This window comes from Zoogloea sp. GDB6 (assembly GCF_056724105.1).
This window is the reverse complement of the sequence record NZ_CM161497.1, coordinates 2,501-60,171: the sequence shown is the minus strand read 5'-3', so window position 1 is coordinate 60,171 and position 57,671 is coordinate 2,501. Positions and strand designations below refer to the sequence as shown.

46 protein-coding genes, 2 rRNA genes and 1 pseudogene (2 of these 49 running past the window's edge) are annotated in these 57,671 nt (G+C 65.7%); 28 read left to right on the top strand and 21 right to left on the bottom strand.

The features are described 5' to 3' along the window. From AC1PQG_RS00260 to AC1PQG_RS00250, 3 genes are all read right to left on the bottom strand, one after another. Positions 1-809 carry the 5' portion of a multifunctional CCA addition/repair protein gene (locus AC1PQG_RS00260; RefSeq protein WP_481120692.1) on the bottom strand. Its footprint begins 475 nt before the window's first position, so only the first 809 of its 1,284 coding nucleotides appear in the window; its start codon is at positions 807-809; its stop codon lies off the left edge, out of view. Continuing rightward, complete coding sequence (locus AC1PQG_RS00255) at positions 806-1,759, bottom strand: complex I NDUFA9 subunit family protein (protein WP_481120691.1); 954 nt, start codon at positions 1,757-1,759, stop codon at positions 806-808. The genes AC1PQG_RS00260 and AC1PQG_RS00255 overlap by 4 nt, the downstream gene beginning before the upstream one ends. Positions 1,760-1,829: 70 nt before the next feature. Then, positions 1,830-3,794 carry a lytic transglycosylase domain-containing protein gene (locus AC1PQG_RS00250; RefSeq protein ID WP_481120690.1) on the bottom strand — a complete coding sequence of 655 codons (1,965 nt, stop codon included), beginning with the start codon at positions 3,792-3,794 and terminating at the stop codon, positions 1,830-1,832. 41 nt (positions 3,795-3,835) lie between these two features. On the opposite strand from AC1PQG_RS00250, the gene AC1PQG_RS00245 reads away from it, so the two are divergent. Then, positions 3,836-4,453, top strand: a complete 618-nt coding sequence (locus tag AC1PQG_RS00245) for a 5-formyltetrahydrofolate cyclo-ligase (RefSeq protein WP_481120689.1) — start codon at positions 3,836-3,838, stop codon at positions 4,451-4,453. On the opposite strand, the gene AC1PQG_RS00240 is transcribed toward AC1PQG_RS00245, so the two are convergent. Further along, the gene (locus AC1PQG_RS00240; protein ID WP_481120688.1) at positions 4,443-5,360 is read right to left on the bottom strand and encodes a hydrogen peroxide-inducible genes activator; all 918 of its coding nucleotides are present in this window, start codon (positions 5,358-5,360) and stop codon (positions 4,443-4,445) included. The two genes, AC1PQG_RS00245 and AC1PQG_RS00240, sit on opposite strands and share 11 nt — an antisense overlap. Positions 5,361-5,563: 203 nt before the next feature. Between AC1PQG_RS00240 and AC1PQG_RS00235 the strand changes: the two genes are divergently transcribed. Both AC1PQG_RS00235 and AC1PQG_RS00230 read left to right on the top strand, forming a co-directional pair. Further along, complete coding sequence (locus AC1PQG_RS00235) at positions 5,564-7,072, top strand: DegQ family serine endoprotease (RefSeq protein WP_481120687.1); 1,509 nt, start codon at positions 5,564-5,566, stop codon at positions 7,070-7,072. A gap of 316 nt (positions 7,073-7,388) precedes the next feature. Beyond that, complete coding sequence (locus tag AC1PQG_RS00230) at positions 7,389-9,293, top strand: TonB-dependent receptor plug domain-containing protein (RefSeq protein WP_481120686.1); 1,905 nt, start codon at positions 7,389-7,391, stop codon at positions 9,291-9,293. 12 nt (positions 9,294-9,305) lie between these two features. Here the strand turns inward: AC1PQG_RS00230 and AC1PQG_RS00225 are convergent, their stop codons facing one another. The 5 genes from AC1PQG_RS00225 to AC1PQG_RS00205 all read right to left on the bottom strand — a co-directional run bounded on the left by AC1PQG_RS00225 (position 9,306) and on the right by AC1PQG_RS00205 (position 15,694). Further along, a complete protein-coding gene (locus AC1PQG_RS00225) occupies positions 9,306-9,644 on the bottom strand; it encodes a P-II family nitrogen regulator (RefSeq protein WP_481120685.1) in 339 nt (112 codons plus the stop codon). Between the two features lie 57 nt (positions 9,645-9,701). Next, positions 9,702-12,803, bottom strand: coding sequence for an efflux RND transporter permease subunit (locus tag AC1PQG_RS00220; protein WP_481120684.1), 3,102 nt, complete (start codon positions 12,801-12,803; stop codon positions 9,702-9,704). A gap of 9 nt (positions 12,804-12,812) precedes the next feature. Next, positions 12,813-14,015, bottom strand: a complete 1,203-nt coding sequence (locus AC1PQG_RS00215) for an efflux RND transporter periplasmic adaptor subunit (protein WP_481120683.1) — start codon at positions 14,013-14,015, stop codon at positions 12,813-12,815. Between the two features lie 14 nt (positions 14,016-14,029). Continuing rightward, on the bottom strand, positions 14,030-15,238 hold the full coding sequence (locus tag AC1PQG_RS00210; RefSeq protein WP_481120682.1) for a TolC family protein: 1,209 nt from the start codon (positions 15,236-15,238) through the stop codon (positions 14,030-14,032). Positions 15,239-15,376: 138 nt separating this feature from the next. Then, positions 15,377-15,694, bottom strand: a complete 318-nt coding sequence (locus AC1PQG_RS00205) for a hypothetical protein (RefSeq protein WP_481120681.1) — start codon at positions 15,692-15,694, stop codon at positions 15,377-15,379. A gap of 127 nt (positions 15,695-15,821) precedes the next feature. On the opposite strand from AC1PQG_RS00205, the gene AC1PQG_RS00200 reads away from it, so the two are divergent. From AC1PQG_RS00200 to AC1PQG_RS00180, 5 genes are all read left to right on the top strand, one after another. Further along, on the top strand, positions 15,822-16,946 hold the full coding sequence (locus AC1PQG_RS00200) for a D-alanyl-D-alanine carboxypeptidase family protein (protein WP_481120680.1): 1,125 nt from the start codon (positions 15,822-15,824) through the stop codon (positions 16,944-16,946). A 122-nt stretch (positions 16,947-17,068) separates the two neighbouring features. Beyond that, positions 17,069-17,338, top strand: coding sequence for a YbeD family protein (locus AC1PQG_RS00195; protein ID WP_481120679.1), 270 nt, complete (start codon positions 17,069-17,071; stop codon positions 17,336-17,338). Next, the gene (lipB, locus tag AC1PQG_RS00190) at positions 17,335-17,964 is read left to right on the top strand and encodes a lipoyl(octanoyl) transferase LipB (protein WP_481120678.1); all 630 of its coding nucleotides are present in this window, start codon (positions 17,335-17,337) and stop codon (positions 17,962-17,964) included. The genes AC1PQG_RS00195 and lipB overlap by 4 nt, the downstream gene beginning before the upstream one ends. 5 nt (positions 17,965-17,969) lie before the next feature. Next, positions 17,970-18,917, top strand: coding sequence for a lipoyl synthase (gene lipA, locus AC1PQG_RS00185; RefSeq protein ID WP_481120677.1), 948 nt, complete (start codon positions 17,970-17,972; stop codon positions 18,915-18,917). 1,278 nt (positions 18,918-20,195) lie between these two features. Beyond that, the gene (locus tag AC1PQG_RS00180) at positions 20,196-21,416 is read left to right on the top strand and encodes an EF-hand domain-containing protein (protein ID WP_481120676.1); all 1,221 of its coding nucleotides are present in this window, start codon (positions 20,196-20,198) and stop codon (positions 21,414-21,416) included. 249 nt (positions 21,417-21,665) lie between these two features. Here AC1PQG_RS00180 and AC1PQG_RS00175 read toward each other — a convergent pair whose 3' ends face one another. Then, a complete protein-coding gene (locus AC1PQG_RS00175; RefSeq protein ID WP_481120675.1) occupies positions 21,666-21,971 on the bottom strand; it encodes a hypothetical protein in 306 nt (101 codons plus the stop codon). A gap of 596 nt (positions 21,972-22,567) precedes the next feature. Here AC1PQG_RS00175 and AC1PQG_RS00170 point away from each other — a divergent pair. After that, a complete protein-coding gene (locus tag AC1PQG_RS00170; protein ID WP_481120674.1) occupies positions 22,568-23,566 on the top strand; it encodes a LysR substrate-binding domain-containing protein in 999 nt (332 codons plus the stop codon). An 86-nt stretch (positions 23,567-23,652) separates the two neighbouring features. On the opposite strand, the gene AC1PQG_RS00165 is transcribed toward AC1PQG_RS00170, so the two are convergent. Both AC1PQG_RS00165 and AC1PQG_RS00160 read right to left on the bottom strand, forming a co-directional pair. Then, positions 23,653-23,937 (bottom strand): hypothetical protein, encoded by a 285-nt coding sequence (locus AC1PQG_RS00165; RefSeq protein ID WP_481120673.1) that lies wholly within the window; start codon positions 23,935-23,937, stop codon positions 23,653-23,655. Between the two features lie 75 nt (positions 23,938-24,012). Next, positions 24,013-25,971: a sigma-54-dependent Fis family transcriptional regulator gene (locus AC1PQG_RS00160; RefSeq protein ID WP_481120672.1), complete on the bottom strand. Its 1,959-nt coding sequence runs from the start codon at positions 25,969-25,971 to the stop codon at positions 24,013-24,015. A gap of 430 nt (positions 25,972-26,401) precedes the next feature. On the opposite strand from AC1PQG_RS00160, the gene AC1PQG_RS00155 reads away from it, so the two are divergent. The 5 genes from AC1PQG_RS00155 to aldA all read left to right on the top strand — a co-directional run bounded on the left by AC1PQG_RS00155 (position 26,402) and on the right by aldA (position 31,777). Next, positions 26,402-27,019 (top strand): QcrA and Rieske domain-containing protein, encoded by a 618-nt coding sequence (locus AC1PQG_RS00155; protein ID WP_481120671.1) that lies wholly within the window; start codon positions 26,402-26,404, stop codon positions 27,017-27,019. A 56-nt stretch (positions 27,020-27,075) separates the two neighbouring features. Next, positions 27,076-28,794, top strand: a complete 1,719-nt coding sequence (locus AC1PQG_RS00150) for a methanol/ethanol family PQQ-dependent dehydrogenase (protein WP_481120670.1) — start codon at positions 27,076-27,078, stop codon at positions 28,792-28,794. A gap of 121 nt (positions 28,795-28,915) precedes the next feature. Next, entirely contained in the window at positions 28,916-29,782 is an 867-nt protein-coding gene (locus AC1PQG_RS00145) for a transporter (protein WP_481120669.1), read from the top strand. A gap of 31 nt (positions 29,783-29,813) precedes the next feature. Continuing rightward, positions 29,814-30,284, top strand: coding sequence for a DUF1097 domain-containing protein (locus tag AC1PQG_RS00140; RefSeq protein WP_079437098.1), 471 nt, complete (start codon positions 29,814-29,816; stop codon positions 30,282-30,284). A gap of 56 nt (positions 30,285-30,340) precedes the next feature. Further along, positions 30,341-31,777, top strand: coding sequence for an aldehyde dehydrogenase (gene aldA / locus AC1PQG_RS00135; protein ID WP_481120668.1), 1,437 nt, complete (start codon positions 30,341-30,343; stop codon positions 31,775-31,777). 193 nt (positions 31,778-31,970) lie between these two features. On the opposite strand, the gene AC1PQG_RS00130 is transcribed toward aldA, so the two are convergent. The 4 genes from AC1PQG_RS00130 to AC1PQG_RS00115 form a co-directional block, all read right to left on the bottom strand. Next, on the bottom strand, positions 31,971-32,228 hold the full coding sequence (locus tag AC1PQG_RS00130) for a MoaD/ThiS family protein (protein WP_481120667.1): 258 nt from the start codon (positions 32,226-32,228) through the stop codon (positions 31,971-31,973). Beyond that, the gene (locus AC1PQG_RS00125) at positions 32,225-33,403 is read right to left on the bottom strand and encodes a glycosyl hydrolase (RefSeq protein ID WP_481120666.1); all 1,179 of its coding nucleotides are present in this window, start codon (positions 33,401-33,403) and stop codon (positions 32,225-32,227) included. Before AC1PQG_RS00125 ends, AC1PQG_RS00130 begins: the two co-directional genes overlap by 4 nt. A gap of 132 nt (positions 33,404-33,535) precedes the next feature. Then, positions 33,536-34,744: a S53 family peptidase gene (locus AC1PQG_RS00120; protein WP_481120665.1), complete on the bottom strand. Its 1,209-nt coding sequence runs from the start codon at positions 34,742-34,744 to the stop codon at positions 33,536-33,538. A gap of 144 nt (positions 34,745-34,888) precedes the next feature. Then, a complete protein-coding gene (locus tag AC1PQG_RS00115) occupies positions 34,889-35,920 on the bottom strand; it encodes an adenosine deaminase (protein ID WP_481120664.1) in 1,032 nt (343 codons plus the stop codon). Between the two features lie 171 nt (positions 35,921-36,091). Here AC1PQG_RS00115 and AC1PQG_RS00110 point away from each other — a divergent pair, with 171 nt between their 5' ends. Beyond that, complete coding sequence (locus AC1PQG_RS00110; protein WP_481120663.1) at positions 36,092-36,706, top strand: PEP-CTERM sorting domain-containing protein; 615 nt, start codon at positions 36,092-36,094, stop codon at positions 36,704-36,706. Between the two features lie 60 nt (positions 36,707-36,766). Here AC1PQG_RS00110 and AC1PQG_RS00105 read toward each other — a convergent pair whose 3' ends face one another. Continuing rightward, complete coding sequence (locus AC1PQG_RS00105; RefSeq protein WP_481120662.1) at positions 36,767-37,846, bottom strand: BMP family ABC transporter substrate-binding protein; 1,080 nt, start codon at positions 37,844-37,846, stop codon at positions 36,767-36,769. A gap of 162 nt (positions 37,847-38,008) precedes the next feature. Here AC1PQG_RS00105 and AC1PQG_RS00100 point away from each other — a divergent pair, with 162 nt between their 5' ends. Further along, complete coding sequence (locus AC1PQG_RS00100; protein ID WP_481120661.1) at positions 38,009-38,497, top strand: nucleoside deaminase; 489 nt, start codon at positions 38,009-38,011, stop codon at positions 38,495-38,497. A 62-nt stretch (positions 38,498-38,559) separates the two neighbouring features. On the opposite strand, the gene ccoG is transcribed toward AC1PQG_RS00100, so the two are convergent. Then, entirely contained in the window at positions 38,560-39,972 is a 1,413-nt protein-coding gene (ccoG, locus tag AC1PQG_RS00095; RefSeq protein WP_481120660.1) for a cytochrome c oxidase accessory protein CcoG, read from the bottom strand. Between the two features lie 116 nt (positions 39,973-40,088). On the opposite strand from ccoG, the gene AC1PQG_RS00090 reads away from it, so the two are divergent. The 3 genes and pseudogenes from AC1PQG_RS00090 (at position 40,089) to AC1PQG_RS00080 (ending at position 41,755) form a co-directional block, all read left to right on the top strand. Continuing rightward, entirely contained in the window at positions 40,089-40,553 is a 465-nt protein-coding gene (locus tag AC1PQG_RS00090) for an RrF2 family transcriptional regulator (RefSeq protein ID WP_481120659.1), read from the top strand. A gap of 107 nt (positions 40,554-40,660) precedes the next feature. Then, positions 40,661-41,347: pseudogene (locus tag AC1PQG_RS00085) on the top strand (methyl-accepting chemotaxis protein); the annotation flags it as partial. Beyond that, positions 41,339-41,755: a CZB domain-containing protein gene (locus tag AC1PQG_RS00080; RefSeq protein ID WP_481122946.1), complete on the top strand. Its 417-nt coding sequence runs from the start codon at positions 41,339-41,341 to the stop codon at positions 41,753-41,755. The pseudogene AC1PQG_RS00085 and the gene AC1PQG_RS00080, both read left to right, overlap by 9 nt. Positions 41,756-41,766: 11 nt before the next feature. On the opposite strand, the gene AC1PQG_RS00075 is transcribed toward AC1PQG_RS00080, so the two are convergent. Further along, on the bottom strand, positions 41,767-42,585 hold the full coding sequence (locus AC1PQG_RS00075) for a class I SAM-dependent methyltransferase (RefSeq protein ID WP_481120658.1): 819 nt from the start codon (positions 42,583-42,585) through the stop codon (positions 41,767-41,769). Positions 42,586-42,762: 177 nt separating this feature from the next. Between AC1PQG_RS00075 and xdhA the strand changes: the two genes are divergently transcribed. From xdhA to guaD, 9 genes are read left to right on the top strand one after another with little or no spacing between them, the layout of a single operon-like run. Further along, positions 42,763-44,235: a xanthine dehydrogenase small subunit gene (gene xdhA, locus AC1PQG_RS00070; protein ID WP_481120657.1), complete on the top strand. Its 1,473-nt coding sequence runs from the start codon at positions 42,763-42,765 to the stop codon at positions 44,233-44,235. After that, positions 44,232-46,559, top strand: a complete 2,328-nt coding sequence (gene xdhB / locus AC1PQG_RS00065) for a xanthine dehydrogenase molybdopterin binding subunit (protein WP_481120656.1) — start codon at positions 44,232-44,234, stop codon at positions 46,557-46,559. Before xdhA ends, xdhB begins: the two co-directional genes overlap by 4 nt. Before the next feature lie 37 nt (positions 46,560-46,596). Next, on the top strand, positions 46,597-47,613 hold the full coding sequence (xdhC, locus tag AC1PQG_RS00060; RefSeq protein ID WP_481120655.1) for a xanthine dehydrogenase accessory protein XdhC: 1,017 nt from the start codon (positions 46,597-46,599) through the stop codon (positions 47,611-47,613). After that, positions 47,610-49,178, top strand: a complete 1,569-nt coding sequence (locus AC1PQG_RS00055) for an ABC transporter ATP-binding protein (RefSeq protein ID WP_481120654.1) — start codon at positions 47,610-47,612, stop codon at positions 49,176-49,178. The genes xdhC and AC1PQG_RS00055 overlap by 4 nt, the downstream gene beginning before the upstream one ends. Next, on the top strand, positions 49,165-50,235 hold the full coding sequence (locus AC1PQG_RS00050; protein WP_481120653.1) for an ABC transporter permease: 1,071 nt from the start codon (positions 49,165-49,167) through the stop codon (positions 50,233-50,235). Before AC1PQG_RS00055 ends, AC1PQG_RS00050 begins: the two co-directional genes overlap by 14 nt. A 10-nt stretch (positions 50,236-50,245) precedes the next feature. After that, entirely contained in the window at positions 50,246-51,166 is a 921-nt protein-coding gene (locus AC1PQG_RS00045) for an ABC transporter permease (RefSeq protein WP_481120652.1), read from the top strand. Continuing rightward, positions 51,154-51,783 (top strand): hypothetical protein, encoded by a 630-nt coding sequence (locus AC1PQG_RS00040; RefSeq protein WP_481120651.1) that lies wholly within the window; start codon positions 51,154-51,156, stop codon positions 51,781-51,783. Before AC1PQG_RS00045 ends, AC1PQG_RS00040 begins: the two co-directional genes overlap by 13 nt. A 29-nt stretch (positions 51,784-51,812) precedes the next feature. Beyond that, on the top strand, positions 51,813-53,174 hold the full coding sequence (locus AC1PQG_RS00035; RefSeq protein WP_481120650.1) for an 8-oxoguanine deaminase: 1,362 nt from the start codon (positions 51,813-51,815) through the stop codon (positions 53,172-53,174). Then, positions 53,171-54,514 carry a guanine deaminase gene (gene guaD, locus AC1PQG_RS00030; RefSeq protein ID WP_481120649.1) on the top strand — a complete coding sequence of 448 codons (1,344 nt, stop codon included), beginning with the start codon at positions 53,171-53,173 and terminating at the stop codon, positions 54,512-54,514. The genes AC1PQG_RS00035 and guaD overlap by 4 nt, the downstream gene beginning before the upstream one ends. Positions 54,515-54,616: 102 nt before the next feature. Here guaD and rrf read toward each other — a convergent pair. Both rrf and AC1PQG_RS00020 read right to left on the bottom strand, forming a co-directional pair. Next, positions 54,617-54,729, bottom strand: a 5S ribosomal RNA gene (gene rrf, locus AC1PQG_RS00025). Between the two features lie 117 nt (positions 54,730-54,846). Further along, positions 54,847-57,671, bottom strand: a 23S ribosomal RNA gene (locus AC1PQG_RS00020); it runs 60 nt beyond the window's last position.

The window sequence follows — 57,671 nt, the reverse complement described above, 5'->3', positions numbered from 1 at the left end:
CCGTAATGGTGAGGCAGCACATCCGCCGGCGTGTCACCCTTGCCCAGGTCGTGCAACAGGCAGGCCAGCCGTCCGGGCAGGGCCAGGCCGTCGGCGGCGGCCCGGTCGAGGACCATCAGCACATGAACGCCGGTGTCGCCTTCCGGGTGGTACTGCAGCGGCTGCGGCACACCGAACAGGCGATCCACCTCCGGCAGCAGCCGCGCCAGCGCACCGCAATCGCGCAGTACCTGAATCATCCGCGCCGGCCGCGCCTCCATCAGGCCGCGGGCGAGCTCCTGCCAGACCCGCTCCGGCACCAGCGCATCCACCTCGCCAGCGGCGACCATCGCACGCATGAGTTCGAGGGTTTCCGGCGCCACCGTGAAATCGGCGAAGCGGGCCGCGAAACGTGCCAGCCGCAGGATGCGCACCGGGTCCTCGGCAAAGGCCGGGCTGACATGGCGGAACACCCGGCTTTCCAGGTCACGGCGCCCGCCGTAGGGATCCACCAGCACACCGTCGTCGTCACGCGCGATCGCGTTGATGGTCAGATCGCGGCGGGCCAGATCTTCTTCCAGCGTGACGTCTGCTGCGGTGTGGAAGACGAAGCCGGCGTAGCCGGGCGCGGTCTTGCGCTCGGTGCGCGCCAGCGCGTACTCCTCGTGGCTGCGGGGATGGAGGAAGACCGGGAAGTCCTTGCCGACCGGCGTATAGCCCTGGGCCAGCAGGGTTTCGGGGGTGGCGCCGACGACCACCCAGTCCCGGTCCTTGACCGGCAGGCCGAGCAGTTCGTCGCGGATGGCGCCGCCGACACAATAGATTTTCATGGGCGATGGAGCTGGAAGGCGGTGTAGCGGCCGCGCTTGTTGAGGGATCCCAGGTAACACGGCGCCACTGCCTCAAGTGCCGTCGGATGGCGCCCCCACGGCTGCGGCGCACCGCTGGCGACGTTGGGCACGCGCATCGAGCGCACGTTGTCGCGGCTCATCAGCGGCCCGGGCAGGCATTCGAGCAGCGCCGCCTGCAGCATGGCCAGGCCTTCCGGCAGCGGAATCACCGGACGCGGGTGGCCGGTGATGCGGCCGACGTATTCGACGAGCGCCTGCAGGCTGTACGGCCGCGGCCCCGTCAGTTCGAAGGTCTGGCCGACTGCATCGGGCCGTTCGAGGGCCTCGGCCACCACCTCCGCCACATCACCCACATAAACCGGCTGAAAGCGCGCCTTCGCGCCGCCGAGAGGCAGTACCGGGAAACACTGGAGCAGGCCGGCAAAGAGGTTCAGGAAACTGTCGCCGGGCCCGAAGATCACCGACGGGCGCAGGATGGTCCAGCCGATGCCGGGCGCCGCGGCGCGGATCGCCGCCTCACCGTCGGCCTTCGAACGCAGGTATTCGGACGGCCCGTCCGCCGCCGCGCCAAGGGCGCTGATATGCACGATGCGCCGTACGCCGGCCTCGCGGGCGGCGGTGACGATGCCCTTGGGAAGGGCCACGTGGGCATGGGCGAAATCCGGCCCGTAGGGATGGCCGGAGCGGGAGTGCAACACGCCGACGAGATTCACCACCGCGTCGACGCCGGTCATCAGCACCGCCAACTCGGCCGGATCGCCCACATCCGCCTCGACCACGTCCGCGGTCGGCAGGGCCAGCAGGTGGCGCACCCGTTCGCGGTGGCGCGTGGGAATCAGCAGTGTCTTGCCGGCCGCGGCCAGGCGGGCGGCGACGGCAGTACCGACAAAACCGCTACCACCGATAAGAAGAACTGTACGGATGGACATGGCGACGCTTCCCGAGCGATGCAACTGCTCTACAGATCACTACGCTGCCAAAGAATTCCCGCCGCGGCGCTCATTCCAGCCCGGCACCCGGCGCGGGGCTGCCCAGGTCGCTGCCGCCAGTGCCGTCGCTGGCCGAGATGGTACCCAGGCGCCCCTTCAGGGACGGCGCCCGCCCGTCGAGCAGCGCGGAGTAGATGATGCTGTTGGCCATCACCTTCTTCACGTAGTCGCGGGTTTCGTTGAAGGGGATGGTCTCGGCATACACCGCGCCTTCGAGGGGCTTGCTGTCCTTCCACTTCTTCGCCCGCCCCGGGCCGGCGTTGTAGGCGGCGGACGCCAGCACCGGATGGTTGTCGAGGCCGGCCAGCACCATGCGCATGTAGGTGGTGCCGAGCATCACGTTGGTGTCCGGATCCTGCAGCCAGCCGACGTTGAAGCCCTTCATGCCGAGCTTGCCGGCGACCCACTGGCCGGTGGCCGGCATGATCTGCATCAGCCCCTGGGCACCGACACCGGAGCGGGCGGCGGTGACGAAGCGGCTTTCCTGGCGCATCAGGCCATAGACCCAGCCGGTGTCCAGGTCGCGGCTCTTCGCGTTGGGCTCGATGCGGTCGCGGAAAGGCGCCAGGTAGCGCAGGCTGTAGTCGTGCTCGTTGCGGGTGCGGTCGGCGGCGTTGATGGCCCGGTCGTAGATGCCGAGCTGCTGGGCCAATTGGGCCGCGGCGAGCAGGAAGCGGTCATCCTTGTTGCGCAGCGTCCAATTCCACTCACGGGTGCCTTCAGTGCGCAGATCCAGGCGGAACAGCGCGATGGCCCGCTGCAGGCCCGGCGTCTGGCGCGCCAGTTCGGCCTCGTCGGCGCTGGTGGCGCGCGCCTTGGCCGGCAGCGTGAAGGTCTGGCCGAGCTCTTCGCCGGCCAGGATGCTGTAGAAGGTCGGATGGCCGGCGATGCGCGCGAACTCCTTGCGGGCGGCCTCCCGATTGCCGAGAGCCTGCTGGGCGCGGCCGAGCCAGTAGCTCCAGTCCGGCTGCTCGCGCAGCCCCGGCGGCATGGCCTCGACGGCGCTGCGCACCGCGCGCCAGTCCGCCGCGCGCAGCGCCGCACGCACGCGCCAGGCAGCTTGCTCGTCGGACATCGGGGTATCGCCGGCGGCCTTGAACCAGGCGTTCGCATCCGGCAACAGGCGCGCCGCCGCCTGCCAGCCGATCTGCCCGAGCGCATAGGCGCGGTCGGTGCTCGACAGACGCTCGTCGATGCGCGCATAGCGCACATAGGCGGCCGGCGGATCGTCACGGGCAATGCGGGCCAGAGCAATCAGCGCCAGCTCGCGCCCCTGGCGGGACGCCGAGAAATTGATCGGCAGGCGGTCGAAGTAGGTCGCCGGATTGGTGCTGGCCTTGTCGAGGTCGGACGGGGCGGGCTGCTGGTCCGCCGGCAACCAGCTCGCCACCGCGCGGGCGCCGGCGAGGCGCTTGACCTCCATCAGGCGGCGGATGCGGAACCACATGTCGTCCGGGCTGACCAGGGCTTCGCGGACCAAGGCCTGCAGCACCGGCACGCAGCTGTCGGGCGTATCCACCAGCACGAACCACAGCGGGCGGGCGTCTTCCAGCGCCGTCCGGTCACCATTCTGCAGGCGAGCCTGGAACTGGTAGCACTTCAGGTCCTGCTCCGGCTGCTCCAGGTTCGGGAACTCGCCGGCCAGCTGGACCCAGTCGCCGCGCCTGCCGAGGTTGCGCAGCCATTCGCCGCGCAGCTTCTCGGCCAGCCAGCTGCCGGAATAGCGCTGCAGGAAATCCTGGATGCGCGCCGCATCCACGTCGGCGGGCCGGGCGACCTGGTTGGACAGAGCCCAGTATTCGGGATAGGGATCGAGGACGTGCCCCGTGGGAGGCGCAAGCTGGACGAGACGGTTACGGTCGCCGCTGCGCGCAGCATCCTTGGCGAGCAGTATCCTCTCGTCACCGGGATCGCCACCGGCCGGCAAGGCCATCCACAACACTGCCGCCAGCACGGCCCACACGCTATTCTTCATTGCTTTTACGTCCTGCATCGATGCCATCGGAGAATAGCACAGTGACCCCTCCCCTCCTCCGCCCAAGCGTGGATCCCGACGCCGCCGTTGCCGCGCTGCGACAAAATTTAAGAAAAACCCGCATTGCCGCACGGGAACGACTCCCTGCGGCCGAACGCGCGGCCTTCACACGCCGGATCGAGGATCATCTGGACCGCCTGCTGGACGAACTTGCGCCGAAGACGGTGGCTTTCTGCTGGCCGTGGCGCGGCGAGGTGGATCTGGTGCCCTGGGCGCAGCGCTGGCTGGCCGTCGACCCGGCACGGCAAATGGCGCTGCCGGTGGTCCGGACACCGGGCGCACCGATGGTCTTCCTGCACTGGCATCCGGACGTGCCGATGGAAACGGATCACCACGGCATCCCGATTCCCGCCGGCACGGAAATCCTGCAGCCGGAGCTGATCCTGGTACCCCTCAACGTCTTCGACGCCGCCGGTTACCGGCTCGGCTACGGCGGCGGCTATTTCGACCGCACACTGGCGGCCCTGCAACCGGCGCCGCCGTGCGTCGGCGTGGCCTTCGAATTGGCACGGGTAGACGACACCTTCCCCCAGCCCCACGACCAGCCGATGGACTGGATCGTCACCGAGGCCGGTGCCGCCCGGGCAATCAGCGGCTGACCGCCCGCACGCCCGCCAACGGGCTGGACAGGATCGCCGAGCGGATCACGTCGATGGCGCCGCTGCGCGGGTAGGTCACCCGCCAGGCCAGCGCGACGCGGCGGAAGGGCTCCGGCGCCACGAAGGGGCGCACGCTGAGCAGCGCGTTGCCGTTCGGCAACGGATCGGCCGCACTGCTCGGCAGCACGGTGATGCCGGCACCGGTGGCCACCATGTGGCGGATGGTTTCCAGCGAACTACCCTCCAGCGTACGCTGCAGGCCTTCACCGCTGCGGCACATCGGGCACACCTCCAGCACCTGGTCGCGGAAGCAGTTGCCGGCCCCGAGCAGCAGCAGTGGCGCCTCGGCCAGACTGGAGGCGGCGATCGCATCTTCCTTCTCCCACGCATGGCCAGCCGGCATCAGCACGCGGAAAGGTTCGTCATAGACGGCCTGAGTGACGATGCCGGGCTCTTCGAACGGCAGGGCTACGACGATCACGTCCAGGTCGCCGCGTTTGAGGGATTCGGCCAGCCGGGCGGTGTAGTTTTCCTGGATCAGCAGCGGCATCGACGGTGCCGCCTCATGCACACGCGGGATCAGGTGCGGCAACAGGTAAGGCCCGATGGTGTAGATCACACCGACCTTCAACGGACCGGACAGGGGATCGCGGCCGGCGGTGGCGAGTTCCTTGATCTGGCCCGCCTCGAGCAGCACCTTTTCGGCCTGGGCGACGATGCGGGCGCCGATGTCGGTGATCTTCACATCGGCGGCGCTGCGCTCGAAGAGCGTCACGGCCAGCTCTTCCTCGAGCTTCTTGATCGCTACCGACAGGGTCGGCTGGCTGACATTGCAGCGTTCGGCGGCATGCCCGAAATGACGCTCGCGGGCCAGCGCAACGAGATAGCGGAGATCGGTCAATGTCATGGGGCACACCCGCAATGGTGATAGAGATTAACTATACAACGCCCGTGCCAAAAAGCAGCCCCGACGTATGCCGGCCAGCAGCAGCGCGGCCCCTCTTGCAGACTGTCCGACCGACCCCACTTTTGTAAGCGATTGTTGTAGCAGGGAACGCGGCGCCGCGGCGCGGCGTCCATAAATCCGGATAAAAACTACAGGAGTTGCGCATGAAAACTGCCGTGCTTCGTTCCAGCCTCGCCTTTTCCGCCATTGTCCTGGCCCTGTCGGGCTGCCTGCAGGAGGGCGGCGCCATTTCCCCGTCCCACGCCGTCAGCACGCCGCCGGCGGTTGCTCCGGCCGCGCCTTCCGCCGCCGCGGCCAACCGCTACGGCCTGCCGGACTTTTCCGGGCTGGTCGAACAGGTGGGGCCGGCCGTCGTCAATATCAGCGTGACCCAGAAAGTGGCCCGCGGCGGGGAGACATCCGGCGACGATCCCTTCGCGGATGACCCCTTCTACGACCTTCTGCGCCGCTTCGGCATCCCCGTGCCCGGCGCGCCGGGCAACGGCGGCGGACGCGGAGGCCGGTCGGCACCCGAGCAAATCCAGCAGGGCGTCGGCTCGGGCTTCATCGTCAGCGCAGACGGCTACGTGCTGACCAACGCCCACGTGGTGGACGGCGCCACCGAAGTCACCGTCAGGCTGACCGACAAGCGCGAGTTCAAGGCCAAGGTGGTCGGCTCCGACAAGCGCACCGACGTAGCGCTGCTGAAGATCAATGCCAACGGCCTGCCCTACGTCAAGACCGGCGACGCCGAACGCAGCAAGGTCGGCGAGTGGGTCGTCGCGATGGGCTCCCCCTTCGGCTTCGAAAACACCGTGACCGCCGGCATCATCAGTGCCAAGGCCCGTCGCCTGCCGGACGAGACCTACGTGCCTTTCATCCAGACCGACGTGGCGATCAACCCGGGCAATTCCGGCGGACCGCTGTTCAACCTGGCCGGCGAAGTGATCGGCATCAACTCGCAGATCTACTCCCGCTCCGGCGGCTTCATGGGCATCTCCTTCGCAATCCCCATCGACGTCGCGCTGAAGGTCAAGGATCAGTTGCAGAAGTACGGCAAGGTGTCCCGCGGCCGCCTCGGCGTGGCCATCCAGGGCCTCGATGCCGACCTGGCCCAAAACTTCGGTCTCGACAAGCCGACCGGCGCACTGGTCGCCAACGTCGAAGCGGGCTCGCCGGCGGATAAGGCCGGACTGCAGGCGGGGGACGTGGTCCTCGGCGTCAACGGCCAGAAGGTGGACAACTCCGCCGACCTGCCGCGCATCATCGGCGAGCTGAAACCCGGCTCGGTGGTGCGCCTGTCGATCTGGCGCGACCGCAAGGCCCGCGAGCTCAACGTCACCCTGGGCGAGCAGGTCGCCGAACGCAACCTCGCCGCCACCCCGGAGCGGAAGTCCGAAGCGGCCAGCAGCAAGCTGGGCCTGACCGGCCGCGCGCTGACCACCCAGGAAGCGTCCCGCCTCGGCGTACCCGGCGGCCTGCTGATCGAAGACGCCGCTGGCCCGGCTGCCAAGGCCGGTCTACAGGCCGGCGACGTGATCCTCGGGATCAACAATCAGCCGATCACCACTGCGGAGCAGTTCCGCAAGCTCCTCGACGCGGCCGGCAACCGCTTCGCGCTGCTGGTCCAGCGCGGCGGCAGCCGGATCTTCGTGGCCGTGCGTCTGTCCTGAGCCCGACAAGCGGCCCCACACCAGCCGGTGTGGGGCCGCCCGCATGAGCCACCAAACGGGTGTGATTACTCATTTACATCGGATGACATGATTCACAACCCAACAAGGGCGGGGTCGATATAATTGGAAGATTATGGGGGCGACGTGGAACGTCAGGGAGACCCCCACTTCCACCACAATAAAAAATCGCTCAATGCCCTTGCTGACTATTCGGCAGGCTCTACCTGCTGCGCTGGCTGGTTTACTGTGTCTGCCCACGCTCCATGCCCATGCACAGAGCCGGGCTGACAGTGCGGAATCCCCTTTTTTCGAAGAGTTGCCAACCGTCCTGTCGGCATCCCGCCTGCCCCAGGTCCTCAACGAGGCACCGGGTGCGGTGACCATCCTCGACCGCGAGTTCATCCGTGCCACCGGCTACCGGGATGTCGCCCGCCTGCTGCGTCTCGTTCCCGGCATGCAGGTCGGTCAGGAGCGCGGCCATTCCCAATGGGTAACCTACCACGGCCTCGGCAGTGACTACCCGACCGAGATCCAGGTCCTCATCGACGGCCGCTCGGTGTATGCGCCGAGTTCTTTCGGCGGCGTCGACTGGTCCGCGCTGCCGCTCACCATCCAGGAAATCGAGCGCATCGAGGTCGTCCGCGGCACCAACTCCAATGCCTATGGCGCCAACGCCTTCCTGGGCGTCATCAACATCATCACCCGCCACAGCCACCAGGACCACGGCGCATCCGGCCAGGTCAATGTCGGTCAGCATGGCATCGCCGATCTGTACGCGAGCTGGACGGGCGGTAGCGACGGGCTGGGCGTCCGCATGTCCGCGGCACAGACACGGGACAATGGCTTCAGCGCCCTCAACGACTCCCGCCACACCCAGACCCTCAGCCTGCGCAGCGACTATCGACTGAATGCCCGCGACGAGCTGACGCTGCGGGCCGGCTACAGCCGCGCCCAGCGGGGACTCGGCTATCCCGATTCGCTGTTCGACAACAATGGAGAACGGAATAGCGACTCCGAGGCGTCGACAGTCCATATGACCTGGCGCCGGACGCTCGACGAGAACGAGGAATGGCTCGTCAGCCTGTACCGCAACCACGAAGCCGGCACGGAAAAATGGCTGGCCTCGGCGCCCCCCGCCTTTCCGGCTGTGCCGCTGAATCGCAGCCGCGACAGCGATCGCACCAACGCGGAGATCCAGCATCGCTTCGCGCTGACCTCCCAGGCCCGCATGGTGTGGGGTCTCGAGGCGCGCCGCGATTCGACGGACGCATCCTTCCTGTTCGCAGGCCGGAAACCCCCGGTCCTCGATCTGTACCGCGGGTTCGCCAATCTCGACTGGCACCTGACCCCCGAGTGGCAACTGAACCTCGGCGGCCTGCTGGAGAAGAACAGCGGGATGGCCAGCCAGTTCATCCCGCGTGCCTTCCTCAACTGGCAGGCCAGCCCCCGCGACACCTTCCGGGCCGGTTACGCACGGGCCTGGCAGCAGCGCAACCTGTTCGACCTGTATGGCGATGTACGGGCCTACGATCCCAAATCGGGCATCCTGGTGTCCTGGCCCTACGTGTCCAATCCCAATCTGCGCACACCGTACGTAGATACCGTCGAAGTGGGCTACCTCGGCCGCTTCCCGGCCCTGGACGCCACACTGGACGTGCGCATCTTCAACGAACGCATCACCGATTTCGTCGTCCGCCAGACGGTGCCCTCCCCGGTCGGCCCACTGCCGCTACCGCTGCCCAGCTCCCAGTTCGTCAATGTGGACATGCCGGTCGAACTGCGCGGCATCGAATACCAGCTCCGCACCAAGCCCTGGACCGGCGGTGAAGTGCTGTTCAGCCACACGCTGATCGATCGCCGGGTCAATGATCGCTCCATCGCCGAGCGCACCTCGCCCTATTCGGCCAGCCTGACCTGGCTGCAGGACTACGGCAGCGGCTGGAAGAGCACGGCCAGCCTGCTGCGCATGGGCCCGCTGGCCGGCGGCTACGGCTACGTACCGGGCTACGATTACGTGTCGCGGCCTTACACCACCCTTGACCTGCGCGTCGCGCGCAACTTCCGCATGGATGGCCGCCTGGTGGAAGTAGCCCTGAACGGCATCAACCTGGGCTCGTCGCACCAGGAGATCACCGACCGCTCGGAGCAGTTCCTGCATCCCGACCGGCCGGTGAATCCAGCCTCCAGCATGATCTGGCTGTCCGTCGCCATTGATCTCTGAACGCCCGGCGCTTCAGGCCTGCGGGGCGCCGTCGACGGTCTTGCGGATGAACACCGCACGCTGCACATCCACCACCCACACCAACCCGTCGCCGGTCTGACCGGTGCTGGCAACCTGCACGATCTGCTCGACCAACGCCTCCACCAGCTCATCGGGCGCGATGATCTCGACCCGCATCTTGTCGCTGAAATCCGTCAACTCGTCCTTGATGTTGGCAGGCGTGTGACGCACGGTGGCGCCGCAGCCCACCGCCTTGCTGATGGTCATCCCCGGGAAACCCGGCACGGCCCGCAGCACCTCGCGCAGGCGGGGCAGTTTCTGGGGCCGGATGACGGCACGTATCTCTTTCATGATGTCTCCTTCGTACTGCGGCGGGCCACCCTTCAGGGCGGCCCTTTCAAATCTTGATCAGGCCTCGTAGGGGGTGTCGTCGAACCACCTGTAAAGGGTCGGCAGCACCACCAGGGTCAGCAGCGTCGAGGTGATCAGCCCGCCGATCACCACGATGGCCAGCGGACGCTGCACTTCCGAGCCCGGCCCGGTGGCGAACAGGAAGGGCACCAGCGCCAGCAGGGCCACCGTCGCGGTCATCATCACCGGCCGGAAGCGCAAGGTCGCCCCCTTCACGACCGCCTCGGCCAGCGGCACGCCCTCGGTGCGCAGGCTGCGGATGTAGCTCACCAGCACCACCCCGTTGAGCACCGCGATGCCCCACAGCGCAATGAAACCCACTGAAGCCGGCACCGACAGGTATTCGCCGGTCACCAGGAGTCCGATCACCCCACCGACGCTGGCAAAGGGCAGCACCAGGATGATCAGGCTGGCCAGCTTGAGGGAGCCGAACAGCAGGAACAGCAGGAAGAAGATCGCCCCGACGGTCACCGGAATGATGATCGTCAGGTGGCCCATGGCGCGCTCCAGGTTCTGGAACTGGCCGCCCCACTCCAGGTAATAGCCTTCCTTCAGCTTGACCTTGGCATCCACCGCCTTCTGCAGCTCCGCGACGAAGCCGCCCAGATCCCGGTCCTTCACGTTCACGCCGACCACGATGCGGCGCTTGGCGAGCTCGCGGGAGATCTGCGCCGGACCGTCGGCGACGCGGATCGTCGCCAGGTTCTCCAGCGCCACCTGGGCGCCGCCCGGCGTGCTGATCAGGATGTCGCCGATCTTCTCCACGTTGTCGCGGAAGCTCTCGGGCAGGCGCACCACCGACGCGAAGCGCCGCTCGCCCTCGTACACCTCGGTCGCCTGCTTGCCGCCGACAGCCGCCTCGATGGTGTCGTTCACGTCCGACACGTTGAGACCGTGGCGGGCGATGGCCTGGCGGTCGATCTCGATGGACAGATACTGCTGACCGGTGACCCGCTCGACGCGGATGTCCTCGGAGCCGGCGATGCCGCCCGCCACGCGGGCGATCTCCTCGGCCTTCTTCTTCAGCTCGTCCAGGTCGTCGCCGAAGACCTTGATCGCCACGTCGGAGCGCACGCCGGTGACCATCTCGTCCACCCGGTCGGAGATCGGCTGGGCCATCACCACCTGCACGCCCGGCAGGGCCTTCAGCTTCTCGCGCATCGCCGCGGCGATGTCGTCCTGGGTCCATCCGGCCGGCCACTCGTCGCGGGGCTTGAGGCTGACGATGGGGGTCGACTCGTTCTGGCCCTGCGGGTCGGCCGGCGACTCGCCGCGGCCGACGCCGGAGATCGCCGACTTGACGCCCGGCACCTGCATCACCAGGCGCATCGCCTCCATTTCCATCTTGATGGACTCATCCAGCGAGATGTTCGGCACCCGATTGATGCCCGGCACCACCGACCCTTCCTTCATCTCGGGGATGAAGGCGGTGCCGAGGAAGGGGAACATGCCCAGCGTAACGACCAGCAGGATCACCCCGCCGGTGACCGTCTTGCGGCTGTTGGCCACCGCCCAGTACAGCAGCTTCAGGTAGGGCGCCTTGATCTTGGCGATCAACCAGGTGTCGTGCTCGGCGCCGCCCTTCAGCAGGTAGGACGACAGCACCGGCGTGAGGGTCAGGGACAGGAACAGGGACACCGCCAGCGCGATGGCGATGGTGTAGGCCAGCGGCGCAAACATCTTGCCTTCCATGCCCTGCAGGGTCATCAGCGGCAGGAACACCAGGATGATGATGCTGACCCCGAAGATCACCGGCGTGGATACCTCGCGCACCGCGTCGAAGATGATGCGCACCTTGCTCTCGCCCCTGTCGGTGGCGTGGCCGAGGCGTGCGAAGGCGTTTTCCACCACCACCACCGAACCGTCCACCATCAGGCCGATGGCGATCGCCAGACCACCGAGAGACATCAGGTTGGCCGAGATGCCGTAGTGGTTCATCGCCAGGAAGGTCAGCAGTGGCGTCAGCACCAGCGTCGCCACCACGATCAGGCTCGAGCGCACGTCACCGAGGAACAGGAACAGCACCACCACCACCAGCGCGATGCCCTCCAGCAGCACCTTGATGACGGTTTGCAGCGCCGCATCCACCAGCTCCGAGCGGTCGTAGTAGGGCACGATCTGCAGCCCGTCGGGCAGCATGCCCTTCTCGTTGATCTCCGCCACGCGGGCCTTGATGCGGCTGACCACCTCCTTGGCGTTGCCGCCGCGCAGCATCATCACGATGCCGCCCACCGACTCGGTGACGCCGTTCTTCACCACCGCGCCCTGGCGCACCTCGTGGCCGAAGGTCACCTCCGCCACGTCGCGCACATACACCGGCGTGCCGCCGACCTCCTTCAGCACGATGGCGCCGATATCGGACAGGCTCTTCACCAGGCCGACGCCGCGGATCAGGTACTGCTCCGCGTACTGGGGCAGGATGCCGCCGCCGGAATTGGCGTTGTTGCGGGCCACCGCCTCATACACGTCGCGCACGGTGATCTTGTAATGGCGCAGGCGGTCGGGGTTCACCAGCACCTGATACTGGCGTGCGAAACCACCCTGGGAATTGATCTCCGCCACGCCCGGAATCGAGCGCAGCAACGGGCGCACCACCCAGTCCTGGGCGATGCGCCTCTCGGTCAGCTCCTTCTCGGTCAGCTCCCGGTTGCCGTCATCCGGACGGTCGAGTGTGTACTGGTACACCTCGCCGAGGCCGGTGGACACCGGGCCGAGCACCGGCACCACGCCTTCCGGCATCCGGCTGCCCACTTCGAGCAGGCGTTCCATCACCAGTTGGCGGGCAAAGTACACATCGGTCGCGTCGGTGAATACCAAGGTGATCAGCGACAGGCCGGGCTTGTTGAGTGAACGCATTTCCTCCAGACCGGGCAGGCCGGTCATGGAGATTTCCAGCGGCACGGTGACGAAGCGCTCCACCTCCTCGGGGGAACGCCCCTTGGCTTCGGTGGCGATCTGCACCTGCACATTGGTCACGTCGGGGAAGGCATCCACCGACAGCTTGCGCGCCGCGTTGAGGCCGAAGGCGAGCAGCACCACGGCCACCACCACGACCACCAAGCGCTGGCGGAGCGCGGCACGGACTAGGGATTCGATCATGGTCCGTCCTTATTCCAGCTCTTTGCGCTTGCGCTCGTTGTTCAGGTGGAAAGCCCCCGACACGAGAATCCGCTGGTCGGCCTTGAGGCCCGACAGCACCGCGCGGCGGCCGTCCATGTCGGGGCCGAGGCGCACCGCGGTCAGGCGGAACTGCTGCGGCCCCGTCTCAACGAAGACGTTGTCCGCATCGCCATCGCGCACCACCGCCTGGGACGGCACCACCACCCGCTCCACCGGCGCGGCCTGGATCAGCATCGTCGCCAGCATCGCCGGCTTGAGCTGGCGCGCGGCGTTATCCACCACGCTGCGCACGGAGATCGTGCGGGTCTCCGGATTGACCGTGTCGGCCACGTAGATCAGCTTGCCGGTCAGGCGCGAGCCGAGGGCCGGCACCTCGATATCCACCGACTGGCCGGCCTTGACCAGTGCCGCCTGTTGCTCGGGCACCTCGGCGGTGACCCACACGCGGGACAGGTCGGCCACCACGAACAACGCATCGGCCGGCTGCACCACCTGGCCCTGAGCCACCGGCCGCTCGACCACGACACCAGCCATCGTCAACGCCACCGAGATCACCGAATTGATGCTGCCGGAACTGCCCAGCCGGTTGATGGCCCCCGACGACATGCCGAGCACGCGCAACTGGTCGGCCGCACCGCGCTGTTCGGCGGAGGCGATGGCCAGCTCGCTCTCGCGGCGCTGCAGCTCAGCCTTGCCGATCACGTCGGCGGCGAACAGCTGACGCGCCCGTTCCACGCTGCGGGCCTGCAGGTCGGCCTGGGCGCGGGCTTTCAGATAGGTGAGCTGGGCCGCGCTCAGCTCGGTACTGTTGATCGTCGCCAGCGTATCGCCGACCTTCACCGCCTGGCCCAGCTGGGCCTGGATGTCGATGACGCGGCCGGTCACCGTCGCGCCGATGCGCGTCACTCGCTGAGAATCGAAATCCACCTTGCCGGCCACCCGCAGGGTGTCGGCAACGGCGCTCTGCCCGGCCGGCGTCACCTTCAGTTCGGCGCCGAACCCGGGCGGCACGGTGACCAGTGCCGGATCGGCCGGCGCCGCCTTGGCATTGACCACACCGCCTTCGGCGATGGCGGCCGTGCCGTTGGCGTCGGCCGCGGGTTTGTCGGTGGTCTGTGCAGCATCCTTGCTGCACGCGGAAATCATGAGGGCGGCCAGCAGGGTGACCAAGGTAGTTTTGCGAAGCTTCATGGGAGCGATCCGGATCATTGAGCGGCGCGCAGGCGCTCGATTTCGATGACGGCCAGCTGCAGTTCGTAGCGGGCGGCGATGAGTTCATTGCGGGCGGCACGGAAGACCCGCTGGGCATCCAGGTAGTCGAGGATGCCGCGCTCGCCGAAGCGGTAGGCGGCTTCGGCCACCTTCAGCGCGGCCTCTGCCTCGCGGATGATCCCGTTCTCGAGGGCATTCACCTGGGTGCGGGCGATCTCGTACTGGCGATAGGCACCTTCCAGCGCCTGGGTCAGCGCCAGTTCCTGGCCGGCCTGCTCGCTGCGGCTCTTGCTCAGCAACGCACCGGCCTCGGCCACCGGCCCTTGGCGGCGGTCCCACAGCGGCACGCTGAGGATCACGCCGACGCGGCTGTCACGAAGCTCGCTGTCCCGCTCCTCGGTCACCTTGACGGCCAGCTCGGGATGGCGGCGCAGACGCTCCAGCTCCAGCTGGCGCTCGGCACGCTTCACCTCGGCCTGGCTGCGCGCCAGCTCCGGATTGCGGGCCAGCACCTCGGCACGCAGCTTGTCGAGGGAGGGCACCACCGGGCTGGTCGCCAGCGAACCGTCCACCGCGAACTCAGCCGGCAGCGCCGGGCTGACCAGCGCACGCAAGCCCGCCCGCGCCTGGGACACCCGCAGCGCGGCGCCTTCGGCCGACTTCTGCGCGTTGAGCAGTTCGGTGTCGGCCTTGATCAATTCATACCGCGGCGATTCGCCGGTCTGTACCCGCACCGCCACACGGGCGCGGATCTGCTCGGCGAGGCCCAGATCCTCCTTGGCCGCACGCAGTTCCGCTTCGCGGCGCAACAATTCGTAGAAGCGCTGGTCGAGGCGGGCCAGCAGATCGTTCTCGAAGCTGCGCTGCTCGGCCTCACGGGCATTCAGCGCGAAACCGGCGGCGTCGATGCGGGCGTCCCGCTGCCAGGGGTTGTCGACACGCTGGGTGATTTCGAGGCTCTGCACCGCGCCGGTGGTGGCGCCGGGCGTGCGGGCACGGGTGCGTCCAGCGAGAAACTCCACCTCGGGGTTGGGATAGGCGCCGGCACTGGTCACCTGCGCCCGCCCGGCCTCGACGGCCGCCCGCGCCGCGGCAAGGGAAGGATGAGCCGCCCGCGCGGCATCGCGCAGGGCCGGCAGGGAATAGGTGGCAGTACCGTCGGCGACGGCGTGGGCGGCAGCCAGCAAAAGGGCGGCCGCCATGAAGGACTTCCTGAACATGCGGATTCTTCAGCACCCAATGGGTGCTGCTCTCGTTTTGTTATTCGACAACCGACAGGCGACACAAGGCCCGTCCGGAACAAGACGTGAAGGCGCAACCGGCCCTGACGGGCCGGTCGTTCAGGCGTTTCTGGGAGGGGGCGCCGCGGGCTGCGGCAGGACGGAGTGCCACACCGGCGGAATGGCTTCCGGGCGGACTTCTACGAGATGGAGGACAGGGAGCGGGATGCCGCCAGAGAGGGCCGGGCAGTCCTGCGGATCGGCGCCGTGCAGATCGAGGACCAACGGATCCGCCTCTTCGTGGAATTGCTCCGCGCTCTGCATATAGTCGGCCAGGTCTTCCGCCGCGTCGATGCAATCGTCGGCAAAGGCCGCCCCTGCCCAGATGAGCACGAGACAGGCCAGCACGAGGGATAGACCACGGCGAATGAGTTGCATTGCATCGATCCAGACAGGGCGAGCCTAATGGAGTTCCCGCTGCAGTGCAAAAAAACCATTACAAACTCGGGCGTCGGGCACCGGACGGGGTGTCTATAATTGCGCTTTTGCTTCTCCCCACCCCACCATGTTGCGTCGTTTCATCCTGCTCCTGCTGCTGATTCCCACCCTCGTCTTCGCCCAGATGGTCCCACCGACCGTCGCTGCACGAGCCTGGCTGCTCCTCGACGTGGGCTCCGGCCAGGTGCTCACCTCCGAGAAACCCGACGAGCGTATCGAGCCGGCATCACTGACCAAGCTGATGACCGCCTACCTCACGTTCGCGGCGATCAAGAACAAGACCATCACCCTCGACCAGATCGTTCCCGTCTCGGAAAAGGCCTGGAAGATCAGCGGCTCCAAGATGTTCATCGAGCCCAACATGCCGGTCACCGTGAAGGAACTGATCCACGGCATGATCATCCAGTCCGGCAACGACGCCTGCATCGCGCTGTCCGAAGCCATCGCCGGCTCCGAAGAGAACTTCGTGCAGCTGATGAACAAGGAAGCCGCCCGTCTCGGCCTCAAGAACACCCACTTCGAGAACTCCACCGGCCTGCCCAGCCCGACCCACCTGGCCTCGGTGCACGACCTGGCGATGCTGTCCGCCGCGATCATCCGCGACTTCCCGGACTTCTACCCGATCTATTCCATCAAGGAATACACCTACAACAAGATCCGCCAGCCCAACCGCAACCGCCTGCTCGCCCTCGACCCCACCGTCGACGGCCTCAAGACCGGCCACACCGAGAGCGCCGGCTACTGCCTGATCTCCTCCGCCAAGCGCAATGACCGCCGCCTGATCTCGGTGGTCGTGGGCACCACCAGCGACAACGTGCGCGCCCAGGAATCCCAGAAGCTGCTCAACTGGGGCTACCTGGCCTACGACGACGCCAAGGTCTACACCGCCAACCAGGCGGTCAGCGATTTCCGCGTCTGGAAGGGCGCCGAGAGCAGCGTCAAGGTCGGCGTGCTGAGCGACCTGATCCTGTCCCTGCCGAAGGGCGACGCCCAGAAGGTGAAGACCACCATCGTGCCCCCGCCGGACCTGATCGCCCCGATCACCAAGGGCCAGAAGATCGCCAGCGTGCAGCTGTCTGTCGATGGCAAGACCATCGGCGAATACCCGCTGGTCGCCCTCTCCGACGTCCCCGAGGCCGGCTGGTTCGGCCGCCTGTGGGACGCCATCCGCCTGTGGTTCAAGAAGTTCTGACACCTGCGGCACCTGAGGATCGCGTCGGGACACTTGAAGTTGGGCACCTGCGCCCGCATCTTGTGAGGGTGGACGCACAGCGCGCGCCCGCCCCGACGCCTCACCCTCAACCAGGAACATCCATGACTGAACAACGCACCACCCTGCTCGAATTCCCCTGCGAATTCCCGATCAAGATTATGGGCGCGCGGGTCGACGGCTTCGCCCAGGCCGTGCTGGAAGTGGTGACGGTGCACGCGCCGGACTTCGATGGCACCGCGATGGAGATGCGCCCGTCGGCCAAGGGCAACTACCTGTCCATCACCTGTACCGTCAATGCCATTTCCCAGGCCCAGCTCGACGATCTCTACCGCGCACTGACCGCCCACCCGCTGGTCAAGGTCGTACTGTGATCGTCCGCCACCTGGGCCTGGTGCCCTACGAGCCCACCTGGCGGGCCATGCAGGAATTCACCGCCAGCCGCAACGACACCACCCCGGACGAGTTGTGGCTGGTCCAGCACCCGCCGGTCTACACCCTCGGCCAGGCCGGTAAGCCCGAACACCTGCTGCACGCCACCGAAATCCCGCTGGTCAAGATCGACCGCGGCGGCCAGATCACCTACCACGGCCCCGGCCAGGTGGTCGCCTACCTGCTGCTCGACCTGCATCGCCGCCACCTCAAGGTGCGCGAAATGGTGAACCTGCTCGAACAGGCCATCATCGACTGCGTCGCCGACTTCGGCCTCACCGCTGAACGCAAGGACGGCGCGCCTGGCGTGTATATCGCCGGCGAAAAGGTCGCCGCCCTCGGCCTGCGCGTACGCAACGGCTGCAGCTATCACGGCCTTTCCCTTAACGTCGACATGGATTTAACCCCGTTTACGTGGATCAACCCTTGCGGCTATAGTGGGCTCAAGACAATACAACTCAAGGACTTCGGCGTGACTGAAGGCCCCGACGAAGTCGCCGAACGGCTTCTCGGCCACCTCCAGCGGCATTTTCCCGAAGTACCGCCCACCGCCTTACCAAAGGATTAGATTCAATGGATTCCGAGAGCCGCAAGCAACGCGGCGCCGAAAAGACCGCCCGCATCCCCATCAAGATCGTTCCCGCCGAGCGCCTCAAGAAGCCCGACTGGATCCGCATCAAGCTCGGCGCCGGCGTCGAAGCCGAACGCTTCAACGAGATCAAGGACACCCTGCGCGAGCACAAGCTGCACACCGTCTGCGAAGAAGCCTCCTGCCCCAACATCCACGAATGCTTCGGCAAGGGCACGGCCACCTTCATGATCATGGGTGACATCTGCACCCGCCGCTGCCCCTTCTGCGACGTCGGCCACGGCCGCCCCGAGCCGCTGGACACCAACGAGCCGACCAACCTGGCCAAGACCATCGCCGCGATGCGCCTCAACTACGTGGTGATCACCAGCGTAGACCGGGACGACCTGCGCGACGGCGGCGCCCAGCACTTCGTCGAGTGCATCCGCTCCACGCGCGAAGCCAGCCCCAAGACCACCATCGAAGTCCTGGTGCCCGACTTCCGCGGCCGCATGGACGTGGCGCTGGACATCTTCGACCAGTCCACGCCGGACGTCATGAACCACAACCTGGAAACCGTGCCGCGCCTCTACAAGCAGGCCCGCCCAGGTGCCGACTACGCTTACTCGCTGGAACTGCTCAAGCAGTTCAAGGCCCGCCACCCGGAGGTCAACACCAAGTCCGGCCTGATGGTCGGCCTCGGTGAAACCGACGAGGAAATCCTCGAAGTGATGCGCGACATGCGCGCCCACAACGTGGACATGCTCACCATCGGTCAATACCTCCAGCCCTCCGGCGGCCACCTGCCGGTGCTGCGCTACGTCCATCCCGACACCTTCAAGATGTTCGAGACCGAAGCGCTCAAGATGGGCTTCAAGAACGCCGCCTGCGGCCCGATGGTCCGCTCCAGTTACTGGGCGGATCAGCAGGCGCATGGGGCTGGGGTGGTCTAACCAAGCTGCGTACGGGTTCGTAGCACTCATACGGCAAGGGCCGGCCTGCATAGCGCAGCCGGCCCTTGCTGCATTTCGGGCATCAGTTGACTGCCAGTGTGTTACCCACTGTCGGCCCTGAACACTCCAGCAGATTCTCCGGCACCGGATGCCATAGATGATCTCTTATCAGAGCTGTGGCGTCATCGCAGGCGAATACCCTACTAATACTTCTCTTTTTGAATATATAGTGATGCACATCACATGATGCATGTGAATTAAAATTCCCGAGTCTATATCTTTTGGCTGATGTCCTTTTCTCGTACCGAGAGCATACTTATCAGCACATTTTACATATAAGCCAGCCAGAGAGGTTTAGCCTCCAGCAAGCCACGTATCAGCATCTACATTGCTGAAGCGTGGCTTTTTTATTTTTCCAAGATTAGAAATAGACTGCAAGATACTTCAAATGCGGGTCTGTCGGTCTCCTGTGATGGCGCTTGGTATTGATGTGGTGAACTTCTGATTAATTCGATTTATTTTTATGCCTTAGGCTTAAAAATTAAGCTCATGTTTTTAAGGATTAATTTATGGTTGTACCGAAGGTGATTAAACGGCTTGTGGGTAAGCCCCTCATTCTTTCTCCTCTTTTTCTTTCCATCCTGTGTGGCTGTGTTTCGTCGGGCGAGTCTCTATCCGCTTCGACGTATCGAGAGTTGGGTTGGCTGAGTGGGGAGCAAACGACGCAAGTCGCATTTCTTGATGCGGCCGATCAAGCGCTCTCTTTGAAAATCAACGGCGAGGATTTTCATTCATATCAAATAAAGAAGAGATGGGCGGCCGGTCAGTCGTACTTTGAGCAGGCAACCAAGCCGATCAATGAGGGGGAAGGACGCAAGCTTTGCTCCCAGAGTGACGGCTTGAATGAATGGGTACGACTTGGCTGCAGAGCGGTTGATGCGGACTCTCCTCTGAGTGACAAGAGCTGTCAAATTAGTGCTCGATGCATGAGAGTGAGAGTTTCTCCGTTTATCCTCAATAACCACGAGTATATGGAAGTGGTTAGAGCAGCATTTAATGATCCATGTCGATTTGTCCCAGAGTACGACGAGCTAAAAAGGAAGCATGGAATTAATAAACCTAGAGGTGGAAGGACTCGTCTTGGTGCTGACGTATCTCGATACTGGCTCTTCTGTAGTTCTGGGAAGAAGGTTAGAGCGGTACTTGAAGAGACTGGCGACGACGGTGTGTTCCTCTTGAAATGGTCTCGATAAATTTATTAGCCGAAAGGGTGTTGCCATGAGCAATGATGCGTACGTTATTAACGTCAATCAGATTACTGCCGGACCTACTGGCCATGTGAATATTACATATTCTGGGCCTGGATACGACACAGTGACTTATGGTTCAAATGTGAACCCTACCTCTGGGGTTCAAATTGAAGATAATTCAGGGCGAATGATCTCTCAGAGTACTGCAATATATGTTTCGAAAGAAGACTTCGAGCGATCTCTTTACTTTTCACGTGCCGCTGATGCTTTGAATAATAGCTATTTCGGCTTGTGTAATAACTGTGTTGACTTTGCTGACGAGGCTCTCAAGTACGCAGGTTTTGGACAGTGGTCTGTGAAGAACTTTCTTTCGGATGGAACGCTTACAGATACATACGCAAAATTGGCGGAGTATATATGTGGAAATGAGTATGTCAGTGTTGCAACTTCCAACATCCTAAATATTCTTGCCAGCGCTTCGAATATATCTGACGCTCAAAATTTCGTAAATTCAATGTCTTGGTTGGCAGACCATCCGGTTGGCTCTGACTTCTATGCTCAATATGAATCTCCAGACTCTGAGGCGGATATCCACTTGGCTCGTCTGAAATATTTTGCCAAAAAATTGGGTATTCAGGTCAACTATGACCCCATTGAGCAAAAGGTACTCCTCGGGATCGCCTCTCCAATTGTTATAGATATTGATGGTGACGGCATTCAAACACTTTCTTACTCATCACACTCTGTCTATTTTGACATTGACGGGGATGGAGTTAATGATAGAACTGCATGGATTTCTAGCCACGACGCCTTTCTTGCGATCGACAAGAACAACAATGGAAAAGTTGATAACTCAGGAGAGTTATTCGGCGGTATGGAGCGGGGCGTTGGTTATGCGAAGCTGTCTGAACTTGATACGAATGGTGACGGGGTCGTATCAAGGGCTGACGCCGATTTTGGAAAATTGAGTCTTTGGCGCGATGCGAACAACAATGGAGTTACTGACGTCGGAGAGCTTATCTCTGCTTCCGCGGCAGGACTTGAATCAATTTCAACTTCGTATACAAGTCAGGATATATATCAAAACGATAATTTGATTGGAGAGACTTCTCAGGCGAGGATAAACGGAGCTGATGTTATTGCTGCAGATGTATATTTTAAATTTAAATCAGGAACTTACAATGAGACTTACTTTGAAGACCAATCTCTCGCGGCTTCAGAATTAATTTCCGGCATTTATATCCCCTAGAAAAATCCAAGATATCTCGAACAAGATGAGGCTCCACGCGATCTCGATAAGAGCATCGTGAATCATCAGGCTCCTCGACAAGAAGGCCGACTACTCGCTGATCGTCAAAGGCAATCCACAAAGCCTACAAGCTCCGCGGCGGTAGCGCTTTCCCCCTAAGGAGAGACACCCAAGAACTAGTCTCCCCACAAGGCGCGCCATATCGTTCAGGACGAAGGCCCACCCCAGAGCGATATGGCTTACCTGAGCTTACGTCGAAAGCCCCTGATGACATTCGTCTTCAGATTCCAGGCGGCCCCTTGCTTCAAGACAACTCAAAACACCAAACAGCTCCTGTGCTTCCATGGCCATCATGCCGCAGGCCCACATGAAGCTGTCCTGCCACTGGGCATTCATCAACCTGAATGCCTTGCCTTGCTCACCGCGCGTCATGGCGAGAAGGGCCGATAACTGGGCCAGTCGGGCACTCAGTTGGTCGGTGAGGGTCAGTGAATTGACATCCGAATGGAGGCTGTAGAGCCGATCGCTTGCAGTGAAGGTCAGGTCCGGGCTCATTGCCAAGCCTCCCTTCCCAGTTTGAATGTACGGACGAGATGAGACATGGTGGATCTCCTAGATATCGGTCTGCTTCTCTGCTCCCCGCCGCCAAGCTGGGGGGCAGAACCGTGCAGGTTGGCGGACCGGAATCTAGGAACCGGCAGGGTTTCCCCTCCCGCACGGCCCGCCCACTGGGGACGACACCATGCTCCGGACGTAAAAAAACCGCTCGGGGCGGTCGTCCGACTAGATTAATCCGGGCCGCCAAGCCCGGCCGCTGTTGTTTGCAGCAGCCCCCGCATGATGCGCCGCGGGGCTCCGTGACGCAAGATCGGTAGTCAGCACATTCACCTCCGCTACGACGCCATCTCGACCAGCGCACCGCCGAGATCGGCGCTAGCGAACGACTGCACGAACTTCATCCCGAAAACCCGCCTGCCGCCGCCCCCACACCTTTTCCTGCGCACCAGCGCAGTGCCCACACAGCGGCCCCGCACCACATCGGCCCCCATTCCGGGCGACGGCCCCCGCTATCCGCCCCGAATACGTGCCTTTCCCCCATGGCCCGTTTTTTGCACCGCAACATGCAATCAACCATTCATCGGAGAGCCGACATGGCCGCGAACTGCACCTGGGATTCCATGGATGTCCATCTGCTGCGCGTACTGCACGCCCTGCTCACCGAGTGCAGCGTGAGCAAGGCGGCGCGCCGCCTCAACCAGTCCCAGCCGGCGGTCAGCACCGCGCTGCGGCGCCTGCGCGACATCACTGGCGACCAGTTGCTGGTGCGCTGTCGCAACGGCATGACGCCCACCGAACGCGGCGCCGGGCTGCTTGAGCCGGTCAAGATCGCGTTGCAGCAGATCGAGGCGATCGCGGTGCGGCAGGTCAAGTTCGACGCGGCCAGCTCGCGGCGCATCTTCAACATCGCCACGCCGGACTACCTCAACGCAGTGCTCCTCGGCGAGATCGTCGCCCGTCTGCGCAAGCTGGCGCCGCACAGCCAGGTGGCCTTCCATTCCCTCGGGCCGGATTACGACTACGCCCGCGCGATGGAGAACGGCGAGCTCGACGTGGTGATCGGCAACTGGCCGCAGCCGCCGGAAAACCTGCGCATCGCGCCGCTGTTCGAGGACGAGGTGGTGTGCCTGATGCGCAAGGGCCACCCGCTGGCCGGCAAGCCGCTGGGCACCGCCGAATACCTGGCCGCCGAGCACCTGGTGCCGACGCCCTACGCGGTGGGCCAGCGCGGCGTCATCGACCTGCACCTGGCCCGCGAGCGCATGAAGCGCAACGTGGTGGCCTATGTGCCCTACTTCGGGCTGGTGCCCTACCTGCTGCTGGAGACCGACATGCTGTTCTCCAGCCCGCGGATCTTCGCCGAACACTGCGCCAAGATGATGCCGCTGGCCGTCGCCGAGCCGCCGATCGAGTTTCCGAAAATGAGCTTCTATCTGCTGTGGCACGACCGCAGCCACTATGAGGAGGAATGCCGCTGGTTCCGCGAGCAGATCATCTCGGTGGTGCGCAATTCGCCGGCCCTGCAGAAGCCGGCCGCCGGCGCCGCACCGAAGGGCCGCGCCGCGGACAGCAGCGCCTACGCCACGGTGTGAGCCTGAACGGGGCGGCTTTCCCCCCGTCGGGATGGCACGCCGGACGATTCCGTCATAGGAAAAATTGATTTTTTCGGCCGAAAAAATCATCCGGTGGCGTGAAAAATCCGTTTTTCCATATGACAAAAATCTTTTGTCATATGGAAAATTTTCCGAGACGCGTGACGGAACGGTTCTGTCACACGACAAAATCGTTTTGCCAGGCCGCCGGACGATTTCGTCGCCAGACGGAAAACTTGCGCCGCATGACAAAACGCTCGGGTGGCGTGACGCAGCTTTTTTTTCATCCGAAAAAGCGTTTTTTTCGGATGAAAAAATCTTCCATCGGACTGACAGAACCCTCCAGCCACCGGACGCAATGATTCGTCCACGCCACCGGCGCATCGCGTGAGCTGAGCCGGGCTTGCCGCGCCGCCCCGCCAGCACCCGCAGCGGCGCGCGAAAGCTCAGTGCGTCAGCCGCCCGTGGGCCTCCAGCGCGTCGGCGGCATTGGGGGCGACGATGCCCTGGCGCTGCATGCGCCGGTACAGCGTCGAGCGCGACACGCCGATGGCGGCAGCCGCGGCCGAGATGTTCCAGTGGCAGCGGCGCAGTTCGTCGAGCAGGATGTCCCGCTCGCTGCCGGCCGAGCGGCCCGCCTCCGGCATGGGGGCAGACATGGCGAACGATGACGCGGCAACGGCCAGCACCGGTGCCTGCAAGCCATCGGGAAAATGCGCCGCCGCCAGCACGCCGTCGTCACACACCGCCACCGCAAAGCGCAGCGCGTTGCGCAGTTCGCGGATGTTGCCCGGCCACGGGTAGGCGGCCAGCTGTTCGAGCACATCATCGGGCAGGCTCAGCGGGCGGCCGGCGGTGGCCAGTTCCTGGGCCAGCACCTGGCGGATCACCACCCGCCGGTCGGAGCGCTCGCGCAGCGCCGGCAGGCGGAACACCGCCGCATTGAGGCGGTAATACAGGTCTTCACGAAACTGGCCGGCGCGCACCATTGCCGCCAGGTCCCGGTGGGTCGCGCAGACCACGTTGAGATCCACCGCCTCCGGTTCCGACGCGCCCAGCGCCACCACCTCGCCCTCGGCCAGCACGCGCAGCAGGCGCGTCTGCAGCGCCAGCGGCATGTCGCCGATCTCGTCGAGGAACAGCGTGCCACCGCTGGACTGCTGGACCTTGCCCTTCGAGCCCTTGGCCTTGGCGCCAGTGAAGGCGCCCTCCTTGTAACCGAACAGCTCGCTCTCGATCAGGCTCTCCGGGATCGCCGCACAGTTGAGGGCCACGAAGGGCTTGTCGCGGCGCAGGCTGTGGCCGTGGATCGCGCGGGCGAAGGCTTCCTTGCCGGAGCCGGTCTCGCCGAGCAGCAGGATGGTCAGCTTGCGGTCCACCACCCGCTTGACCCGCTCGATGCTCTCCAGCACCCGCGGGTCCTCGGCGGCCAGCGCGTCGAAGCCGCGCTTCACCGACAGCGTCGCCGGCACCGCGGCCTCGCGCACCGGCGCGCGCAGCTGGGCCTCGAAGCGCACCCCGTTGGCCAGGCAGCGCAGCGGGATCGGCGCACCGGGGCGCTCGTGGGCACGCTTCACCAGCTCGTCGGCGGACAGGTCGAAGACGTCCTCGATGCGCCGCGACGGCAGTTCCGCGCCCGGGAACAACCCGGCCCGCAGGCGCCGGCTGGCGGCCAGGATGCGCCCGCCGTCGTCGAAGGCCAGGCAGTGCGCCTCGCCAAGGCTCCAGCAATCCCCTGGCCCACTGATCGACAGGATCCAGGCCGTCTTGTAGCTCTCTACAAATAGCGCGTTCTCGATGGCCAGCGCGTTCTGCTGGACCAGCCGGAACACCACCGACTGGCTGCTGCGGTTCTCCGGCGCCGCGAAGGCCGACGCGTTCAGCACACCCACCAGCTCGTCGCGGGGGCCGAACACCGGCGCCGCGCTGCAGGTGATGCCGTGGTTGTGGTTGCGGAAATGCTCCTCCCGATGCACCAGGATCGCCGCCCGGTCCACGATGGCGGTACCGACGCCGCAGGTGCCCTCGTCGGATTCCGACCAGCAGGCCCCGGCAATGAAGCCGCGGCGCCGGAACTCCGCGTCCAGGCTGGGCGTGCCGCGGAAATCCACGCTGGTGCCGTCGCCGGTGGTGAGCAGCACGCAATAGCCGGAATCGCGCACCTGCTCATGCAGGCGCGCCACGCCCAACTGGGCGATACGCAGGAAGGTGGCGGTACGGTCGCGCAGGTCGCGGAATTCAGCCGCCGACAGCACCCGCGGGCGGGAACGCGTCGAGGGATCGATGCGGTAGGTTTCCTCCGAGCGCCGCCACGATTCGCGCAAGCGCGCCTCGGTGGCCGCCAGGCTCAGCATTCCGCCGGGCAAGAGCCCCCCGGCCAAGGCATCGGTGTGCCTGCCCTGCATATCCATCTCCTCGTCCCCACCCACTTATAAAGCGTGCGCCGCGCTGGCGGAATCCACCGCTGCGGCTGCTATTTGTGGCTGGATGATAGCGCATGGAAATTGCCGCTGCGAATAAAAAGAAGCGAATAAGGAAATACCCGGACGAATACCGCAGCGCAGCAGAAAAGCGGCCTGTAGCGAATTACGGTTTTGCGACACGACACCTGATGCAGACCCCGCTACACCTGTAGTGCACGGGCAGGCGACGGGCGGCCGCCAATTCAATCCAATATGGATTAAAGACAAATCCAACGCCATCCATAAAAACAAAAAACATTTGATTTAAAACAATAAAACAAATCAACCCTGTCCTTCCTGCGCTTCATTTCAATTCTGTGGCACAGGCTTTGCCTAATAGACCCGGCCACAAACCAGAACGCAGGACAGGAATATGAACAGGACGCCCTCCACACCGATTGCCGAGACCACGCCGGAGAACGTGGCCAATCCCAATAGACGGGAAACGCTGAAAGCCACTTCGGCACTGCTCCTTTGCGCCGGGCTGGGAATTGGCCGCAATGTCCTTGCCGACGACGACGCCAATTCGAAACCGAAAGTCGGTGACCAATTGGCGCGCAGCGACAACGAGGGCAAGGCCCAGCCCCTGCGCTGCAGCGAAATCCAGCCGGATGCCAAGCCGGTGGCCGCCTTCCCCTTCGAGCCGGCCAGCGGCGAGGTGCGCGACGGCTCCCGCCTCAACAAGGTGATCCTGGTCCGCGTCGATCCGCAGGAGCTCACCGACGAGACCCGCGCCTATGCCGCCGGCGGCGTGCTGGCCTATTCGGCGGTGTGCACGCACCAGGGCTGCGAGGTTTCCGAATGGGTCGCCAAGGACAAGACCCTGATGTGCTACTGCCACTTCTCCAAGTTCTCCCCCAGCCAGGGCGGCCAGGTCGTCGCCGGCCCGGCCCCGCGCACCCTGCCGCTGCTGCCGCTGAAGGAGGAGAACGGCGTACTGGTGGTGGCCGGCCCCTTCACGTCCCACCCCGGCGTCGCCAAGTCCGCCTGATTTTTCCCCGCCTCACCCGCTCGCCCACACCAAAGCAATAAAGGAGACATCTGCAAATGAAAACCCGACTCAAGGCCCTGTGTGCCAGCCTGGCCCTCGTCCCCATGCTGGCCGGCGCCAGCCTGGCCCCCTACAGCCCCGTCACCGACGCCCGCCTGACCAAACCCGAGGCCGGCAACTGGCTGATGTACCGCGGCAACTACGAAGGCTGGGGCTACAGCCCGCTCAAGCAGATCACCAACCAGAACGTCGGCAAGCTGGTGCCGGCCTGGTCCTACACCACCGGCATGACCGAGGGCCACCAGGCGCCGCCCATCGTCAATAACGGCTACATGTACGTGTCCACGCCGAACAACCAGGTGATCGCGCTGGAAGCCGCCACCGGCAAGGAGCTGTGGCGCTACAAGAAGACCATCCCCGACGAGCTGATGCAGCTCCACCCCACCAACCGCGGCGTGGCGCTGTACGGCGACAAGCTCTACCTGGCCACCACCGACGCCTTCCTGGTGGCCCTCGACGCGGCCACCGGCAAGGAGCTGTGGAAGGTCGCCGTGGCCGACTGGAAGAAGGGCTACTACATGACCCTCGCCCCGCTGGCCGCCAAAGGCAAGATCATGGTCGGCTCGTCCGGCGGCGAGCTGGGCATCCGCGGCTTCATCGCCGCCTTCGACGCCGACTCCGGCAAGGAAGCCTGGCGTACCTACACCATCGCCGGCCCCGGCGAAGCAGGCAGCGAAACCTGGCCCGGCGAAACCTACAAGACCGGCGGCGGCTCGGTGTGGATCACCGGCACCTACGACTCCCAGACCAACATCGCCTACTGGGGCGTCGGCAACGCCGGCCCGTGGATGCCCGACACCCGCCCCGGCGACAACCTCTACGCCAACTCCACCATCGCCCTCGACGTGGACACCGGCAAGATCAAGGGCCACCACCAGTACCACTGGAACGACGCCTGGGACTGGGACGAGGTCTCCGCGCCGCTGCTGATCGACCTGGAGCACAAGGGCAAGAAGTTCAAGTCCCTGGTGCACGCCGGCCGCAACGGCTACCTGTGGCTGCTGGAGCGCACCCAGGACAAGGTCAATTATGTGGATGCCTGGCCCTACGTGACGCAGAACGTGTTCACCAGCCTCGACCCCAAGACCGGCCGGCCGACCTACGACCCGAAGCGCATTCCCGGCACCGGCAAGAAGACGGACTTCTGTCCGTCCCTGTGGGGTGGCAAGGACTGGCCGCCGGAAGCCTACAACCCGCAGACCGGCCTGCTCTACATCCCGGCCAACAACAACCTGTGTTCCGAGCTGACCGGCGAACCGGTCAAGTACAAGGCCGGCAGCCTGTACATCGGTGTGTCCCTCGACAACATCCTGACCAACGTGCGGATGACCGAGAAATCCCGCCAGCACATCGGTGAAGTGCAGGCCTGGGACCTGAAGACCGGCAAGAAGGTGTGGACCCACACCTACCCCGAGATGAACTGGGGCCCGCTGATGACCACCGCCGGCAACCTGGTGTTCGGCGGCGGCACCAACGACCGCATGTTCCGCGCCCTCGACGCCAAGAGCGGCAAGGTGCTGTGGGAGACCCCGACCCCGTCCGGCGTCACCGGCGTGCCCTCGTCCTTCGAGGTGGATGGCGAGCAGTACGTGGCCGTGCAGTCCGGCTGGGGCGTCGATGCCCAGCGCATGCAGGGCGCCTTCGACGCGGTGCTCGATCACAAGACCGTCGTACCCCAGGGCGGCACGATCTTGGTCTACAAGCTGCAGAAGTAAGCCCGCCCCCCCAATCCACCCCACTCCACCCCGGTTCAGCCCACCCGCGTAATCCGCCCCGCGCCGCCCTCCGGCGGCGCAGCGGGAGGACTCACGCCCAAAAACGACAAAGGAGACATTCATGCAGACCCTTCACACCCCCTTCCGCCGCCTGCTGGCCGCCACCGCACTGGCCGGCCTGGGCGCCGCCTGCGCCCCCGCCGCCTTCGCCCAGACCACCTTCGACGTCATCGGCCCCCACGAATACGAGTTGCCGGTGGACTTCAAGCCCTTCAACGTCTTCGTGCAGTACGGCTACGTGCAGAACAACAAGGACACCTTCAACGCCAACGGCGACAAGGTGAAGGGCGACGGCAGCCAGACCATCGTCGGCATGTCCAAGTACGTGCGCTTCTGGACGCCGGAAGGCAACCCGAAGATCGGCCTCGCCTACGAGGTGATCGTGCCGGAGATCGGCGTGCGCAACCAGCACGCGGCCAACGCCGCCGACCGCCACATCAGCGGCATCGGCGATCCGCTGACCGGCTTCGCGGTGTGGATGAAGCCGAGCCCCGACTCCACCTTCGGCTTCCAGTCCTTCCTGCAGGTTCCGGTCGGCGACGACCGGGTCAGCGACACCAACTGGAAGAACCTGTCGAGCTTCCTGTGGGACGTGCGCCTCACCGACAAGCTCGGATGGACCGCCGACGCCGGCATGGTCTTCCAGAGCGAGAAGAAGGACGGCAGCCGCCCCGGCAACACCTTCCACACCAACCAACGCCTCGGCTACCGCGTCACCGGCCTGCTCGAGCCCTTCATCGCCCTCGACTACGAGAGCACCAGCAGCCGCAACAACCAGCCCAGCGCCCGCGTGCTGGACGGCGGCGTCGGGGTGATGTTCCACACCTTCGACAACCAGTCCATCAGCCTGCGCTACTCGTCCAGCATCGACGGCAAGAACCACGCCGCCAACAACAGCGTGAACATCAAGTACGCCTACGTGTGGTGATTCCCCCGAACCAGCGCCAAGGAGTGTTCCCATGAAGATCCTGCATGCCCTCGCCTTCAGCATCGCCCTGCTCGTCGCCGCCTGGGTTTATCTCAGCGTCGGCAACCCGAACCTGGGCTTCAATCCGTGGATCGGCTTCGTCGCCTGGGCCGCCTTCTTCGCCGCCGGCGGCGGCAGCGGCGGGCTGAGCAAGGCCCTCGGCGCCGGCCTGGCCGGCATCCTGCTCACCGCCGTGACCCTCGCCGGGGTGCAGGCGCTGGGCGGCGGCCTCGGCCCCCTGATCGGGCTGGTCGCCGTGCTGGCCTTCGTGCTGGTGGCGATGGCCGACATCGGCGCCCTGTCCTACACGCCGGCGGCCTTCCTCGGCGCGGCGTCCTTCTTCGGCTCCGGCGGAAAGATCGACCTCAGCATCGCCCTCGTCGCCCTGACCTGGATTGCCGGCCTCGCCTTCGGCTACGTGTCGGAGAGCGTCGGCAAGAAGCTCGCCCGCCCGGCCGCCTGACCTTTCCCCGCCAACACCCCCACACCCCAACCCCGACACACCTCAGGAGACCTACCGTGACGACCCTCTACGAGAACTACATCGACGGCCGCTTCGTGCCCGCCGACGCCTCAACCGCCATCGACGTGCATAACCCGGCCAACCACGCGCTGCTGGCGCGCATCCCCACCGCCAGCAGCGACGAGGTGAATGCCGCGGTGGACGCCGCCCGCCGCGCCCAGCCGGGCTGGGAACGCCTGCCGGCGATCCAGCGCGCCGCCCACCTGAAGGCCATCGCCGCCAAGGTGCGGGAGAACAAGGAGCGCCTCGCCGAGATCATCACCCGCGAGCAGGGCAAGGTCCTCGGCCTGGCCCGCGTCGAGGTGGATTTCACCGCCGACTACATGGACTACATGGCCGAGTGGGCGCGCCGCATCGAGGGCGAGATTCTGCAGAGCGACCGGCCGGGCGAGACGATCTTCGTGCATCGCAAGCCGATCGGCGTGACTGTCGGCATCCTGCCGTGGAATTTCCCGTTCTTCCTGATCGCCCGCAAGATGGCGCCGGCGCTGGTCACCGGCAACACCATCGTCGTCAAGCCGAGCGAGGAGACGCCGATCAACGCCTTCGAGTTCGCCCGTCTGGTGGCCGAGGCCGGCCTGCCGGCGGGGGTCTTCAACCTGGTCGGCGGGCGCGGCGCCGACGTGGGGGCCAGCCTGTGCACCCACCCGGACGTGGGCCTGATCAGCTTCACCGGCAGCGTCGCCACCGGCTCGACGATCATGCAGGCCGCCGGCCGCAACCTGACCCGCGTGAACCTGGAGCTGGGCGGCAAGGCGCCGGCCATCGTGCTGACCAGCGCCGACCTGGACCTGGCCGCCAAGGCGGTAGTGGATTCCCGCGTGATCAACACCGGGCAGGTGTGCAACTGCGCCGAACGGGTCTACGTGGAAAAATCGGTGGCCGATGCATTCACCGCCAAGGTGCGCACGCTGATGGCCGCCACCCGCTATGGCGACCCGCTGGCCGAGCCGGATGTGCACATGGGCCCGCTGGTGAACCAGATCGGTCTCGACAAGGTGGCGGCGATGGTGAGCCGCGCCCGCGAACAGGGCGCCGAGGTGATCCTCGGCGGCCGCGTGGCGGACCGCCCGACGGGCTTCCACTACGAGCCGACGGTGGTCACCGGCTGCAGCGCCGACATGGAGATCATGCGCAAGGAGATCTTCGGCCCGGTGCTACCGATCCAGACGGTGGACAGCCTCGACGAGGCCATCGCGCTGGCCAACGATTCGGAGTACGGCCTGACTTCGTCGATCTTCACCAAGGACCTCAACGCGGCGATGCAGGCCTGCCGCGAGCTGCGCTTCGGCGAGACCTATGTGAACCGCGAGCACTTCGAAGCCATGCAGGGCTTCCACGCCGGCCGCCGCAAGTCCGGCATCGGCGGTGCCGACGGCAAGCACGGCCTCTACGAGTACACCGAGACCCACGTGGTGTACATGCAGAACTGAGCCGGTAACCCCACCCTTTCGGCGGCGCGGGCCTTGGCCGGTCCGTGCCGCTGATTGAAAGTTTTCTCCTCGTTGTTCTCCGCGTTGTTGTTACGGCAGCCGCCGACCCCTCGGCCGTGCCGCCGGGACGGCGGGCGAATCCTCCCTCTCGCCCGTCGTCCCTCCTTTTTTGCCCCGCCTCAGTTGCCTCGCCTTAGCCGCCGCTGAGGGCCTGCACGATGACCAGCTCCTGCACACCGTCCAGCCGCCGGGCCAGGTCGAAGACCTGCTCCCCATCGACGAAGAAGCGGATGTGCGGGCGGATGCGGTTCTGCTCGTCGATCATGCGGAAGCGGATGCCCGGATAGCGCAGGTCCAGTTCGGCCAGCACCGCCGCCAGCGTGTCCCCGCCCGCCTCGGCGTACGCCTGCTCGGTGTAGGAGCGCAGCGCGCTGGGGATCAGCACCTTCACGGCGCGCCCTCCACCCCCATAGCCACCTCCACCGCGTAGATCTCCGGCAGGTGCGCGGCGATGCGCGTCCATTGGCTGCCCTCGTCGCCGCTCATCCACAGCTCGCCGCTGGTGGTGCCGAAATACAGGCCGACCGGGTCGGCACTGTCGGCCGTCATGGCCTGCCGCTTGACGGTCCACCACGCCTGCTCGGCCGGCAGGCCGGCGTCGAGGCGCTGCCAACTTTCACCGCCGTCGCGGGTGCCATACACCGCCGGCTTGCCACCGGGGCTGGTACGCGGCCACACGCTGGTGCCGTCCATCGGAAAGACCCATACCGCATTCGCATCACGGGGATGGACGACCATCGGGAAGCCGATGTCGCCGACCTCCGCCGGCATCGCGCGGCCGATGCGCTGCCAGGTGTCGGACGGGCGGTCGAGGCGGTAGATGCCGCAGTGGTTCTGCTGGTACAGCCGGTCCGGATTGGTCGGGCACAGGCGCACGCAGTGGGGATCGTGGAAGGTCGGGTCGCTGCCGTCGAAGCCTTCGACGACCTCGATGCCGCTGAGCAGCGGCGCGAAGCTGCGGCCGCCGTCCCCCGATTCATGCACGCCGCCGCCGGACATGGCGAAGTACAGGTGCTCGGCGTCACGCGGGTCGACGATGATGGAGTGCAGCTTGGGGCCGTCCGGCGTGCCGTCCTGTACGGTACCCATCCACTTGCGGTACTGCGGGTCGTCGTTGATCGGCGAGAACGGTGCCCAGCTGACGCCGCCGTCCTCCGAACGGAACAGACCCTGCGGCGAAGTGCCGGCGTACCACACGCCAGGCTGGTCGGCATGGCCGGGGGTCAGCCAGAAGGTGTGGTCCACCGAACGTCCTACCTGACCCTCGGGGGCCGGGGCGAAGGCCGGCGGCCGGGCGGCTTCCTGCCAGCTGCGCCCCAGGTCGGTGGAACGGAACACCGTCGGCCCGAGGTGGCCGGTCTTGGCGGCCGCCAGCAGCGTGCGCCCGTCGCGCGGGTCGAGCACCAGGTGGTTGATGATGTGGCCCAGGAAGTGGGGGCCATCCACCCGCCAATGCTGGCGGGTCGCGTCGCTGTGGTACAGCCAGGCGCCCTTGCGCGTGGCCACCAGCAGTAAAACGGTGCCAGGGCCGCGCTGCGCGGCCCCCGTGTCGATCTCGCTTGCCATCGCTCACTCCTCCATATGCCCGCCTGCGGCGGGGGAGCGGCTGCGGCACGCGTCCGCTGCGCGTGTCAGGGCCGCCGACGAACCCGTGGGTTACGGGAATGCCTGCTTTCGATCACGCCGGCGGCGCCAGGTTCAGGGCAGCGCCACCAGCGCGGGCACCAGCAAGGCCGCCTTCGGGCTGCCGAGGCCGGTCACGTAGTCGTAGCCGCCACTGGCCGAACACAGGGTGCCGCAGCTACCGTTGCTGCCGGTGGTGATGTCGTTGAAATCACCATAGGCGCTTTTGGCGACGGCGTAGAGATTGTTGTAGGGCGCCGCCAGGCGGGCACGCCCGAGGGCTGCGCGCTGGGAATTGACGATGGCCAGCAGGGCCGCCCATTGCGGTGCACCGGCGCTGGTGCCGCCGACCTGGAACCAGCCGGACTGGTTGGCATAGGTGACACTGCTGTACACCGGGAAACCGGTGGCGGGATTGGCGTCGTAGGTTACGTCGGGACTACCACGCTTGCCGGCATAGGGCGTCGGCAGGTTGGTCTGGCCCGCCGGTTCCGGCTCGTAGGCACTCAAGCCACCACCGCTGCCCGACCAGGCGCTCTCGCCGACATAATTGCCGGCCGAATCGACGCTGAGGGTGCTGCCGCCAACGCTCAACACATACTGGGAGGCCGACGGGTATTCGACGCCGGCACCGCTGTCGCCGGATGAGGCGGTAAACGCCACTCCCGACACCTTGAAGTGGCTGTCGTAGTAGGTTTCGCTGCTGAATTCGCTACCGCCGAAGCTCATCGACACCGCGGTGGCGCCCTTCTTCACGGCGACGTCCACCGCGGTCAGCAGGTCGGAAAAGCTGCTCGAACGGGCCTCAACCAGCATGATCTTGGCGTTCGGTGCGATCGCGTGGGCCCACTCCACGTCCAGCGCCATTTCCAGCGACCAGCCGGCGTCGCTCTTGGGTTTGCTCCCGGCCGCATAGATCTTGGTGAAGCAGCCATTGGCGGTCGTACAGGCCGGCAGGCCGAAGGTGGCGCTGAAAACGCCCAAGTCGGATTCGATCGACGGGTCATCGTAGGCGTCGATGATCGCGATGGTTTGTCCCTCGCCACCATTGGCGATCTGGTCGAAGCCGTAGGCGTGGCGCACCAGAGCCGGCGTCAGCCCGCTTGGCGCGGTATTGGTGACCGACGGATGGATGTGGAACGGCGGGCGCGCATAGCCCTGCGGCGCACGGACGCCTTCGCGGGCATGGATCACGTCATCGGCCAGCGCGGGGCTTACCAGCCAGGCGGCCTGAACGCCGAGGCCCAGCACCCAGGCGACCCGCTTGAAATGCTTGTTCTTCATTTTCGGCTCCGTTCGTCGCAAAGACGGAAAAGGGCTGATCCCCCTCCCAAACGTCTATCGAACCGCAGAAAGCTGTCGACAGCTTGACGCTACGGCACGGCACGGCACGGCACGGCACGGTGCGACGACGGAGCCCCGCCAGCCTCAGTGCGACATACCGGCCGCGGCGAAATGGGCATCCAGCCTGGCAATCCAGCCGGCCTTCTCTTCTTCCGTCGCAAAACTCGCCTCGAAGCTGTTGCGCGCCAGCCGGTACCAGGTGGCGGCGTCGAAATGGAAGGCGTCGTGCACCGCGCGGATGTTGGCGTTGAGGTAGCCGCCGAAATAAGCCGGGTCGTCGCTGTTGAGCATCGCCTTGGCGCCGGCGGCGAGCAGGCGCGGCAGGCTGTGCTCGCGCATGTCCTTGAACACGCACAGGCGCGTGTTGGACAGCGGGCAGACGGTCAGCGGAATGCCTTCCCTGGCCAGGCGGGCCAGCACCGCGGGGTCGTCCACCGCCCGCACGCCGTGGTCGATGCGCCGGGCGCCGAGCAGGTCGAGGGCTTCGGTGATGTATTCCGGCGGGCCTTCCTCGCCGGCGTGGGCGACCACCGGCTTGCCCAGTTCGCGGCAGCGGGCGAACAGGCGCACGAACTTGGACGGCGGGTGGCCGCGCTCGGACGAATCCAGGCCGAAACCGTGGATGCGCGCCAGGTAGGGCTCGGCCTCGGCCAGCGTGGCCAGGCATTCGTCCTCGCTGAGGTGGCGCAGGAAACACAGGATCAGGCGCCCCGAGATGCCCCAGCGCCGCGCCCCTTCGGCCAGCCCGTCGTCGAGGCCGTCGAGCACGGTGGCGAAGGGAATGCCGCGGGCGGTGTGGGTCTGCGGGTCGAAGAAGATCTCGGCGTGGATCACGCCATCCGCCGCGGCCCGTTCCAGGTAGGCCAGCATCAGGTCGCGGAAATCCTCGCGGGTGCGCAGCACGTCGGCGCAGGCGTAGTACAGGTCGAGAAAGCTCTGCAGGCTGTCGAAGGCGTATGCCGCCTTCAGTGCGGCCTCATCGGCGTAGGGCAGCGCGATGCCGTTGCGGCGGGCCAGCGCAAAGGCCAGCTCGGGTTCGAGAGTGCCCTCGATGTGGACGTGCAGCTCGGCCTTGGGCATGCCAAGGGCCAGGGAGAGGGCGTCGCTGGCGGTCATGATCATTTCTCCACAACAGGAACGGTTCAATCGAGATGCGGCGGCCGAGTGACCGGGACGGGTAATCGGAAGCGCCCCCGTCAATTCATAAGGCATACACTGCACAACCCCAATTGCATAGACAAGTCGTGCACATGGGACTGCAATTACCTAACCATTCGGGGACTCACCATGCATAGATTCACGCTTCGCCGTGCCATCGCAGGCCTCGGTCTGCTGGTTCTCGCCACGTTCAGCCATGCCGCCACCTACAACTTCCATCAGGCAGGTTACTCCAGCGGGGGCGAAGTGAGTGGCTACTTCAACGGAACGGATTTGAACGGCGACGGCTATATCAATGGCGCCAACGGGGAAATCGACGACTTTCAGCTGTCCTTCTCCGGCAATGCCGCGGTCAGTGCCTTCAACATCGATTACAACGATTTCCTGCAGACTCTGGCCATCGGCTGGGGACTGGTCTATAGGCTTGGTTCGACGACGATCGGCACCGAGCTGAACGGCTTTGCCGACGGCATGCTGCTGGTGTTCAACTTCGACAGCTTCGGCAATCCACTGGATTCGATCTCGGCCGTGCCCATCTCGAACGGCTTGTCCGCCCCAGCGGCACCGGGCATGTTCGGCATCGCTGCGGTGGACATCTTCGGTACCGCCTCCGACAGCAACGGCAATCTGGACATGGCCTTCGCACCGATGACCCTGTCGTCACTGAACGTACCTGAGCCCGGCAGCCTGGCCCTGGCCGCATTGGGCGGCGCCGGCCTGCTGGCCCGGCGGCGACGGAACTGAACGATGCGGCGTGCTGCAAGGGACAGAGCGAGCCCCTTGCCGCACGCCGACGCGAAGGCCTTACTTCGGGATCGAGCCTTCCACGCCTTCCACGTAGAAATTCATCTTGCGCAGGTCCGGGTCGCCCATGGTCTTGGCGGCGGCCAGCACTTCCTTGCCGTCCTGGCCCTTTAGCGGGCCGGTGAAGGGATGCAGCTTGCCGGCCTTGATCGCGTCGCGGCGCTCCTCGGCGAGCTTCTTCACATCGGCCGGCACGGCCGGGCCGAAGGACTCGATGTTCACCGCGCCCTCCTTCACACCCCACCAGATATCGCCGGACTTCCAGGTACCGTCGAGCACGTCACTGACGGCCTTGGTGTAGATCACGTCCCAGTGCAGCACCGAGGCCGCCAGGTGGGCCTTGCCGCCGAACTTGGTCATGTCGGAATCCCAGCCGAAGGCCAGCACGCCCTTCTCCTGGGCGGCCTGCACGACGGCCGGCGAGTCGGTGTTCTGCATCAGCACGTCGGAGCCCTGGGCGATCAGGGTCAGCGCGGCCTCGCGTTCCTTGCCCGGGTCGAACCAGCTGTTCACCCAGATCGCGCGGGTGGTGGCCTTCGGATTGACGCTGCGGGCGCCGAGGGTGAAGGCGTTGATGTTGCGGATCACCTCGGGGATGGGGATGGATGCCACCACGCCGAGCTTGCCGGTCTTGCTCATCTTGCCGGCCACCACGCCGAGCATGTAGGCGCCTTCATAGGTACGCACGTCGTAGACGCCCAGGTTGGGGGCCGTCTTGTAGCCGGTGGCATGCATGAACTTGGTGTTCGGGAAGGCTTTGGCGACCTTCACCTCCTGGTTCATGTAGCCGAAGGAGGTGCCGAAGATGATCTTGTAGCCCTGCTGGGCCAGGTCGCGGAAGACCCGCTCGGCGTCGGCGGTTTCCGGCACGTTCTCGACGAAGGTGGTCTTCACCTTGTCGCCGAACTTGGCGTCCACGGCCTTGCGGCCCTGGTCATGGGAAAAGGTCCAGCCGTGGTCGCCGGTCGGGCCGATGTACACGAAGCCGATCTTGGCGGGGTCGGCGGCGAAGGCCTGGCTGGCCAGCCCCAGTGTCACGAAGACACAGGTGGCGGCGGTCTTGAAGCGGGACAGGGACATGGGGGCAATCTCCGTGGGCAGGGTTGTGCGTCGTGGGAGCCACTGTAACAACCGGACCACCGCGAACCCATCCCGGTTCCGTTATGACCGGTATATGGTTCGACGCAGAAAGCGGCCCGCGGCGGCGGCCATAATCCGGCCACCTTCCAACGGAGCACGAGCATGTCCTTTCCCACGTCCCAGGACGAACATTTCCTGCGTTACGCCATCGAGCTGTCCCGCCGGGTGCGCGACAGCGGCAAGCACCCCTTCGCCGCATTGGTCGTCGATGCTGCCGGGACTATCGTCGCAGAGGCCGGCAACGATTCCCTGCCCCCCGACGGCGATCCGACCCGCCACGCCGAGCTGGTCGCCGCGGCGCTGGCGGCGCGCCGCCTGACGCCGGAAGAGCTGGCCAAGGCCACGCTGTATTCCAGCGCCGAGCCCTGCGCGATGTGCGCCGGCGCGATCTACTGGTGCGGCATCGGCCGCGTGGTGTATGCGCTGTCGGAGCACGCGCTGCTCGGCCTCACCGGCGACCACCCGGAGAACCCGACCTTTTCGCTGCCGTGCCGCGAGGTGTTCGCCCGCGGCCAGCGCCGCATCGAGGTGCATGGGCCGTGGCTGGAGGCCGAGGCGGCCGCCCCCCACGCCGGCTTCTGGAAACGCTGAAGCCGGCCGCAGGGTATTTCAAGGAAACGGCGAACCGCCCCACGTTTCCTCCCGCCCGGCACTCAAGGCAGCCAGAACTTGGCCGGCTCGTCGATGCGCACGTCGGGCGCCGCGTTGTCGGTGAGGACGAAGTGCATCGGCTTCGAGCCGTGCTGGTTCTCCACCGCGTCCGGCGCGACCCGCACAGTGACCGTCACCGCCGTGCTGGCGGCACCCGGCACCTTGACCTGCACCGGCGCAGCCAGGCGGATGCCGTCGATGCCGGCCACCCCGACGGTGTAGCTGCGCTCGGTCTCGCTGGTGCTGATCAGCTGGAGCTGGAAGACGTTCTCGATACTGCCGTCGTCCGCCTCGCGGGCCATCACGCCGCGGTCGCGCACCACGTCCACCTTCAGCGGCGGGCGGGTCAGCAGCGACCAGCCGGTGGCTACGGTGAGGGTCAGGAACACCGCCGAGTAGATCAGCGTACGTGGCCGGAAGGCGCGCTTCACGATGTCCTTGCGCACCAAGCCTTCTTTCAGCGCGTTCTCCGTCGAATAGCGGATCAGCCCGCGCGGATAGCTCATCTTGTCCATCACCTGGTCGCAGGCGTCGATGCACGCCGCACAGCCGATGCACTCCACCTGCAAGCCGTTGCGGATGTCGATGCCGGTCGGGCAGACCTGGACGCAGATGCCGCAATCGACGCAGTCGCCGAGGCCCTGCTGGCGTGGATCGGCCTTCTTCGAGCGGCTGCCGCGGGGGTCGCCGCGCTGCTCGTCGTAGGTGATGATCAGCGTATCGGAGTCGAACATCACGAACTGGAAGCGGGCGTAGGGGCAGATGTACTTGCACATTTGCTCGCGCAGGAAGCCGGCGTTGCCGTAGGTGGCGGCGCCGTAGAACAGTATCCAGAAGATCTCCGCGCCGGTCATCGACACGCTGAGCGCCTCGTGGCCGAGGTCCTGGATGGGCGTGAAGTAGCCGACGAAGGTGAAGCCGGTCCATAGGGACAGCACCAGCCAGATCGTGTGCTTGGCCGTCTTGCGGCCAAACTTGGCGGCGCTCATCGGCGCGGCGTCGAGCTTCATGCGCTGCTGGCGATCACCTTCGATCTGCTTCTCGATCCACAGGAAGATCTCCGTATAGACCGTCTGCGGGCAGGTGTAGCCACACCACAATCGCCCGGCCACCGCGGTGAACAGGAACAGGGCCAGCGCCGACAGCACCAGCAGCAGCGCCAGGTAGATGGTGTCCTGCGGCCACAGGACCAGGTCGAACAGGTAGAAGCGGCGCGCGTCCAGGTCGAACAGCACGGCCTGCCGGCCGTGCCACGGCAGCCAGCACAGGCCGTAGAAGATCAGCTGGGTCAGGGCCACGAAACCCCAGCGCCAACGCTGGAAGAAACCCTGGATGGAACGGGGATAGACCTTCGGCTCCGCCTTGAACAGCGGCTGAATCGGGATGACGCGTTGGGGTTGGGGCTGATCGGACATGAATATAACCGGCGCCTTATAAAGATGTATGTTCAGTGCCTCTTTATGCTAACAACCGCTTGGGCGATAATCAACATCCTGCGTACATCTTTTGAATCACCCTTCGGAAAACACCGATGCGACTCAGCACCTTCACCGACTACTGCCTGCGCACGCTGATGTACGTGGGCGCGGAACGCGAGCGCCTGGTGACCATCGGGGAGATCGCCCAGGCCCACGGCATCTCCGAGAACCACCTGATGAAAGTGGCCCACCACCTGTCGCGCAGCGGCTTCATCGACACCCAGCGCGGCAAGGGCGGCGGCATGCGGCTGGCCCGCGATCCGGGCAAGATCGTCCTCGGCGACGTGATCCGCCAGACCGAGACCGACTTCGCGCTGGTCGAGTGCATGGGCGACGCGTCTTCCTGCCGCCTCGGCGGGGACTGCGAACTGCAGGGCATCCTGCAGGAAGCCCTCGCCGCGCTGCTCAAGGTGATGGACGGCTACACGCTGGCCGACCTCATCAAGCGCGGGCCCCGCGGCGAATGGCAGACGATCCGCCTGTTTCCGCCCGCCGCCCCCGCCACCGGCGACGCCTGAGGCCGCGCGCAGCATCCGCAATCTCCGCACTGCCTTGATGCGGATCAAGGCCTGCGACGCAATACCCGATCAAATTACTCAACATTACCCCTCAGGAAACACACTCCATGCTCGGTTCGAAAACCCGGCGCGAACTGGCCGTCGCCCTCGCCGATAACGCCGCCCTCAAGGCCCAGAACCAGGCCCTGCGCGACGAACTGGCCGACCTGCAGCGACGCCTGGCCAATGCCGAGGCGGATGGACAGCAACTCGCCGCACGCCAGACCCTGCTCGACGGCGTGGTCGGCAACATCCCGCGTTTCGGCGAGTCCCTGGCCGGCATCCGCCAGTCCTTCGCCGGCCTGTCGGAACAGCTCGGTGAAGACCGGGCCGCGGCGCAAACAGCCGCCAGCGAGTCCGACTCCAACCGGACTGCCTTCGAGAAGATCACCGGCAACCTGCGCACGATGTTCGAACGCATCCAGGCCGCCGGCCACAGCGTCGAGGGCTTGTCCCAGCGGGCCACGGAAATCGGCGGCATCGTCCGGTTGATCCGCGAGATCGCCGAGCAGACCAACCTGCTGGCACTCAACGCGGCCATCGAGGCGGCGCGGGCCGGTGAAGCCGGGCGCGGCTTCGCGGTGGTGGCCGACGAAGTGCGCAAGCTGGCCGAACGCACCGCCAAGGCCACCACCGAGATCGGCGGCCTGGTCACCGGCATCCAGGCCGAAACCAGCGAGGCGCGCAAGATCATGGAGATCGGTGCCGGCGACGCGGCCAGCCACGGCGCCGACAGCGAAACGGCGATGCACAGCATGCAGCGCCTGTTCGAGCTGTCCCGCCACATGCAGGACAGCATCGCCACCTCGTCGCAGCTGGCCAACGCCGAACTGGCCAACATCGAGGAGCTGACCCTCAAGCTGGAGGTGTACAAGGTGCTGCTGGGCCTCTCCGATCTGCAGCCACGCGACCTCCCCGACGAGACCCAGTGCCGCCTCGGCCGCTGGTACTACGAGGGCGAGGGACGCACGGAATTCTCGCGCCTGCCCGGCTACCGGGACATGGAAGCGCCCCACAAGGCGGTGCACGATCACGCCCGCCGCGCCGTCGAGCGCTACCGCAGCGGCGACTTCAGCGGCGCCCTCGACGCCCTCGGCCGCATGGAGGAAGCCAACCTGACAGTGATGGCCGGCATGGAGCGCATCCTGCGCGGGCGCGGCTGAACCCACGGGCCTCAGTGCTCGATGGTCACCACATGCGCCTGGATCTTGCCTTCCAGCGGCCCAGCGCCGAAACGGGCCCGCAGGGCCTCGGCGCTGACCCGCATGGCGGCCTCCAGCCTGCCCGGATCGCGCGCCTCGATCTCGTTGCGTAACGGCGTACCCTGACAGAAGGCCAGCGCGAGCGCTTCCGCCGACTCGGCGCGGCCGCGCTCGACCCGGGTCTCGAAGCGAATCGGCGCGGTGAAGCCAGCTTGACGAATATCGTCCTCGATGCGCTGGCGGTCGTGATAACCGTGGGGAGTCCGCGCCATGAAACGCGGCGGATCATCCGGAAACAGCGTGGCCAGCGCGTCTGTCACGCAATCGGTGAATTCGTTGTCGGCGAGCCGATCCCAGACGCTGAAGATCAACACGCCGCCGGCCTTGAGTACCCGCCGTATCTCACCTAGCGCCTGCGCCTTGTCGGGAAAGAACATCACTCCGAACTGGCAGACGACCGCATCGAAGGCGCCATCGCCGAAGGGTAGTTGGGCCGCGTCCGCCTGCTGCCAGGCCACCGGCCGCGGTGTGCCGATGCGGCCCGCCTCGTCGAGCATGGCCTGGTTCAGGTCGGTGGCGACGATGGCGACGTCGGCCGGCAGCGCCGCGGCCAGCGCCCGAGTCACCACCCCGGTTCCCGCGGCCACCTCCAGCACCCGGCCCAGGTCGCGCCCGCGCAGACGGCCGGCCAGGTCCTCCGCGTAAGGCGCGAAGATCACCGGCACCAGATGCGTCTGGTACAGGTGCGGAATCGAACCGGCAAACTGCTTGTCCAAAGCAGGATTGAGCATGATCCATCCTCCAGCCACACAACTGTTTTTGACTGGCCGGGGCACCGGGGGTTCGGAGCACCTGCGCGCTCATTCAGCTTTGCCCATATTCCGTATACGCCGGCACCGGCAGCAGGGCAGCGCGCCATGTGTTAACTTGAAATCATCCCGGTACGCCGGCATGCACGAGTCAGCACCATGAGCGAACGTTCCATCCAGTTCTACTTCCGCGGCGAAATCCGGCAGATCGCCGATGCGCCACCGACGCGTACGGCGCTGCAGTTCCTGCGCGAGGACGCCCACGCCACCGGCACCAAGGAAGGCTGCGCGGAAGGCGACTGTGGCGCCTGTACGGTGGTGCTTGGCGAGAGCATCGGCGGCGAGCTGCAGCTGCGCGCCGTCAATGCGTGCATCCAGTTCCTGCCCACCCTCGACGGCAAAGCCTTGTTCACCGTCGAGGATCTGGCCGGCATCAACGGTCTCGGCATCACCGGCTTGCTCCACCCTGTCCAGCAGGCGCTGGTGGATAGCCACGCGTCCCAGTGCGGGTTCTGCACGCCGGGTTTCGCGATGTCCCTGTTCGCCCTCTACGAAAACAACCCGGAATGCCCGGACAAGGCCGCCGTCTGTGACGCGCTGTCCGGCAACCTGTGCCGCTGCACCGGCTACCGGCCCATCGTGGACGCCGTACCGGCTGCCTACGAACAGGCCCGCGTCGGCCTCGACCGGCCGGCGATCCTCGCCGCCCTGGCGCCCCTGGCCGCGCTGCCACCCCTCGACTACCGGGCCGGCGGGCAGCGCTTCCTGGCCCCACGCAGCCTGGCCGAACTGGCCGACGCGCGCCTCTCCGCCCCCGACGCCCGCCTGCTGGCCGGCGGCACCGACGTCGGTCTGTGGGTCACCAAGCAGCTGCGCGAGCTCGGCGACCTGATCTACGTGGGTGCGGTGGCCGAGCTGAAGGTAATCCGCGTCGACGCCGACGGCCTCTTCATCGGCGCCGGCGCCAGCCTCACCGACGCCTTCGACGCCCTCACCGGCTTCGAACCGGCATGGACCGAACTGGCCCGCCGCTTCGCCTCCACGCCGGTGCGCAACGCCGGCACCCTCGGCGGCAACGTGGCCAACGGCTCGCCCATCGGCGACTCGATGCCCGGCCTGATCGCGATGGGCGCGCAGATCGTCCTGCAGCGGGGCGAGCGGGTGCGCCGGCTGGCCCTCGAGGACTTCTACCTCGCCTACCAGAAGACCGCGCTGGAAGCCGGCGAATTCGTGCTGGGGCTGCAGATCCCGCCCCAGCCGGCGGAGCGCCGCTTCCGCACCTGGAAGATCGCCAAGCGCATCGACCAGGACATCTCGGCGGTGTGCGGCGCCTTTGCGCTGAGCGTCGCGGACGGCGTCGTCAACGAGGCGCGCATCGCCTTCGGCGGCATGGCCGCCACGCCACTACGGGCCCGTGCGACCGAGAAGTTCCTGGTCGGCAAGTTGTGGAGCCAGACCACCGTGGCCGCCGCCGCCGACGTGCTCGCCCACGAATACACGCCCCTCGACGACATGCGCGCCTCTGCCGCCTACCGCCGCCAGACAGCCGCCGGCCTGCTGCAGCGCCTGTGGCTGGAGGATGGCGCCGGCGGCGCACCTACGCGCCTGTCCGAGCTGGAGGTGCTGCCGTGAACGCCCCCAACCGCAACCCGCCCCCGGCCGTCGGCGCTGGCCTGCCCCATGAGAGCGCCCATCTGCACGTCACCGGCCGCGCCACCTACGTGGACGACATCCCGGTGCCGGCCGGCACGCTGCACGCCGCCCTGGGCCTGTCGAACATCGCCCACGGGCGCATCAAGCGCCTCGACCTGTCCGCCGTGCGTACCGCCCCCGGCGTGCGGGCGGTGATCACCGCCGACGACATCCCTGGCGAAAACGACTGCGGCCCGGTCAAGCACGACGATCCGATCCTGTGCGACGGCGAGATCCAGTTCCACGGCCAGCCACTGTTCGCCGTCGCCGCCGACAGCCACGAACTGGCCCGCAAGGCGGCCCGGCTGGCGCGCGTCGAGGTGACGCCGCTGCCGGCCCTGCTGAGCGCCGAAGCCGCCGCCGAGGCCGAATCCTGGGTGCTGCCGCCGGTCGAGGTGAGCCGTGGCGACGCCGTCGCGGCCCTGGAGACCGCCCCCCATCGTCTGCGCGGCGAAGTCGAACTCGGCGGCCAGGAACACTTCTACCTGGAAGGCCAGGTAGCCTGCGCGATTCCGCTCGAGGACGAGACGATGCGCGTCCTCACCTCCACCCAGCACCCCACCGAGATGCAGCACATGGTGGCCAGCGCGCTGGGCTGGCGGGTGCATCAGGTCACCGCCGAGTGCCGGCGCATGGGTGGTGGCTTCGGCGGCAAGGAAAGCCAGTCGGCCCAGATCGCCTGTGTCGCCGCGGTGCTGGCCCAGCGCTGCGGACGGCCGGTCAAGCTGCGCCTCGACCGGGACGACGACATGTGCATCACCGGCAAGCGCCACGACTTCCACATCGAGTACGACGTGGGCTTCGACGACGCCGGCCGCATCGCCGGACTCAAGCTGCTGCTGGCCTCCCGCTGCGGATTCTCGGCCGACCTGTCGGGCCCGGTGAACGACCGCGCGATCTTCCACGCCGACAACGCCTACTACCTGGACGCGGTGTCCATCCTGAGCCTGCGCGGGCGCACCCATACGGTATCCAACACCGCCTTCCGCGGCTTCGGCGGCCCGCAGGGCATGTTCGCCATCGAGACGGTCATCGACGACATCGCCCGCCACCTGGGGCTCGACCCGCTGGCCGTGCGCCAGGCCAACTTCTACAGCGACAGCGCCGGCAGCGAGCGCAACGTCACCCACTACGGCATGAAGGTGGAGGACAACATCATCCACCCGCTGGTCGCCCAGCTGGCCGCCAATGCCCATTACGCCGAGCGCCGTGCCGCCATCGACGCCTTCAACGCCAGCAGCCCGCTGCTCAAGAAAGGCCTGGCGCTGACGCCGGTGAAGTTCGGCATCTCCTTCACCGCCACCTTCTACAACCAGGCCGGCGCGCTGGTGCATGTGTACAACGACGGCACCGTGCTGGTCAGCCACGGCGGCACCGAGATGGGCCAGGGCCTGTACACCAAGATCCGCCAGATCGTCGCCGAGGAATTCGGCCTGCCCATCGAAGATGTGCGCCTGTCCTCGACCGACACCAGCCGCGTACCCAACACCTCGGCCACCGCCGCCTCGTCCGGCACCGACCTCAATGGCAAGGCCGCCCAAGCCGCCTGCCAGGCGATCCGCCGGCGCATCGCCGGTTTTGTCGCCGAGCGGCTGGGGGTCAGCGACGAGGCGGTGATCTTCGCCGCCGGCATGGTCAGCGCGCCCGGCTTCGACGCCACTTTCGCCGACGTCGTCGCCGATGCCTACCGGGCCCGCGTGCAGCTGTGGGACGCCGGCTTCTACAAGACCCCGAAGATCCACTACGACCCGGTGACCATGCAGGGCCGGCCGTTCTACTACTTCTCCTACGGCGCCGCGCTGGCCGAGGTGGCCATCGACACCCTCACCGGCGAGAACCGTGTGCTGCGCGTAGACATCCTTCACGACGTGGGGCGCTCCATCAATCCGGCCATCGACATCGGCCAGATCGAAGGCGGCTTCATCCAGGGCATGGGCTGGCTGACCACCGAGGAGCTGGTCTACCAACCCGACGGTCCGCAAGCTGGCCGCCTCGCCACCCACGCCCCCTCCACCTACAAGATCCCGGCGGTGTCCGACCTGCCGCCGGTCTTCAACGTGCGCCTGTTCGACAACGCCAACGTGGAGGACAGCATCCACCGCTCCAAGGCGGTCGGCGAGCCGCCGCTGATGCTGGCCTTCTCGGTCTTCTTCGCGCTGCGCGACGCGGTGGCCGCGGCCCTCGGCCCCGGCGCCCGCCCGCAACTGGACGCGCCGGCCACGCCGGAGGCGATCCTGCGCGCGCTGCACGGAGGGCGCCTGTGATGCCTCCCTTCCCCGCCACGCTACCGGAGATGTCCCCATGAACGACTGGCTCCCCACCCTCGCCGACTGGCTGGCGGCCGGCCAGCCGACGGTCCTCGTCACCGTGGTGCGGGCCGACGGCTCGACACCGCGGGAAGCCGGCGCCACCATGCTGGTCGGACGCAATTCCACCGCCGACACCATCGGCGGCGGCCACCTGGAATGGCTGGCCACCGCCGCCGCCCGCGACCTGCTGGCCAAGGGCGGCCAGCCCCACGTGATGCGCTGCGCCCTCGGCGCCTCCCTCGGCCAGTGCTGCGGCGGGGTGGTGTGGCTGGCGCTGGAGCGCATCGAGGCGCGCGACGCCGCCAGCTGGCAGACCCGTGCTGCAGCCGTCACCGCCGGCCAGACCCTGCAGCGCCGCCTGCTGTCCGGCGACGAAGGCTCCCTGTGGTCCATGAGCACGGATGAACACGGCAAGCGCGACCCGGCTCAGTTCTGGTCCGACGGCGGCCACTGGCAGTTCGAACAGCAGATCCGCAAGACCCAGTTTCCGGTGGTGCTGTTCGGCGCCGGCCACGTCGGCGAGGCCATCGCCCGCGCCCTGGCGCCCCTGGGCGCCCGCATCAGCTGGGTGGACAACCGGGACTCCATCTTCCCCGCCGAGCTGCCGGCCAGTACCGACGCCATCGGCACCGACACACCGACCGCCGAAGTCCGCGCCGCCCCGCCGGGCGCCTACTTCCTGGTGCTGACCCACGACCACGGCCTCGACTTCGAGCTGTGCGAGGCGATCCTGGCCCGCAACGACTTCGCCTTCTTCGGCCTGATCGGCTCGGCCTCCAAGCGCGCCCGCTTCGAACACCGCCTGCTCTCCCGCGGCATCGACCCGTCCCGCCTGCTCGACATGACCTGCCCGATCGGCGTGCCCGGTATCCGCGGCAAGGAGCCCGCCGTCATCGCCGCCTCCGTGGCGGCCCAGTTGCTGCAGGTGCGCGAAGCCCGCCAGGCCGTTGCCGAGGCATCCCGCCCCTTGCGCATCACGCCCTTCCTGCTGTCTGGAGCCCGCCCGTGAGCACACCCCCGCCCCCCTTCAGCGGCCCGCCGGCAGGCACCCCGCGCCTGGAACTCTCGGGCATCACCAAGCGCTACCCGAGCGTGGTCGCCAACGACGGCATCAACCTCAAGGTCGGCCCCGGCGAGATCCACGCCGTGCTCGGCGAGAACGGCGCCGGCAAGAGCACGCTGATGAAGATCATCTACGGCGCCGTGCAGGCCGACGCCGGCCAGATCCAGTGGAACGGCCGCGAGGTGGTCGTCGCCAACCCCGCCGAGGCGCGCCGGCTGGGCATCGGCATGGTGTTCCAGCACTTCTCCCTGTTCGAGACGCTGAGCGTCGTCGAGAACATCGCACTGGCCCTCGACGAGCCCTTCGACCTCAAGGCGCTGGCCATCCGCGTGAAGGAGGTCTCGACCCGCTACGGCCTGCCGCTGGACCCGGACCGCCTGGTGCACAGCCTGTCGGTGGGCGAACGCCAGCGCGTCGAGATCGTGCGCTGCCTGCTGCAGCAGCCCCAACTGCTGATCCTCGACGAGCCCACCTCGGTGCTCACCCCGCAGGCCGTGCAGAAGCTCTTCGAGACCCTGCGCCGGCTGGCCGCCGAGGGCGTCAGCATCCTCTACATCAGCCACAAGCTGCACGAGATCCAGAGCCTGTGCCACAGCGCCACGGTGATGCGCGGCGGCAAGGTCACCGGCACCGCCACCCCGTCGCGGGAGACCCCCGCCAGCCTGGCGCGCATGATGATCGGCCGCGAGCTGCCGGTGTGCGAGGTACCCGCCTACACCGGCATCGCCACCCCGGCGCTGACCGTGAGCAAGCTGTCCCTGGTGCCCGACGATCCCTTCGGCACCCGCCTGCAGGACATCGACCTGGAGGTGCACCGCGGCGAGATCCTCGGCATCGCCGGCATTTCCGGCAACGGCCAGGCCGAGCTGCTGGCCGCCCTGTCCGGCGAAACCACCGGCACGCCGGACTCCGTCAAGCTGGTCGGCCTGCCGGTCGGCCATCTGGACGCCGGCCGCCGCCGCAAGCACGGGCTGGCCTTCGTGCCGGAAGAACGCCTCGGCCGCGGCGCGGTGCCGTCCATGTCGCTGGCCGACAACGCGACCCTCACCGCCCAGCGCCAGGGCCTGGTGAAGAAGGGCTTCCTGCGCCCAAAGGCCGCATGGGACTTCGCCAAGCGCTGCATCGAACGCTTCGACGTGCGCTGCGGCGGCCCCGGCGCGGCTGCGCGCAGCCTGTCCGGTGGCAACCTGCAGAAGTTCATCGTCGGCCGCGAGATCATGCAGCAGCCCATCGCGATGGTCGTCGCCCAACCCACCTGGGGCGTGGACGTCGGCGCCGCCGCCTTCCTGCGCCAGACCCTGATCGACCTGTCCCGCCAGGGCGTGGCGATCCTGGTGATCTCCGAAGAGCTGGAAGAGCTGTTCGAGATCTGCGACCGCATCGCCGTGCTGTCCGAGGGCCGCCTCGGCCCCGCCGTACCGAAAGCCGAGACCAACGCCGAGAAGATCGGCATGCAGATGTCCGGCCTGTTCGCCCCCGCCGACAAGGAACCCGCCCATGCCGCTGCTTGAACCCCGCCCCACGCCGTCGGCGCGGATGCGCCTGCTATCGCCACTGATCGCCATCACCCTGACCCTGGCGGTCGGCTCCCTGCTGTTCCTGGCCCTCGGCAAGAATCCCGTCGAGGCCTTCACGGTGTTCTTCGTCCAGCCCCTGTCGTCGGGCAACGGCTGGAGCGAGCTGATGGTCAAGGCCGGTCCGCTGATCCTCATCGCCCAGGGCCTGGCGATCGGCTTCCGGGCGCGCATCTACAACATCGGCGCAGAAGGCCAGCTGATCGTCGGCGCGCTGGCCGGCGGCGGCGTGGCGATCGCCCTCGACGGCGTGGATGCCTGGTGGGTGCTGCCGCTGATGGTGGTGGCCGGCGCCATCGGCGGCGCGCTGTGGGGCGCCGTCCCGGCGCTGCTGAAAACCCGCTTCAACGCCGAGGAAACCCTCACCACGCTGATGCTCACCTACATCGCCAGCTTCACGCTGTCGTACATGGTGAATGGCCCCTGGCGCGACCCGGAGGGGATGAACTTCCCGCAGTCCATCATGTTCGGCGACCCGGCCCTGTTCAGCCCGTGGTTCGAGGGCATGCGCGTCAATGCATCTATCCTGATCGCCGCCGTCGCATCCATCGCCTTCTGGATCTTCACGTCGCGCAGCTTCCTGGCCTACCAGCTCACCGTCGGCGGCCTGGCCCCGGCGGCGGCCCGCTACGCCGGCTTCTCGGCCCAGCGCACGGTGTGGGTCAGCCTGGTGCTGTCCGGCCTCACCGCCGGCATCGCCGGCGTCGGGGAAGTGGCCGGGCCGGTCGGCCAGCTCAACCTCAACATCTCGCCGGGCTACGGCTTCGCCGCCATCATCGTGGCCTATCTGGGGCGCCTCAACGCAGTGGGCATCGTGCTGGCCGGACTGCTGATGGCCCTGCTCTACCTCGGCGGCGAAGCTGCCCAGGTGGCGTTGCAGCTGCCGGCGGCGATCACCGGCCTGTTCCAGGGCATGTTGCTGTTCTTCCTGCTCGGCGCCGACGTGTTCGTCGATTACCGCCTCAAGCCCCGCCCCAAGCCCGCCTACGCGTAAGGACCCCGCGATGCTCGAACACCTGATCCCCGTCCTCGCCGGCACCCTCGGCGCCGCCACGCCGCTGATCTTCGCCGGCCTCGGCGAACTGGTGGCGGAGCGCACCGGCGTCATCAACCTGGGCGTCGAAGGCATGATGCTGATCGGCGCCATCGCCGGCTTCGCCGCAGCGGCGGACTCCGGCGGCGGTGCGCTGGCCGGGCTACCCGCCGGAGCCGTCGCCGGCATGCTGGCGGCGCTGGTGTTCGCCGTGCTGTCCCTGTCGATGGCCGCCAACCAGGCCGCCTGCGGCCTCGCGCTGACCATCTTCGGCGTCGGCCTGTCGGCCTTCATCGGCCAGCACTACGTGAGCTTCAGCCTGCCCGGCCTGCAGCCGCTGGACATCCCCGGCCTGGTGGATATCCCGGTGCTCGGCCGCATCCTGTTCCACCAGGATCCGGTCACCTACCTGGGCCTCATCACCTTCGCCATCGTCTGGTGGGTGCTCAGAAAAACCCGCCTCGGCCTGGTGCTGAAAGCCGTCGGCGAAGCCCCGGACGCCGCCCACGCGATCGGCTACCCGGTCATCGCCATCCGCTACGGCGCCACGCTGTTCGGCGGCGCGATGGCCGGCATCGCCGGTGCCTACCTGTCCACGGTCTACACGCCGCTGTGGGTGCAGAACATGGTTGCCGGCCGCGGCTGGATCGCCATCGCACTGGTGGTCTTCGCCACCTGGAACCCGACCCGCCTGCTCCTCGGCGCCTGGCTGTTCGGCGGCGTGACGATCCTCCAGTTCCACGCCCAGGGTCTCGGCATCGCGCTGCCGGTGCAGTTCCTGGCCGCCCTGCCCTACCTGGCGACGGTGGTGGTGCTGGTGCTGATCTCGCGGGACAAGCGCTTGTTGCAACTGAATTTGCCGGCTTCGTTGGGGAAGCCATGGATGCCGTAGATGTGGGGTGTGGCTTTTGCCCCGGTGGCGGCCTCCCCGGTAAGCCCGTGCCTTTTCTGAATGGCTTTCCGGTTTTATGGCAGACGGCCCCGTTTCAGGAAAGGTGCAACGGCAGAGGGAGTGAGTTCAGGTTGGACTTGAAACAGTTCGGGTCCCAACTGAACTGTTTCAGCGCCGGGATCCGTGATTTCACCACCAAGGGGAACCGGTTCATCTCGGACGGCAACCCGTTCAGTGCAAAGGTGAGCGAATTCACCTTGGACCTGAACCGGTTCAGCTCCCACCTGAACTTTTTCAGCGCCGAGGTCAGTGATTTCACCGCCGGGGTGAACCTGTTCAGCTCGAACCCGAACAAGTTGTCCTTCGGGGGTAACTGGCTCCCCTCAAAGCCAGGAACAGTTTTCCAACACGCCCCCACAACCACCCCAAGCCCCAGCAAAGGCTCGGTGCCCACAAGCAGCCCGTGCCTCACCGGTCGTCCGCACAGCGGACGACCGGTGAGGCACGGGTCGCCTTCTTTGCCTTCTTTCTTGGCGACGCAAGAAAGAAGGTCGCCCGCCGGGGCGAGTCCCGGCCAACGTAAAGCAAAAAAATGGAAAGCTGTTAATCAGCCCTAACAGAACACCCCGACAGCGCAAAAAAGACGATGAGCAAAACCCTCCTCCTCCACCACGCCGACACCCTCGTCACGATGGACGCGACCCGACGCGAGATCCCCGACGGCGCGGTGTTCATCCGTGACGGCGTCATCGAAGCCGTCGGCCCGAGCGCCGAACTGCCCGCTCACGCCGACGAAGTGCGCGACCTGTCCGGCCGCATCGTGCTGCCCGGCCTGGTGAACACCCACCACCACATGTACCAGAGCCTCACCCGCGCGGTGCCCGGCGCGCAGGATGTGGAGCTGTTCGGCTGGCTGCAGACGCTCTACCCGATGTGGGCCGGGCTGACGCCGGAGATGATCCGGGTGTCCACCCTCACCGCGATGGCCGAGCTGATCCTGTCCGGCTGCACCACCTCGTCGGACCACCTCTACCTCTATCCCAACGGCAGCCGGCTGGACGACAGCATCGAGGCGGCGACACTGATCGGCATGCGCTTCCATGCCTGCCGCGGCAGCATGAGCGTCGGCCGCTCCAAGGGCGGGCTGCCACCGGATGCGCTGGTGGAGGACGAGGCGGCGATCCTCTCCGACAGCCGCCGCCTCATCGAGACCTGGCACGACCCGGCCCGCCACGCGATGCTGCGGATCGCGGTGGCGCCGTGCTCGCCGTTCTCGGTAAGCACCGACCTCATGCGCGAATCCGCCGCGCTCGCGCGCAGCTACGGGGTGTCGATGCATACCCACCTGGCCGAGAACGACAACGACGTGGCCTACAGCCGCGAGCGCTTCGGCATGACGCCGGCCGAGTACGCCGAGAGCCTGGGCTGGGTCGGCCACGACGTGTGGCACGCCCACTGCGTAAAACTCGATGCGGCCGGTATTGCACTGTTCGCCCGCACCGGCACCGGCGTGGCCCACTGCCCGTGCTCCAACATGCGCCTGGCCTCCGGCATCGCACCGATCCTGGCCCTGCGCGCTGCCGGCGTGGCGGTAGGGCTGGGGGTGGACGGCTCGGCCTCCAACGACGGCGCCGACCTGCTCGGCGAGGCCCGCCAGGCCATGCTGCTGGCGCGCGTCGGCCACGGCCCGGCGGCCATGAACGCCCGCCAGGCGCTGGAACTGGCCACCCTCGGCGGCGCCAAGGTGCTCGGCCGCGACGACATCGGCGCGCTGGCACCGGGCATGAGCGCCGACCTGATCGCCTTCCGCAGCGACACCCTGCGCCTCGCCGGCGGCGCGGTGCATGACCCGGTAGCAGCGCTGGTATTCTGCGCACCGGACACGGTGGACCTGAGCCTCATCAATGGCCACTGGGTCGTCGAGAACGGCAAGCTGCAGACGGTAGACCTGCCCGGCATACTCGCTCACCATAACCGCCTAGCCCGACAACTCGCGGAGGCCTTGTGACCCAGCACCAGCCCACCCCCGCCCAGGCGCACGTGCTCGTACGCGGCCAGATCCTGCACTACCTGGCCGACCCCGGCCCCAGCGACGACCCGAGCGCCTGGGAGTTCTTCGACGACGGCGCCCTGTGGGTCGTGGACGGCCACATCCACGCCGCCGGGCCGTGGTCGGCGATCAACGCCAACATGCCGCCCGACGTGCGCCACGCCGCCGTCTTCCACGACCACCGGGACCGCCTGGTGCTGCCGGGCCTGGTGGACACCCACATCCACTACCCACAGGCCGGGGTGATCGGCTCCTTCGGCCGCCAGCTGCTGGACTGGCTCAACGACTACACCTTCCCCGCCGAGGCACGCTTCGCCGACTACGGTGTGGCCGAGCGTACCGCCGGTTTCGTCGTGGAGCGCCTGCTCGCCCACGGCACCACCACCGCGTCGGTGTTCGCCACCGTGCATGCCCATTCGGTGGATGCCTTCTTCGAAGCCGCCGCAGGGCGCAAGCTGCGCATGCTGTGCGGCAAGGTGTTGATGGACCGCAACTGCCCGGACGAGTTGCGCGACGACGCGGTTTCCGGGCGCGCCGACAGCCAGGCCCTGATCGAACGCTGGCACGGCCGCGAGCGCCTGCGCTACACGCTCACGCCGCGCTTCGCGCCGACCTCCACGCCGGAACAGCTGCAGGCCGTCGGTGAACTCTTCGCGGCCCACCCGGACCTGCATCTGCAGACCCACCTGGCCGAGAACCCGGCCGAGATCGCCTGGGTGCGTGAACTCTTCCCCGAGCGCAGCAGCTACCTGGATGTCTACGCCCATTACGGTCTGCTCGGCCCGCGCAGCATCTACGGCCACTGCATCCACCTGTCGCCGGCCGAACGCCGTGAGATGGCCGCCACCGGTGCCGCCGCAGCCTTCTGCCCGACCTCCAACTTCTTCCTCGGCAGCGGCGCCTTCGACTACGCCGCCAGCACCGCCGCAGGGATGCGCGTCGGCCTCGCCAGCGACGTGGGCGGCGGCACCGGCTTCAGCCTGATCCGCACGCTGGGTCAGGCTTACGAGGCCAGCCAGATCCACGCCACACCGCTGTCAGGCATGCGCGGCTGGTACCTCGCCACCCTCGGCGGCGCCCGCGCCCTCTACCTGGACGAACACATCGGCAGCTTCCAGCCCGGCCGCGAGGCGGATTTTGTGGTTCTCGACTGGGCCGCCACGCCGGAACTCGCTTGGCGTATGGACGACACCCGCACGCTGGCCGAACGCCTGTTCGCGCTGATGATCCTCGGCGACGAACGCTGTGTGGTGGCCACCCATGTGCTTGGGGCTGAAGTCACCAGCACGTCTGTCTGAAACGCCGTTGAATCGCGCCTTCTGTGAGAATTTGTTTTTTATTTTTGCCTTTAAACGCCAAAAGCCCCCGCACGATGGAGTGCGAGGGCTTTGATGGGGTAAGTCTGACGATGACCTACTTTCACGCACGGTTGTGCACTATCATCGGCGCGGTCTTGTTTCACGGTCCTGTTCGGGATGGGAAGGGGTGGTTCCAAGACGCTATGGTCGTCAGACTATAACTTGTACCGCTTTCCGCGTTTTCGCGGTTGAAGCGTCAAAGGGAAGAAGTGTTCTTTGGGATGTATGACTGCGCGTTGCGCTTTATTCGTCTTGCATTTTTGCAAGGTTATAGGATCAAGCCTCACGGGCAATTAGTACTGGTTAGCTTAACGCATTACTGCGCTTCCACACCCAGCCTATCAACGTCGTGGTCTTCAACGACCCTTCAGGGGAATCGAGTTCCCAGGGATATCTCATCTTGAGGCGAGTTTCCCGCTTAGATGCTTTCAGCGGTTATCTCTTCCGGATTTAGCTACCCGGCGATGCGACTGGCGTCACAACCGGTACACCAGAGATCCGTCCACTCCGGTCCTCTCGTACTAGGAGCAGGCCCCCTCAAATATCCAGCGCCCACGGCAGATAGGGACCAAACTGTCTCACGACGTTTTAAACCCAGCTCACGTACCACTTTAAATGGCGAACAGCCATACCCTTGGGACCGGCTACAGCCCCAGGATGTGATGAGCCGACATCGAGGTGCCAAACTCCGCCGTCGATGCTGAACTCTTGGGCGGAATCAGCCTGTTATCCCCAGAGTACCTTTTATCCGTTGAGCGATGGCCCTTCCATACAGAACCACCGGATCACTATGACCTGCTTTCGCACCTGCTCGACTTGTCGGTCTCGCAGTCAAGCCACCTTTTGCCATTGCACTATCAGTACGATGTCCGACCGTACCTAGGTGACCTTCGTACTCCTCCGTTACCTTTTGGGAGGAGACCGCCCCAGTCAAACTGCCTACCATGCACGGTCCCCGATCTGGATTCACAGACCTAGGTTAGAACCTCAACGACACCAGGGTGGTATTTCAAGGACGGCTCCTCTGGAACTAGCGTCCCAGTCTCATCGCCTCCCACCTATCCTACACAAGTCCCGTCAAAGTCCAATGCAAAGCTACAGTAAAGGTTCATGGGGTCTTTCCGTCTAGCCGCGGGGAGATTGCATCTTCACAAACACTTCAACTTCGCTGAGTCTCAGGAGGAGACAGTGTGGCCATCGTTACGCCATTCGTGCAGGTCGGAACTTACCCGACAAGGAATTTCGCTACCTTAGGACCGTTATAGTTACGGCCGCCGTTTACCGGGGCTTCGATCAAGAGCTTGCACCCCATCACTTAACCTTCCGGCACCGGGCAGGCGTCACACCCTATACGTCCACTTTCGTGTTTGCAGAGTGCTGTGTTTTTAATAAACAGTCGCAGCCACCGATTCTCTGCGGCCTCTTCGCCCTTCGGATGTACTCCTACAAGCTACCGAGGCATACCTTCTCCCGAAGTTACGGTATCAATTTGCCGAGTTCCTTCTCCTGAGTTCTCTCAAGCGCCTTAGTATCTTCTACCTGCCCACCTGTGTCGGTTTGCGGTACGGTCACTCTATGACTGAAGCTTAGAGGCTTTTCCTGGAAGCAGGGTATCAATCACTTCGGTCTCAAAGAGACCTCGTCGTCACGCCTCAGCTAAGCTCTCCGGATTTGCCTAAAGAGCACGCCTACACGCTTAAACCGGGACGTCCAACACCCGGCTGACCTAACCTTCTCCGTCCCCCCATCGCATCATAGAGCGGTACAGGAATATTGACCTGTTTCCCATCGACTACGCATTTCTGCCTCGCCTTAGGGGCCGACTCACCCTGCGTCGATGAACGTTGCGCAGGAAACCTTGGGCTTTCGGCGAGGGTGCTTTTCACACCCTTTATCGCTACTCATGTCAGCATTCGCACTTCTGATATCTCCAGCATCCTTTACAAGACACCTTCACAGACTTACAGAACGCTCCCCTACCATCTCTTACGAGATCCGCAGCTTCGGTTCATGGCTTGAGCCCCGTTACATCTTCCGCGCAGGACGACTCGACTAGTGAGCTATTACGCTTTCTTTAAAGGGTGGCTGCTTCTAAGCCAACCTCCTAGCTGTCTATGCCTTCCCACCTCGTTTTCCACTTAGCCATGTATTTGGGACCTTAGCTGGCGGTCTGGGTTGTTTCCCTCTTGACGATGGACGTTAGCACCCACCGTCTGTCTCCCGTGTATCACTTTCCGGTATTCGGAGTTTGCTATCGCGGGGTAGATCGCAATGACCCCCCCAACGATTACAGTGCTCTACCCCCGGAAGTGTCCGCACGAGGCACTACCTAAATAGTTTTCGGGGAGAACCAGCTATTTCCAAGTTTGTTTAGCCTTTCACCCCTATCCACAGCTCATCCCCTAATTTTTCAACATTAGTGGGTTCGGACCTCCAGTGCGTGTTACCGCACCTTCATCCTGGCCATGGATAGATCACTTGGTTTCGGGTCTACGCCCAGCAACTAAAATCGCCCTTATCAGACTCGCTTTCGCTACGCCTCCCCTATCCGGTTAAGCTTGCTACTGAACGTAAGTCGCTGACCCATTATACAAAAGGTACGCAGTCACCCCTTGCGAGGCTCCCACTGTTTGTATGCATGCGGTTTCAGGATCTATTTCACTCCCCTCCCGGGGTTCTTTTCGCCTTTCCCTCACGGTACTGGTTCACTATCGGTCGATCACGAGTATTTAGCCTTGGAGGATGGTCCCCCCATCTTCAGACAGGATTTCACGTGTCCCGCCCTACTTGTCGCACGCTCAGACCCGCCGGCTACTTTTCACATACGGGGCTATCACCCACTATGGCCAAGCTTTCCAGCTTGTTCTGTTAAGTAACCGGTTTAGTCGTGCAGGCTCATCCCCGTTCGCTCGCCACTACTTGGGGAATCTCGGTTGATTTCTTTTCCTCGGGGTACTTAGATGTTTCAGTTCTCCCGGTTCGCTTCCACTGACCTATGAATTCAGTCAGGGATACCTCAAAAGAGGTGGGTTTCCCCATTCGGATATCGGGGGATCAAAGCTCCATTGCCAGCTCCCCCCCGCTTTTCGCAGGCTTG

Bases quoted from the DNA above. Each gene is read 5' to 3' on its own strand.
- AC1PQG_RS00160 (WP_481120672.1), bottom strand. From the start codon at position 25,971: ATGCAGGGCAGGCACACCGATGCCTTGGCCGGGGGGCTCTTGCCCGGC.
- AC1PQG_RS00090 (WP_481120659.1), top strand. From the start codon at position 40,089: ATGCGACTCAGCACCTTCACCGACTACTGCCTGCGCACGCTGATGTAC.
- AC1PQG_RS00215 (WP_481120683.1), bottom strand. From the start codon at position 14,015: ATGAAGCTTCGCAAAACTACCTTGGTCACCCTGCTGGCCGCCCTCATG.
- AC1PQG_RS00175 (WP_481120675.1), bottom strand. From the start codon at position 21,971: ATGAGCCCGGACCTGACCTTCACTGCAAGCGATCGGCTCTACAGCCTC.
- AC1PQG_RS00200 (WP_481120680.1), top strand. From the start codon at position 15,822: ATGTTGCGTCGTTTCATCCTGCTCCTGCTGCTGATTCCCACCCTCGTC.
- AC1PQG_RS00225 (WP_481120685.1), bottom strand. From the start codon at position 9,644: ATGAAAGAGATACGTGCCGTCATCCGGCCCCAGAAACTGCCCCGCCTG.
- AC1PQG_RS00035 (WP_481120650.1), top strand. From the start codon at position 51,813: ATGAGCAAAACCCTCCTCCTCCACCACGCCGACACCCTCGTCACGATG.
- lipA (WP_481120677.1), top strand. From the start codon at position 17,970: ATGGATTCCGAGAGCCGCAAGCAACGCGGCGCCGAAAAGACCGCCCGC.
- AC1PQG_RS00110 (WP_481120663.1), top strand. From the start codon at position 36,092: ATGCATAGATTCACGCTTCGCCGTGCCATCGCAGGCCTCGGTCTGCTG.
- AC1PQG_RS00050 (WP_481120653.1), top strand. From the start codon at position 49,165: ATGCCGCTGCTTGAACCCCGCCCCACGCCGTCGGCGCGGATGCGCCTG.
- AC1PQG_RS00205 (WP_481120681.1), bottom strand. From the start codon at position 15,694: ATGCAACTCATTCGCCGTGGTCTATCCCTCGTGCTGGCCTGTCTCGTG.
- AC1PQG_RS00100 (WP_481120661.1), top strand. From the start codon at position 38,009: ATGTCCTTTCCCACGTCCCAGGACGAACATTTCCTGCGTTACGCCATC.
- AC1PQG_RS00040 (WP_481120651.1), top strand. From the start codon at position 51,154: ATGGATGCCGTAGATGTGGGGTGTGGCTTTTGCCCCGGTGGCGGCCTC.
- AC1PQG_RS00045 (WP_481120652.1), top strand. From the start codon at position 50,246: ATGCTCGAACACCTGATCCCCGTCCTCGCCGGCACCCTCGGCGCCGCC.
- ccoG (WP_481120660.1), bottom strand. From the start codon at position 39,972: ATGTCCGATCAGCCCCAACCCCAACGCGTCATCCCGATTCAGCCGCTG.
- AC1PQG_RS00155 (WP_481120671.1), top strand. From the start codon at position 26,402: ATGAACAGGACGCCCTCCACACCGATTGCCGAGACCACGCCGGAGAAC.
- AC1PQG_RS00250 (WP_481120690.1), bottom strand. From the start codon at position 3,794: ATGAAGAATAGCGTGTGGGCCGTGCTGGCGGCAGTGTTGTGGATGGCC.
- AC1PQG_RS00195 (WP_481120679.1), top strand. From the start codon at position 17,069: ATGACTGAACAACGCACCACCCTGCTCGAATTCCCCTGCGAATTCCCG.
- AC1PQG_RS00105 (WP_481120662.1), bottom strand. From the start codon at position 37,846: ATGTCCCTGTCCCGCTTCAAGACCGCCGCCACCTGTGTCTTCGTGACA.
- AC1PQG_RS00145 (WP_481120669.1), top strand. From the start codon at position 28,916: ATGCAGACCCTTCACACCCCCTTCCGCCGCCTGCTGGCCGCCACCGCA.
- AC1PQG_RS00180 (WP_481120676.1), top strand. From the start codon at position 20,196: ATGAGCAATGATGCGTACGTTATTAACGTCAATCAGATTACTGCCGGA.
- AC1PQG_RS00125 (WP_481120666.1), bottom strand. From the start codon at position 33,403: ATGGCAAGCGAGATCGACACGGGGGCCGCGCAGCGCGGCCCTGGCACC.
- AC1PQG_RS00235 (WP_481120687.1), top strand. From the start codon at position 5,564: ATGAAAACTGCCGTGCTTCGTTCCAGCCTCGCCTTTTCCGCCATTGTC.
- AC1PQG_RS00240 (WP_481120688.1), bottom strand. From the start codon at position 5,360: ATGACATTGACCGATCTCCGCTATCTCGTTGCGCTGGCCCGCGAGCGT.
- AC1PQG_RS00080 (WP_481122946.1), top strand. From the start codon at position 41,339: ATGCACAGCATGCAGCGCCTGTTCGAGCTGTCCCGCCACATGCAGGAC.
- AC1PQG_RS00140 (WP_079437098.1), top strand. From the start codon at position 29,814: ATGAAGATCCTGCATGCCCTCGCCTTCAGCATCGCCCTGCTCGTCGCC.
- AC1PQG_RS00115 (WP_481120664.1), bottom strand. From the start codon at position 35,920: ATGACCGCCAGCGACGCCCTCTCCCTGGCCCTTGGCATGCCCAAGGCC.
- xdhC (WP_481120655.1), top strand. From the start codon at position 46,597: ATGAACGACTGGCTCCCCACCCTCGCCGACTGGCTGGCGGCCGGCCAG.
- AC1PQG_RS00150 (WP_481120670.1), top strand. From the start codon at position 27,076: ATGAAAACCCGACTCAAGGCCCTGTGTGCCAGCCTGGCCCTCGTCCCC.
- AC1PQG_RS00120 (WP_481120665.1), bottom strand. From the start codon at position 34,744: ATGAAGAACAAGCATTTCAAGCGGGTCGCCTGGGTGCTGGGCCTCGGC.
- AC1PQG_RS00255 (WP_481120691.1), bottom strand. From the start codon at position 1,759: ATGTCCATCCGTACAGTTCTTCTTATCGGTGGTAGCGGTTTTGTCGGT.
- AC1PQG_RS00210 (WP_481120682.1), bottom strand. From the start codon at position 15,238: ATGGCGGCCGCCCTTTTGCTGGCTGCCGCCCACGCCGTCGCCGACGGT.
- AC1PQG_RS00170 (WP_481120674.1), top strand. From the start codon at position 22,568: ATGGCCGCGAACTGCACCTGGGATTCCATGGATGTCCATCTGCTGCGC.
- xdhA (WP_481120657.1), top strand. From the start codon at position 42,763: ATGAGCGAACGTTCCATCCAGTTCTACTTCCGCGGCGAAATCCGGCAG.
- AC1PQG_RS00220 (WP_481120684.1), bottom strand. From the start codon at position 12,803: ATGATCGAATCCCTAGTCCGTGCCGCGCTCCGCCAGCGCTTGGTGGTC.
- AC1PQG_RS00075 (WP_481120658.1), bottom strand. From the start codon at position 42,585: ATGCTCAATCCTGCTTTGGACAAGCAGTTTGCCGGTTCGATTCCGCAC.